This is a genomic window from Amycolatopsis silviterrae (assembly GCF_042684085.1).
Lineage (GTDB): Bacteria > Actinomycetota > Actinomycetes > Mycobacteriales > Pseudonocardiaceae > Amycolatopsis > Amycolatopsis silviterrae.
On the sequence record NZ_JBHUKS010000033.1, the window covers coordinates 287,689 to 344,559 of the forward strand.

General features: G+C 69.2%; 49 protein-coding genes and 1 tRNA gene. 13 read left to right on the forward strand and 37 right to left on the reverse strand.

The features are described 5' to 3' along the window. Positions 1-65: 65 nt before the first annotated feature. The 5 genes from ACFSVL_RS39960 to ACFSVL_RS39980 all read right to left on the reverse strand — a co-directional run bounded on the left by ACFSVL_RS39960 (position 66) and on the right by ACFSVL_RS39980 (position 4,712). Positions 66-476 (reverse strand): carboxymuconolactone decarboxylase family protein, encoded by a 411-nt coding sequence (locus ACFSVL_RS39960; protein WP_378312265.1) that lies wholly within the window; start codon positions 474-476, stop codon positions 66-68. 69 nt (positions 477-545) lie between these two features. Continuing rightward, positions 546-1,361 carry an SDR family oxidoreductase gene (locus tag ACFSVL_RS39965; RefSeq protein WP_378312267.1) on the reverse strand — a complete coding sequence of 272 codons (816 nt, stop codon included), beginning with the start codon at positions 1,359-1,361 and terminating at the stop codon, positions 546-548. Further along, positions 1,361-2,245, reverse strand: a complete 885-nt coding sequence (locus ACFSVL_RS39970; protein WP_378312269.1) for an amidohydrolase family protein — start codon at positions 2,243-2,245, stop codon at positions 1,361-1,363. Before ACFSVL_RS39970 ends, ACFSVL_RS39965 begins: the two co-directional genes overlap by 1 nt. Before the next feature lie 34 nt (positions 2,246-2,279). Continuing rightward, on the reverse strand, positions 2,280-3,863 hold the full coding sequence (locus ACFSVL_RS39975) for an AMP-binding protein (protein ID WP_378312271.1): 1,584 nt from the start codon (positions 3,861-3,863) through the stop codon (positions 2,280-2,282). A gap of 54 nt (positions 3,864-3,917) precedes the next feature. Then, on the reverse strand, positions 3,918-4,712 hold the full coding sequence (locus ACFSVL_RS39980) for an AraC family transcriptional regulator (RefSeq protein ID WP_378312273.1): 795 nt from the start codon (positions 4,710-4,712) through the stop codon (positions 3,918-3,920). 123 nt (positions 4,713-4,835) lie between these two features. Between ACFSVL_RS39980 and ACFSVL_RS39985 the strand changes: the two genes are divergently transcribed. Further along, entirely contained in the window at positions 4,836-5,762 is a 927-nt protein-coding gene (locus ACFSVL_RS39985; protein WP_378312275.1) for an NADP-dependent oxidoreductase, read from the forward strand. A gap of 10 nt (positions 5,763-5,772) precedes the next feature. Here the strand turns inward: ACFSVL_RS39985 and ACFSVL_RS39990 are convergent, their stop codons facing one another. Then, a complete protein-coding gene (locus ACFSVL_RS39990) occupies positions 5,773-7,326 on the reverse strand; it encodes a GMC family oxidoreductase (RefSeq protein WP_378312277.1) in 1,554 nt (517 codons plus the stop codon). Positions 7,327-7,428: 102 nt separating this feature from the next. Between ACFSVL_RS39990 and ACFSVL_RS39995 the strand changes: the two genes are divergently transcribed. After that, the gene (locus ACFSVL_RS39995; protein WP_378312279.1) at positions 7,429-7,929 is read left to right on the forward strand and encodes a GbsR/MarR family transcriptional regulator; all 501 of its coding nucleotides are present in this window, start codon (positions 7,429-7,431) and stop codon (positions 7,927-7,929) included. On the opposite strand, the gene ACFSVL_RS40000 is transcribed toward ACFSVL_RS39995, so the two are convergent. The 4 genes from ACFSVL_RS40000 to ACFSVL_RS40015 all read right to left on the reverse strand — a co-directional run bounded on the left by ACFSVL_RS40000 (position 7,914) and on the right by ACFSVL_RS40015 (position 12,154). Next, positions 7,914-8,645, reverse strand: a complete 732-nt coding sequence (locus tag ACFSVL_RS40000; protein ID WP_378312281.1) for a hypothetical protein — start codon at positions 8,643-8,645, stop codon at positions 7,914-7,916. The two genes, ACFSVL_RS39995 and ACFSVL_RS40000, sit on opposite strands and share 16 nt — an antisense overlap. Positions 8,646-8,848: 203 nt before the next feature. Continuing rightward, positions 8,849-10,117, reverse strand: a complete 1,269-nt coding sequence (locus ACFSVL_RS40005) for a GGDEF domain-containing protein (RefSeq protein ID WP_378312282.1) — start codon at positions 10,115-10,117, stop codon at positions 8,849-8,851. Between the two features lie 279 nt (positions 10,118-10,396). Next, positions 10,397-11,602: an MFS transporter gene (locus tag ACFSVL_RS40010; protein ID WP_378312284.1), complete on the reverse strand. Its 1,206-nt coding sequence runs from the start codon at positions 11,600-11,602 to the stop codon at positions 10,397-10,399. 171 nt (positions 11,603-11,773) lie between these two features. Next, the gene (locus tag ACFSVL_RS40015; RefSeq protein ID WP_449224405.1) at positions 11,774-12,154 is read right to left on the reverse strand and encodes an SCO4402 family protein; all 381 of its coding nucleotides are present in this window, start codon (positions 12,152-12,154) and stop codon (positions 11,774-11,776) included. A gap of 66 nt (positions 12,155-12,220) precedes the next feature. On the opposite strand from ACFSVL_RS40015, the gene ACFSVL_RS40020 reads away from it, so the two are divergent. Together ACFSVL_RS40020 and ACFSVL_RS40025 are read left to right on the forward strand one after the other, a co-directional pair. Next, entirely contained in the window at positions 12,221-12,634 is a 414-nt protein-coding gene (locus ACFSVL_RS40020; RefSeq protein WP_378312288.1) for a hypothetical protein, read from the forward strand. A gap of 22 nt (positions 12,635-12,656) precedes the next feature. After that, on the forward strand, positions 12,657-13,121 hold the full coding sequence (locus ACFSVL_RS40025) for an SRPBCC family protein (RefSeq protein WP_378312289.1): 465 nt from the start codon (positions 12,657-12,659) through the stop codon (positions 13,119-13,121). Positions 13,122-13,225: 104 nt separating this feature from the next. On the opposite strand, the gene ACFSVL_RS40030 is transcribed toward ACFSVL_RS40025, so the two are convergent. Continuing rightward, positions 13,226-14,179 carry a DUF5937 family protein gene (locus ACFSVL_RS40030; RefSeq protein ID WP_378312291.1) on the reverse strand — a complete coding sequence of 318 codons (954 nt, stop codon included), beginning with the start codon at positions 14,177-14,179 and terminating at the stop codon, positions 13,226-13,228. Positions 14,180-14,250: 71 nt separating this feature from the next. Here ACFSVL_RS40030 and ACFSVL_RS40035 point away from each other — a divergent pair, with 71 nt between their 5' ends. Then, complete coding sequence (locus ACFSVL_RS40035) at positions 14,251-15,369, forward strand: MFS transporter (RefSeq protein WP_378312293.1); 1,119 nt, start codon at positions 14,251-14,253, stop codon at positions 15,367-15,369. Here ACFSVL_RS40035 and ACFSVL_RS40040 read toward each other — a convergent pair. Next, positions 15,362-15,913: a hypothetical protein gene (locus ACFSVL_RS40040; protein WP_378312295.1), complete on the reverse strand. Its 552-nt coding sequence runs from the start codon at positions 15,911-15,913 to the stop codon at positions 15,362-15,364. The genes ACFSVL_RS40035 and ACFSVL_RS40040 overlap by 8 nt on opposite strands. A 30-nt stretch (positions 15,914-15,943) precedes the next feature. Beyond that, a complete protein-coding gene (locus tag ACFSVL_RS40045; RefSeq protein ID WP_378312297.1) occupies positions 15,944-18,781 on the reverse strand; it encodes an ATP-binding protein in 2,838 nt (945 codons plus the stop codon). A 252-nt stretch (positions 18,782-19,033) separates the two neighbouring features. On the opposite strand from ACFSVL_RS40045, the gene ACFSVL_RS40050 reads away from it, so the two are divergent. Beyond that, complete coding sequence (locus ACFSVL_RS40050; RefSeq protein WP_378312298.1) at positions 19,034-20,566, forward strand: S8 family peptidase; 1,533 nt, start codon at positions 19,034-19,036, stop codon at positions 20,564-20,566. A 50-nt stretch (positions 20,567-20,616) separates the two neighbouring features. On the opposite strand, the gene ACFSVL_RS40055 is transcribed toward ACFSVL_RS40050, so the two are convergent. Then, a complete protein-coding gene (locus ACFSVL_RS40055) occupies positions 20,617-22,068 on the reverse strand; it encodes a trypsin-like serine protease (RefSeq protein ID WP_378312299.1) in 1,452 nt (483 codons plus the stop codon). A 993-nt stretch (positions 22,069-23,061) separates the two neighbouring features. Here ACFSVL_RS40055 and ACFSVL_RS40060 point away from each other — a divergent pair. Together ACFSVL_RS40060 and ACFSVL_RS40065 are read left to right on the forward strand one after the other, a co-directional pair. Beyond that, complete coding sequence (locus tag ACFSVL_RS40060) at positions 23,062-26,790, forward strand: nSTAND1 domain-containing NTPase (RefSeq protein ID WP_378312301.1); 3,729 nt, start codon at positions 23,062-23,064, stop codon at positions 26,788-26,790. A 285-nt stretch (positions 26,791-27,075) separates the two neighbouring features. Continuing rightward, complete coding sequence (locus ACFSVL_RS40065) at positions 27,076-27,477, forward strand: hypothetical protein (protein WP_378312303.1); 402 nt, start codon at positions 27,076-27,078, stop codon at positions 27,475-27,477. A 916-nt stretch (positions 27,478-28,393) separates the two neighbouring features. Here ACFSVL_RS40065 and ACFSVL_RS40070 read toward each other — a convergent pair. The 4 genes from ACFSVL_RS40070 to ACFSVL_RS40085 all read right to left on the reverse strand — a co-directional run bounded on the left by ACFSVL_RS40070 (position 28,394) and on the right by ACFSVL_RS40085 (position 31,803). Further along, a complete protein-coding gene (locus ACFSVL_RS40070; protein ID WP_378312305.1) occupies positions 28,394-28,735 on the reverse strand; it encodes a permease-like cell division protein FtsX in 342 nt (113 codons plus the stop codon). Positions 28,736-28,887: 152 nt separating this feature from the next. Then, the gene (locus ACFSVL_RS40075) at positions 28,888-29,403 is read right to left on the reverse strand and encodes a hypothetical protein (RefSeq protein ID WP_378312307.1); all 516 of its coding nucleotides are present in this window, start codon (positions 29,401-29,403) and stop codon (positions 28,888-28,890) included. 24 nt (positions 29,404-29,427) lie between these two features. Next, positions 29,428-30,603, reverse strand: coding sequence for a hypothetical protein (locus tag ACFSVL_RS40080; RefSeq protein WP_378312308.1), 1,176 nt, complete (start codon positions 30,601-30,603; stop codon positions 29,428-29,430). A 675-nt stretch (positions 30,604-31,278) separates the two neighbouring features. Further along, the gene (locus tag ACFSVL_RS40085) at positions 31,279-31,803 is read right to left on the reverse strand and encodes a hypothetical protein (RefSeq protein ID WP_378312310.1); all 525 of its coding nucleotides are present in this window, start codon (positions 31,801-31,803) and stop codon (positions 31,279-31,281) included. 113 nt (positions 31,804-31,916) lie between these two features. On the opposite strand from ACFSVL_RS40085, the gene ACFSVL_RS40090 reads away from it, so the two are divergent. Further along, entirely contained in the window at positions 31,917-35,399 is a 3,483-nt protein-coding gene (locus ACFSVL_RS40090; RefSeq protein WP_378312311.1) for a trypsin-like peptidase domain-containing protein, read from the forward strand. On the opposite strand, the gene ACFSVL_RS40095 is transcribed toward ACFSVL_RS40090, so the two are convergent. The 7 genes from ACFSVL_RS40095 to ACFSVL_RS40125 all read right to left on the reverse strand — a co-directional run bounded on the left by ACFSVL_RS40095 (position 35,374) and on the right by ACFSVL_RS40125 (position 39,212). Then, positions 35,374-35,760, reverse strand: a complete 387-nt coding sequence (locus ACFSVL_RS40095) for a CU044_2847 family protein (protein ID WP_378312313.1) — start codon at positions 35,758-35,760, stop codon at positions 35,374-35,376. The genes ACFSVL_RS40090 and ACFSVL_RS40095 overlap by 26 nt on opposite strands. A gap of 144 nt (positions 35,761-35,904) precedes the next feature. Next, on the reverse strand, positions 35,905-36,210 hold the full coding sequence (locus ACFSVL_RS40100; RefSeq protein WP_378312315.1) for a YbaB/EbfC family nucleoid-associated protein: 306 nt from the start codon (positions 36,208-36,210) through the stop codon (positions 35,905-35,907). Beyond that, a complete protein-coding gene (locus ACFSVL_RS40105; RefSeq protein WP_378312317.1) occupies positions 36,203-36,463 on the reverse strand; it encodes an SAV_915 family protein in 261 nt (86 codons plus the stop codon). Before ACFSVL_RS40105 ends, ACFSVL_RS40100 begins: the two co-directional genes overlap by 8 nt. 2 nt (positions 36,464-36,465) lie before the next feature. After that, positions 36,466-37,440, reverse strand: coding sequence for a WXG100-like domain-containing protein (locus ACFSVL_RS40110; RefSeq protein ID WP_378312319.1), 975 nt, complete (start codon positions 37,438-37,440; stop codon positions 36,466-36,468). 1 nt (position 37,441) lies between these two features. Next, a complete protein-coding gene (locus tag ACFSVL_RS40115; RefSeq protein WP_378312321.1) occupies positions 37,442-37,774 on the reverse strand; it encodes a hypothetical protein in 333 nt (110 codons plus the stop codon). A gap of 1 nt (position 37,775) precedes the next feature. Beyond that, the gene (locus ACFSVL_RS40120) at positions 37,776-38,129 is read right to left on the reverse strand and encodes a YbaB/EbfC family nucleoid-associated protein (protein ID WP_378312323.1); all 354 of its coding nucleotides are present in this window, start codon (positions 38,127-38,129) and stop codon (positions 37,776-37,778) included. 180 nt (positions 38,130-38,309) lie between these two features. Next, the gene (locus ACFSVL_RS40125) at positions 38,310-39,212 is read right to left on the reverse strand and encodes a LysR family transcriptional regulator (protein WP_378312325.1); all 903 of its coding nucleotides are present in this window, start codon (positions 39,210-39,212) and stop codon (positions 38,310-38,312) included. Between the two features lie 236 nt (positions 39,213-39,448). Between ACFSVL_RS40125 and ACFSVL_RS40130 the strand changes: the two genes are divergently transcribed. Beyond that, positions 39,449-40,912: a flavin-containing monooxygenase gene (locus ACFSVL_RS40130; protein ID WP_378312327.1), complete on the forward strand. Its 1,464-nt coding sequence runs from the start codon at positions 39,449-39,451 to the stop codon at positions 40,910-40,912. 114 nt (positions 40,913-41,026) lie between these two features. On the opposite strand, the gene ACFSVL_RS40135 is transcribed toward ACFSVL_RS40130, so the two are convergent. Beyond that, on the reverse strand, positions 41,027-42,628 hold the full coding sequence (locus ACFSVL_RS40135) for an FAD-dependent oxidoreductase (protein ID WP_378312329.1): 1,602 nt from the start codon (positions 42,626-42,628) through the stop codon (positions 41,027-41,029). 34 nt (positions 42,629-42,662) lie between these two features. Next, the gene (locus ACFSVL_RS40140; protein WP_378312330.1) at positions 42,663-43,136 is read right to left on the reverse strand and encodes a MarR family winged helix-turn-helix transcriptional regulator; all 474 of its coding nucleotides are present in this window, start codon (positions 43,134-43,136) and stop codon (positions 42,663-42,665) included. A 357-nt stretch (positions 43,137-43,493) separates the two neighbouring features. On the opposite strand from ACFSVL_RS40140, the gene ACFSVL_RS40145 reads away from it, so the two are divergent. Beyond that, positions 43,494-45,113 (forward strand): alpha/beta hydrolase, encoded by a 1,620-nt coding sequence (locus ACFSVL_RS40145; protein ID WP_378312332.1) that lies wholly within the window; start codon positions 43,494-43,496, stop codon positions 45,111-45,113. A 563-nt stretch (positions 45,114-45,676) separates the two neighbouring features. Here the strand turns inward: ACFSVL_RS40145 and ACFSVL_RS40150 are convergent. After that, positions 45,677-45,752, reverse strand: a tRNA-Asn gene (locus tag ACFSVL_RS40150). A gap of 165 nt (positions 45,753-45,917) precedes the next feature. On the opposite strand from ACFSVL_RS40150, the gene ACFSVL_RS40155 reads away from it, so the two are divergent. Continuing rightward, on the forward strand, positions 45,918-46,097 hold the full coding sequence (locus tag ACFSVL_RS40155; RefSeq protein WP_378312334.1) for a hypothetical protein: 180 nt from the start codon (positions 45,918-45,920) through the stop codon (positions 46,095-46,097). Between the two features lie 5 nt (positions 46,098-46,102). On the opposite strand, the gene ACFSVL_RS40160 is transcribed toward ACFSVL_RS40155, so the two are convergent. From ACFSVL_RS40160 to dnaG, 4 genes are read right to left on the reverse strand one after another with little or no spacing between them, the layout of a single operon-like run. Beyond that, on the reverse strand, positions 46,103-46,678 hold the full coding sequence (locus ACFSVL_RS40160) for a class I SAM-dependent methyltransferase (protein WP_378312336.1): 576 nt from the start codon (positions 46,676-46,678) through the stop codon (positions 46,103-46,105). After that, positions 46,678-47,445 (reverse strand): trans-aconitate 2-methyltransferase, encoded by a 768-nt coding sequence (locus tag ACFSVL_RS40165; protein ID WP_378312338.1) that lies wholly within the window; start codon positions 47,443-47,445, stop codon positions 46,678-46,680. Before ACFSVL_RS40165 ends, ACFSVL_RS40160 begins: the two co-directional genes overlap by 1 nt. A gap of 52 nt (positions 47,446-47,497) precedes the next feature. Next, positions 47,498-48,019: a hypothetical protein gene (locus ACFSVL_RS40170; RefSeq protein WP_378312340.1), complete on the reverse strand. Its 522-nt coding sequence runs from the start codon at positions 48,017-48,019 to the stop codon at positions 47,498-47,500. Position 48,020: 1 nt separating this feature from the next. Then, positions 48,021-49,934: a DNA primase gene (gene dnaG / locus ACFSVL_RS40175; RefSeq protein WP_378312341.1), complete on the reverse strand. Its 1,914-nt coding sequence runs from the start codon at positions 49,932-49,934 to the stop codon at positions 48,021-48,023. A gap of 51 nt (positions 49,935-49,985) precedes the next feature. Here dnaG and ACFSVL_RS40180 point away from each other — a divergent pair, with 51 nt between their 5' ends. Then, positions 49,986-50,927 carry a sigma-70 family RNA polymerase sigma factor gene (locus ACFSVL_RS40180; RefSeq protein WP_378312343.1) on the forward strand — a complete coding sequence of 314 codons (942 nt, stop codon included), beginning with the start codon at positions 49,986-49,988 and terminating at the stop codon, positions 50,925-50,927. A 21-nt stretch (positions 50,928-50,948) separates the two neighbouring features. Here the strand turns inward: ACFSVL_RS40180 and ACFSVL_RS40185 are convergent, their stop codons facing one another. From ACFSVL_RS40185 to ACFSVL_RS40205, 5 genes are all read right to left on the reverse strand, one after another. Next, positions 50,949-51,515 carry a carboxymuconolactone decarboxylase family protein gene (locus tag ACFSVL_RS40185; RefSeq protein WP_378312345.1) on the reverse strand — a complete coding sequence of 189 codons (567 nt, stop codon included), beginning with the start codon at positions 51,513-51,515 and terminating at the stop codon, positions 50,949-50,951. Between the two features lie 63 nt (positions 51,516-51,578). Next, positions 51,579-53,312 (reverse strand): glycosyl transferase, encoded by a 1,734-nt coding sequence (locus ACFSVL_RS40190; RefSeq protein WP_378312449.1) that lies wholly within the window; start codon positions 53,310-53,312, stop codon positions 51,579-51,581. A gap of 80 nt (positions 53,313-53,392) precedes the next feature. Further along, the gene (locus tag ACFSVL_RS40195) at positions 53,393-54,466 is read right to left on the reverse strand and encodes a serpin family protein (protein WP_378312347.1); all 1,074 of its coding nucleotides are present in this window, start codon (positions 54,464-54,466) and stop codon (positions 53,393-53,395) included. 34 nt (positions 54,467-54,500) lie between these two features. Continuing rightward, positions 54,501-55,799: a deoxyguanosinetriphosphate triphosphohydrolase gene (locus ACFSVL_RS40200; protein ID WP_378312451.1), complete on the reverse strand. Its 1,299-nt coding sequence runs from the start codon at positions 55,797-55,799 to the stop codon at positions 54,501-54,503. Between the two features lie 33 nt (positions 55,800-55,832). Further along, positions 55,833-56,480, reverse strand: a complete 648-nt coding sequence (locus ACFSVL_RS40205) for a YdcF family protein (RefSeq protein WP_378312349.1) — start codon at positions 56,478-56,480, stop codon at positions 55,833-55,835. Between the last annotated feature and the right edge of the window lie 391 nt (positions 56,481-56,871).

Sequence of the window (56,871 nt, forward strand, 5' to 3'; positions counted from 1 at the left end):
CTGCCCGCGCGAGATTGCGGACCATGGGCTGCCCCATCGTGCCCAGTCCGATGAAGGTGACGGCGTCAGCCATGGAACGCTTCCACGGTCGGTTCGAGCCCGTCCGCGCCGACGACCTCGCGCCAGGCTTCGAACCCGGTCTGGAAGGCCACGATCCCGGCCTCCGGCAGGGAAATCTCGATCGCCTCCAGGATTTCCGCCGGGGTGACGCCCAGGTCGAGCGCGACCTTGATGTGGCTCTGGATGTGCCCCTTCGCCGCGCGCATCACGGTGAGGCTGACGATGAAGATCAGCTCCTTCGTCCGGCGGTCCAGCGTGCGCTGGTCGAGGTACGCGGCCCCGACCAGGCCATTCGCGGCCTGCAGCACCGCGAAGTCCTGTTTGGCCATCACCTTGTGGTAGTCGAGCACGTAACCCCGCTTGCGCGCCATGTCGTCGATGTAGCCCTGCGGGTCCTGCTCAGTGGCGGCGGTCATCCGGTCCTCCGGTCGTTGGCTGCGCTTACCGTAATACCGTAATACAGGAAGACCGCGAAGGGAAGGCGCTCAGCGCGGCGGGCGCTCCGGGGCGGACGCCGAATCGAAGCTCGCGCCCATCCCGACGCCGGCCCCGCCGTCGACCGGGATCACCGCGCCGGTGACGAATCCCAGATTCGGCGACACGAGCGCGGCGGCCACGTCGGCGAACTCCCGGGGCTCCCCGATACGTCCCCTCGGCAACCCGCTCCCCAGCCGGGCTTTCGAGAGTTCCGGCTGCCGGTCGAGCGTCCGGCCGAGCAGCGCGGTGTCGAAGTAGCCGGACAACAGGGTGTTCACGGTGATGTCGTGCTGCCCGGCCTCCAGCGCCAGGGTCTTGGCGTAGCCGATCACCGCGGACCACACCGAAACGGGTGCCGCCATTCCGACAGCGGGGCGCTCGACGACACCCGAGACGACGTTGAGAATGCTGCCCCCTTCGGCCGTCATGTGCGGCAGCGTCGCCCGCACGGACCGGACCACGTAGAAGAAGTGGCGTTCGAAGGCTTGGCGCCACACGTCGTCGGAGAGTTCCGAGATCCGGCGGATCGGCGGTCCGCCGTCGTTGGTGACCAGGACGTGGACTGCCTTGCCGAACCGGTCGAGCGTCGCGGCGGTGACCCGCTCGAGGTCGGCTTCGACCGAGCAATCGGCGGCGAGCCCGAGAACCCGCTCCTCCCCGTATTCGCCCGCGAGCTGTTTCGCGGCGGCCAAGATCTTCTCCGCGCGCCGCGCGAAGATCGTGACCGAGGCGCCTTCCCGCAAAAGGCGCTCAGCGATCGCGAAACCCAGGCCGTCGCTGCCACCGCCGACAATGGCTGTTTTCCCGGTCAGTCCCAGGTCCATCACTCGACTCCGATCGACGCGAGGAATGCTTCGGCATTGCCCGAGAAAACGTCTTCGAGGACGTCCGGCGAAAAGCCTTGCGCACGCCACTCCGCTACCAGCCGCTCGTGGCCGAGCATCGGGTAGTCGGCGCCGAAGAACACCCGTTTGCGAAGCCGCTTCCCGATCTCGCGCTTGAGTTCCTCCGGGAAGTAGCGCGGCGACCAGCCGTGGAGTTCCATCCAGACGTTCGCTTTGTGGAGCGCGACCGCGATCATTTCCGCCTGCCACGGCCACGCCACCCTCGCCGCGATCACGTTCAGGGCGGGATACGCGGCCGCGAGGCGGTCGACATACCGGGGGTGGCAGCCCTCCAGGGTGATGCCCATGCCGCCGCGGGTGCCGGCCCCGGTCGCCGACATGCCCACGTGGACCAGCACCGGGCGGTTGGCCTCGACGCACAGGTTCAGGCAGTCCTCCCACCCCGGCTGGTCCGGCGGTCCGGCCGGGGTGAACGAGTGCACCGTCAGCCCGGTCAGCCCCGGACCCTCGCTCAGGCAGCGCTCGAACTCCTTGACATGGCCCGGCCGCGTCGGGTCGATGCTGATCCAGTTGCCGAGCACGACGTCGGGATGCTCGCGAGCGAAGCCGAACGCGTAGTCGTGCTGGTCCCGGAGCGCACCGTCGTCCATTTGGTAGGTGAACGCGAAGTCGAGCATCACCTTGGCGTTAGCCTGCCGGAACTGCGCCGCCTGCTCTTCGTCGCTGACGAAATTCATGCCCCATTTGAAGTAGCCCCGGAGGGCCTCTCGGTCCTCGGCGGTCTCATACGGGCTTCCTTTCCAGCCGCGCTCGGTTCCCCAGTGCGAATGGAAGTCGATGAGCCGGGGTGCCGGTGTCGTCAATGCCGTGCGCCTTTCGTGAATAATGGAGAAAAAATCAGTGGACTTCGCGCGCCGAGTCGCTCCAATAAGGTGCGCGCAACGCCTTCTTGTCCACTTTTCCGACCGTCGTCCGGGGAAGCGAATCGACGACCACGACCTTTTTGGGCGAGTACATCGAGCCCTTGACCCGCTTGACGAAGGACCGGAGCGCGGGAACGTCGACGTCGTGGCCGGGGCGCGCGACGACGAACGCGGCGACGCTCTCGCCCCACCGGTCGTCGGGCACGCCGATCACCGCCGCCGAGCCGACCGAAGGGTGCGCGGTCAGTGCGGCCTCGACTTCGCTCGCGTAGATGTTGAACCCGCCGGAGATGATCATGTCCTTCTTGCGGCCGACGATGTAGAGCAGCCCCTCGTCGTCCTGCCGGGCCAGGTCTCCGGTGTGCAGCCAGCCGCCTTCGAGCGCCGCCGCGGTCTCCTCGGGAAGGTTCCGGTAGCCGAGCATGACCCCGCGGTTGCGCATGACGATCTCGCCGACCTCGCCGACGGGGACGTCGTGCCCGTCCTCGCCGGCCAGCCGGACGCGGTTCCCGACGACCGGACGGCCGCAGGACGCGAGCCGCTCCAGGCTCGCCGTCTCGTGCGCGGCCTTGGGCAGCACCGTCCCGATGCCCGTCGACTCCGTTTGCCCGTAGATCTGGGAAAAGACCGGCCCGATGCGCTCGCGGGCCTCGGCGAGGCGCACCGGGGACATCGGCCCGGTGGCGTACCAGATCACCTCGAGGCTGGAGAGGTCTCTCGTCTCCGGGCGCTCGTGGTCCAGCAGCGTGTAGATCATCGTCGGGATGCCGCTGGCGCAGTTGACCCGTTCCGCCTCGATGACGTCGAGGAACCGGCCGGGATCGAAGCCCGGCTCGATCACGACGGTGCCCCCGCGAAGCAGCGTCGGGAGAACGCCGAGCCCAGCGGCGTGCGTGAGCGGAGCCGAGGCCAGGTACCGCGGCGAGCGCGGCTGTTCGAAATCGGCCAGGTGCGCGTAGACCATCTGCACCATCGACCGATGCGGCTGCTGCACGCCCTTGGGTTTACCGGTCGTTCCCCCGGTGTACTGCAGCCACGCGAGGTCCGTTTCGGCGGCCGGGCCGGGATCGAGCGGCCGCGCCGCGGGATGGTCGCCCTCGGGCGGGCCGCCCGCGGCCGGGATCACCAGCAGCTGCCGCAGCGAGCCGGCCTCGGCGACGAGCTGGCGTCCGTGCTCCTCCAGCGGCGCGGTCACCACCAGCACCTCGGCCCCCGCGTCCGCGCAGACGACGACATGGTCCTCGATCGAGGCCAGCGCCTGAAGGCCGGTGAAGCGCGCGCCAAGGAGGTACGTCGCGGCCTGGACGATCCATGACTCGGGCATGTTCGGGCTGAGCATCGCGACCCCCGTTCCGAGCCCCGCTCCGCGCCCGGCGAGCGCGGCGGCGTACCGCGAGACGAGATCTCGGACCTGGAGGTAGGTCAGCCGCCGGTCGCCGGCGACGAAGGCCTCGGCCGAGCTGTGCCGGGTGAGAGCCTGGACGATCAGGTCGCCCAGCGTCACGCCGGAGGAAGCCGTTGCGGCGCAAGCGCTCCGCTCGTGGACGGGATCAGACATGCCTCAACCATCGGTGGTGCCCCCGTGGGCGTGCCACCGATGTTCCGCCAGCAATTACGGATAACCCGCCACACTGGTGCCGGCCGCACGCGCCGCGGCGCGGTAACGGCCGGGGGTCTGGCCGACGAGATCGGTGAAGGCTTCGATGAAGCTGCTCGGGTTCGCCCAGCCCAGCCTGATCGCCGTGTCGGTGACCGAGGTGCCCTCGCCGAGTTCGAGCAGCGCCCGCTGAACGCGGAGCAACGTGCGCCACTGGTGAAAGCTCATCGACAGTTCGCTGCCGAACAGCCTGCTGAGCGTGCGTTCGCTGGAGCCGGTCCGGTGCCCCAGTTCCGCCAGGGTCGCCGGGCTGGCCGGGTCGGCGTGCAGCAGGTCGGTGACGGCCTTGAGGCGGGCGTCGCTCGGTTCCGGGAGACGCAGCGGTTCCCGCCGGGCGCGAACCAGCTCCGCGAGGACGACCTCGAGCAGCAGCCGCGCGCGGGGGCTGTCGGCGGGTTCGTTCTCGCAGAGCAACGCCAGGTACGCCTCGCGCATCAGCGGGCTGGCCACGAACACCGAGGGCTCCGCCGGAAGGCGCTCGGCGAGTTCCGCCGGGACCCCGAGCAACCGGACGTCGGTCTCGCCGTACGAGCGGCTGCGGTGCACGTGGAAAGGCGGCACCCAGGTGATCCGGTTCGCCGGTGCCGCCCAGGTGCCAGCCTTGGTGACGGTGACCAGCGCTCCGGAAGCGGCGTACCGGAGCTGGCCGAAGTCGTGGAAGTGCGCGGCGACGTCCTCGCCGTGGGCCAGCGGCCCGCAGAACGCCGAATCGTCGGTCCAGAACACCGGCTCACTGGCAGCTTCGGTCATGGGCACCCAGCCTAGTCCCCGGTTGGCGGGTTATCGCATTTTCCTGGCGGGACACCGGTGGCACGCCCGCCGCGCGGCGACGATCGTCGAGGTGTGCCGGTTTCACCCCAAGCCAGGAGAATCATGCGAGTCATCACCCAGCAGAAGTTCGGCGGTCCCGAAGTGCTCACGATCGCGGACGCGCCCGAACCCCGGCCCATGCCGACCGAAGTCGCCGTCCGGGTCAAGGCGATCGGGCTGAACCCGCTGGAGGCGCGGCTGCGCGACGGCGAGTTCCCGCTGCTCGGCCAGCCGCCGTTCATTCTCGGCTGGGATGTCAGCGGTGTCGTCGAGGAGGCGTTGACCTGGCGGTTCCGGCCCGGCGACGAGGTGTTCGGCATGCCGATGTTTCCCCGCGCGGCTAACGCGTATGCGGAGGTCGTAGCGGCGCCGGCCTTGCACCTGGTGCGCAAACCGACCGCCCTCTCGCACGTCGAAGCGGCGGCGCTGCCGATCGTCGGGCTGACCGCGTGGCAGGGACTCGTCGACCTCGGAGGCGTGACCGCGGGCGACCGCGTCCTGATCCACGCCGGCGGCGGCGGAGTCGGCCACGTCGCGGTCCAAATCGCGAAAGCACTGGGCGCGCACGTGATCACGACCGCCAGCGCGAGCAAACGGGACTTCGTCACGGGCCTCGGCGCCGACGAAGTCATCGACTACGCGACGGTCGACTTCGCCGAGGTGGTCCGCGACATCGACCTCGTACTCGACACGGTCGGCGGCGACACCGCCGAGAGGTCGCTCGGCGTGCTCCGGCCCGGAGGCCACCTCGTGACCGCAGTCGCCGACGAAGACACGGACCTGATCGGGAAGTTCGAGGCCGCGGGCATGCGCTTCAGCGGCATCGGAGTCGACCCGGACCCGATCGCCTTGCGCGGCCTCGTCGAACTCGCCGAGCAGGGCAAGCTCCGCGTCCACGTGCAGGCGACGTTCCCGTTCGAACGCGTCGCCGACGCACACCGGCTGCTGGACGGCGGTCATCTCCAGGGCAAGGTGGTCCTCACCCTCTGACCCGCCGCGGTCAGCCGAGCCGCTCCGCCATCAGCTCGCCGGCCATGATCGCGGCCAGGTTGGTGTTGGCCCGTGGCACGAAAGGGAAAATCGACGCGTCGACCACCCGCAAGCGGTCGAAGCCGAGCACCCGGCAGTCCGGATCGACCACGGTGTCCGGGTCCCCGGGGTCGCCCATCCGGCATGTGCTGGTGGCGTGCTGCGAGTCGCCGACGGTGGCCAGCAGGTGGTCGTCGAGTTCGCGGTCGTTGTCCAGCGCGGCGAACAGCGCCTCGTTCGCGCTCTCCAGCGAGCCGCCGAGGATCGGGGCGGTCTCGGCGCTGCGCGCAAGCTCGACCACCGCCCGCACCCCCGCGCGCAGCCGCGGCAGGTCGCGTTCGTCGGAGAGCATCCGCTGGCGCACCAACGGCTGGACGCCCGGGTCGGCCGAAAGCAGGCTGACCTCGCCGCGCGAGTAGTTCTGGTTGAGCCACACCCCGTAGGCGCCCGCCCCGGCCCCGGTGTCCGCGAACGCCATGGCGAGCACGCTCTGGTTCATCGAGACGAACATCAGGTCGCCCTCGGGCGCGCCGGGGCCGCTGGTGAAGCGGACGCAGACGTTGGTGTGCCGGTCGTCCGGCGTCTTGATCGCGGCGGCTTCGGTCAACGGGAGCTGGACCATCGCGATCGGATGGTCCTGCAGGCCGCGCCCGGCGGGCAGGTCCGCGCGGACGTCGATGCCGAGCCGCCGCAGGCGATCCGCCGGTCCCACGCCGGAGCGCTGGAGGATCGCCGGCGTGTGGATCGCGCCCGCACTCAGCACGACCGTGTCGGCGAGTTCGGTCGTGACCGTCCCGCCGAGAACGACCCGGACGCCGATCGCCCGGCTGCCTTCGAAGAGCACCTGATCCACGAGCGCGTCCCCGCGAACGGTCAGGTTCGGCAGCGCACGGGCAGGTTCGAGGTAGGCGTCGTTGACCGAAACCCGCCGCCCCGCACGGGAATTGATCGGATAGGGCGAGACACCGCCGCCCGCGGGCGCGTTCACGTCCGGGGCCCAGCCGTATCCCGCCGCGATCGCCGAGCGGTGCAACGCCGCGTCGACGGCACCCCAATTCTCTTGCGGCGTCCGGTAAATCGGGATCGGGCCGCCGCGGCCATGCCCGGGCTCGTCGCCGAAACCCTCGTCGTCCTCCAGTTTCGCGAAGTACGGCAGCACGTCCTCCGGAGCCCAGCCCGGCAGCGCCCAGTCGGCGAAATCCGCCATCGGCGGGCGGATCGCGATCTGCCCGTTGATCGACGAACTGCCGCCGACGCCCCGGCCGCGCCAGTACAGCGCGGGCTGCTGCCGGTCCGTCCGCGTGGCGTCCAGCCCTTGCCACACCAGGTCTTCGGCCGCGGTCGGATGCAGCAGGGCGACGATCGGGTTGGGCGAGCGCCACGCCTCGTGCATCTCGGCCGACCGGTAGTCCGGACCGGCTTCGAGCAGCAGCACCCGCTTGCCCCGCTCGGCCGAGCGCACCGCCAGCGCCGCTCCGGAAGATCCGGCACCCACCACGATGAGATCCCAGCCGCTCTCCGCCATGTGCCTGCTCCTTCGCCGTCGTGGCGGCTAGAATGGTCCCCGGCCGAACGTTCAGTCAAGAGTGAACGTTCAGTTTTTCCTGAGTTACAGTGAGGTGCGCCGATGACCTTGCCCGCGAGCGACCGCCAGCTCGTCGAGAACGCTCTCGTCGAGGACTTCGGCCTGCGCATCGGCCGGGCCATGGGCTGGCCGCCGACGGCGGGCCGCACCAGCGGCGTGCTGATGCTGAGCGAGAAACCGCTGACGCTCGCCCAGCTCCAGGCCGCGCTCGGCGCGAGCAAGGGCTCGGTGTCCGAAATGACCCGGCTGCTGATGGTCAACGGCGTCGTCGAGCGCACCAAAAACCCCGGCAGCCGCCAGTTCGTCTACCGCTGGCGCGACGACGCCTGGCTCGGCTGCCTGCAGCACCAGGTGACCGCGACCCGCGAACTGCTCGAACTGGCCGAGAGCGCGCAGGAACGCGGGAAGCACCTGGCCGCCGAACAGCGCGGCCGGCTGCGGCAGATGCGCGACTACTACGTCTTCATGACCGAACAGCTCGAAGCGCTTCTGGCCGAGTACTCCCACCGGGTCCGGACGGATTCCGTTCACCACGCGGAGTAGGAAAAGACCGGCGTCGCCAGGCTCAGATGCCGGTTCGGGCCGGGACTGACCCGCACCGGCGAACCCTGGCAGCCGCGCCGCGGATACAGGAAATAGCCGTAGTCGGAACCGTTGACCAATGCCTGGAAACCGGGATCGCCCGGGACGACCGTGACACAGCTGACCGGATCGCCGGTCCGCGGCAGGTCGTACCGCGCGCTGACGGTTTCCGCCCCGCGATAGAAGCACAGCGCGTCGAACGCGCACGGTCCCCCGTTGACGATCCGAGGCCCCGGCTTGACCGGAATCGGGCGCGAAGCCCTCGGCGGCGCACTCGTCGTCGAGGCCGCTGCCGAGCGCTCCGGGGCTCGCATCGCCGGACTCGCCGGCCGCGGACCGGAACTGGCGACCGGCGGCGCGGCCGACGTCGACGGCGGCACCGGGACGGTCGGCGGCGCGGCCGGTGAAGGCATCGGCTGGACTGGCTGCTTGTCCGCCACCGGCCACCATCCCGCCCGGCTGACCGCCAGTCCCGCCCCGACGGCAAGCAGGGCGGCCAGCACGACCCCGGCGGCCACCGGCCCGCGGCGACGCCGTTTCCGCAGCGGGCATGGCGGCGTCGAGATCCGGACGGTATTGATGTCTCTCCCCTGCACCACGGCACCGTTCGCCGGGCCGGAGATCGTGTTCTGCGTGGCGCCCCCGTCTACAGCACGACCAGGATCAGGATCGTCCATGGTCACCACCCCCCTTGGGCCATTCAGACTCTGTCATTACGCCAATTAGCGCAATCTGGTCACCCAAGGCTACCGCTCGGCCATTCTGCGCTTACGCCATCCCCGAGCACCCTCCGGCAGCCGAAATAACCCACTCCGGATCCCGTCAACAATTTCGGCATTCGGCGCTGATTCGACCGCCGGACGTCCCCGCGAGGAACGATTCAGGCAGACGGCCGGGTCTCGCCAGGATTCAGCCGCGCCAGCACCGCGATGTCCGCCTGCCTGATCTGGTTGCGGCCGTTCTGCTTGGCCCGCAGCAAGGCACCGTCGGCGGCGGTGAGCAACTGCTCGGCGGAAGCACCGTTCTCCGGATAGGACGCGACCCCCATCGAGGTGCTCACCCCGGAAAGCGTGCGCGTCTCCCCGTCCGTGGTGGCCGTGAGCACGATCGGCGTATCCGCGAGCCGGGAACGGATCCGTTCGGCGACAGTCAGCAACTGATCAGGCCTCAGCCCCGGCAACAGAATCGCCAATTCGTCCCCGCCATAACGAGCGACGAGGTCTTCGGAACGGACCTCAGCGCGGACGAGGTCGGCGACGGCGCGGATGGCCTGGTCGCCGGCCGGGTGCCCGTAGGTGTCGTTGATGGCCTTGAACTTGTCGAGATCCAGGAACAGCACGCCGAGACGGGTCTGACTGAGCTTGGCGCGGTCGAGCGCCGCCGTGACGACGTCGGCCCAGTACACCGGCGTCGCCAAACCGGTTTTCTGGTCGGTCCGGGACGCGCGCAAGTACTGGGGCAGCAGGAGATCGCGATGCACGCACAGCACGGCGATCATCGGCGCGGGCAGCGCCCACGGCTCGTGGACCAGCAGAACCGCCATGGTCGCGCCAAGCCCCAGCGCCGAGGCGACGACCAACTGGTCGCCCGGAGGCCCCAACGCCTGCCGGACGGTCATTTCCTCGTGCGCCGACAGCCCGATCGCGACGACGACCAAGGCGTAATTGACCAACCACCAAATAGCCGCCGCGACCGTCACGAGCAGCAGCGACCACGCGTCGTGCGGCAGCCTCGCGCCGACCGCACTGGGCTCGACACCGTGCAGGACAACGGAAGCGGCGGCCGACGCGAGCACGAAGGTGGCGGCGGAGTAGGTCTTGCGGAACAGAATCGTCGGCCCGTAAACCCGGTACCAGCAATACCAATACGAAACCGCGGCCAGCGCGATGACGAGCGGCAGCGGAAGCACCAGCAGCGCGGCGAACACCCACAGGCTCTTGAGATTCGTGTACGGCGCTTTCTTCGACGCCTGCTCGCGGCGGCGCTCGATCGTGCGCACCGCCTCCAGATGCGCGATCGCGGCCGCGGCGAGGACGGCGAACCACAGCCACTGGGTCCGGGTGACCGCAACGGAAACCGACGAAAGTACGGTGATCGCGACCGCGACGGCGTCCACGGCGAGCACCAGGCACAGCGCGGGGCGCGGCAAGGACCACAGCCCCCACCTCGCTATGCGCCTGACACCCTCACCAGTCACGCTGGTATCCGTCCCTGTCAACTAAGAGTCACCACACTAATCGCATGTGTCACCGGCCGTCGATAGGCCGGCCGGACCATTCCCCCGCGAGAAAGGCATCACAATGCGCAACGCACCCGGCAACGAATGGACCCGTTTCGGCCGCGGCAACGAATGGACCCGCTGCCAGGGCAACGAGTGGACGCGCCGAGGAAACGAGTGGGACCGCAGCCGCGGAAACGAGTGGACCCGCTAACCGGTCGCGAAAGCACGGCGGGCGCGGTGCCAAGCCGCGCCCGCCGTCAGCACTCCCAATCCCCCGGCGACCGCGAGAACCGTGCTCGCGCTCGCCGCGGTCGCCGCCAGCCCGGCCAACGCGATCCCGGCTCCTTGGCTGGTGGTCAACGCAGTCGCGGCCAGCCCGTAAGCCTGCGCCCGCCGATGATCGGGAACCGCCAACGTAAACGCCGCCGACGCCGGCAAGTGATAAGCACTGGCCATCCCGGACAGTCCCCACAACACCACCGTCACCACCAACCCCGGCCGGACCGCACACACCACAAGCGGCACGCAGGCCGCCACCGCGAGCGGCCCGAGCAACCGCATCCGCACCGGCGACGGCAGCCGGGACACGATCAGCATCCCGAGCACCGTCCCCGCCGGACTGGCCGCGAGCAGCACCCCGACCGCCTGCGCCGACCCGCCGATCGACTCCGCATACGGCGCCGCCAGCCCCTCGACCGTGACGTAAAACCCAGCCACACAAGCCAAAGCCACCAGAGAACGCAACCGGGGCGTCCGCGCGACCAGCACCGTCCCGGCCCGCAGGTCAGCCCACCACCGCCCCAGCCGCGTCCCGTCCCGCGCTTCCGGCACCCCCGGCGCCGGCCGCGCCCGGACCCCGAAACCGACCGCCACCGCCGACACCACGAACGTCACCCCGTCCGCGACCAGCGCCTGCCCCGGCCCGAGAAACGCGACCAGCGTGCCGCCCGTAGCGAACCCCACGACCTGGGCGAGCTGGACCACCATGTCCAGCATTCCCTTGCCGAGCACGAACTCCTCGCCCGGCAACACCGCCGCCGCAGTCGCCGCCCGAGCCGCGTTGCCCGGCGCGCCAGCCGCCTGCACCACCACCAGCAGGGCGGCCACCACCGGCAACGGCAGCGCGGGAATCGCCATCAGAGTGACCAGCCCCGCACGCACCAGATCCGCGCCCACCATCACCCGCCGCCGCGGCCACCGGTCCGCCAGCCCTGACAGCAAGGGCCCGGCGAAAATGGACGGCACATAGGTCAGTGCGTAAACCCCCGCGGTCCAGCCCGCCGACCGCGTCCGGTCGAAAACCAGCAACGACAACGCGACCCGAGCGAACTGGTCCCCCGCGACGGACACCACCATGCTCGCGAACAGCGCCCGGAACTCCGCCCTGCCGAACACTTGCCGATACGTCGCCACCCGCCCAGCTTGGCCGATCACCGGCGATCGGGCACACCCCCGCAGGTACGGGATTCCCGGGTCGCCGTCCTGAAGCGCGCACCGCCGAATTCGTCAACGATTCGTCAACGGGGGCGGATTCCGTCGTTTCGTTCCATCGCTTCCCGCACGGCCTTCGCGCGGCGAACGACCTCAGGCCACTGTGCACTGTGCACTGTGCACGTACTCGGCATCGGAAACGTCCCCGAGTTCGTCGATCAGCGGACTGAGCACCTCGCCCAGCCGAGCGAGCGGAACCTCCTCGTCGGCGTGGATCAATTCCCCGACACAGCCGGGAGCCGGCGACGGAAGAATCGGCGAGTCGTCGAAGAGCGAGTGCACCGCCAAGTCGAATTCATCGTAGTAACCCGGCCGCGGGAGTTCGCGACGGATCCACACCCGTTCCTGGTACTCACGGTCCGACAAACTGACGATCGCAGAGACGATCTGGGTTCTGATCCCCGGAAAGCGAATCTCGCGCACGATGTGGTCAACTCCGCCCGCCGATCCGCCTGTTCTCGGCGATTTTACCATGATCGACCCGCCGCGAGCCGGGAATTCAGGTGCCCCCTCCCCTCCTCCAGCCGTACCCTCCACCAGGTGACCGAAGACGATCTCCTCGAGCAGTACGGCCTGCACCCCACCGGCAGCCAACTGGACGAGGTCCGCAGCCTCCTCAAGACAGCGATGCAAGACGGACTCGACGCGGACACCGACCTGATGAAGGTCTGCTGCATACAGCTGTTCCACCACGGCTCGCTGGACGACGTGCTGCTCATCTGGGAGGCCAAAACATCCGGCTGGGACTCCCAGTTCTCGATCGACGTGCAACTCTTGTGCGGCGCGGGCCTGGACGCGACCAAAACGTTTCTCGGCGCTCACCCAGGCCCGCTGGCGCAGAAAGCCCTCACCTACCTGACTGAGTGCGAAGAAGCCGGCGACTTCGAGCAGTTCTCCGTCGAAAGCCGGTCAGCGGAATACCACCGGTACTACGGTGTACCCGCCACGGACTGAACCAAGTCGTAGAGTCGGGCGTATGACGCGCATTGAAGTCACCACCGCCATCGCAGCACCCGTGCAGCGCGTCTTCGAGGTCTCATTGGAGGTCGAGATACACACCGCCTCGATGGCCGGCTCCGGCGAACGGGCCATCGGTGGCGTCACCTCCGGCCGGATGAAGCTGGGCGACACCGTCACCTGGCAAGCCAGGCACTTCGGCCTCCGCTGGCGGATGACCTCCCTGATCAGCGCCTGCGACCCGCCCGGATACTTCGTCGACGAGCAGGTCGCCGGTCCGTTCAAGCGATGGCACCACGCCCACTACTTCGCTTCGGGCGGGAACGGCGGCACCCTCATGCGCGACGTCATCGATTTCGCCGCCCCGCTCGGCCCGCTGGGGACCGTCGCCGAACTCACCGTGCTCAACCGGTACCTGCCCCGGCTCATCCGGATCCGGAACGACCACGTCAAGGCCGCCGCGGAAGCCGGCCCGGCCAGCTGACCGCCTTTTCCTTCCGTGACAAGACATCCGCCGGAGACGAAGCCTTCCAACGCGATTGCCATACGGTGTTTGCAGCCGTCGACGGCGGCCGCTCTGTGCCGCGCTCACCGGAGTGGCCCAGCCTGGAGCAGCGCGTCGCCCAATGCGGTGCGACGGTAGAGCACGCGATGCCGGCTGCGGTCGCTGACCAGCAGCCCGGCCGCGCGCAATGTGGTCAGGTGCTCGGACACTGTCGCTGGCGCGAGGCGCAACTGCTGAGCGAGGTCAACGGTCGCCGAGGGCCGTTCCAATGAAGCCAGCAGGAGTGCGCGTGTCCGGCCGATAAGCCGGGTCAGCGGGTCGGGCGGTTCAGCAGGCGGAGCCCACAGCGACGCGACACCGCGAGCGGGATACAACAGGGCGGGCTGCCACGGCGGCACTGTCACCACTCCGACGTTCGGCCACGCGAACACGGCCGGGATGAGCAGCAACCCGCGCGCGTCGATGTCCAGCCGTGCCCGGGATTGGACGTCGACGAGGATGGACGTCCCAGCCAGCCGCACGTGCGGGTGCAGTTCGGCCAGCGCCTTGGCGAGCCCGCCCTCGCCGAGCAGCCGCGTTCGGTGTGCGATGTCGGCGGTGAGCAGTTCGCGCAGCGTGGGCCAGGCCGGTGCGAGCAGTGCGTTCCAGACGGTCTCGAGCTGATCGGCAAGCAGGTCCCGCGCGGTCGCCGGGTCGTCGGGCAGGCCGCTCAGGTCGGCGTCGACCATCGCCAGCTCCAGCGCGACCTGGCGGGACGGCGTGGCGCGAACGGCGTCCAGCTGTGCTTCCGCGGTCGTTTCCGGGCCATCGGGCGGCGGGCTCAAGAACTCCGTGATGTAGTGCGGCGCACTCAGCACCGCTGCCAGGTCGGGGACACCGAGGTCGTCGAGAGCCGGAGCGCTGGACACCCACGGCAGGTGAATCGGATGCCCGCGGACGCCCAGCAAGGTCTGCACGGCACCGAGCACTTCCTCCAGCGGCGAGATCGCGAACCGGATGCGCTGACTGCCCGCCGCAGTCATGGCCAGCTCGATCACGACAAGCCCACCTCATTCGGCTCCACCCGAATCACTATGCCGCACCACGGGGCCGGACGAGCGTTACTCGCATGTCGTTGTTCACGCACCGGGCTTACTGGCGCTGGTCGGCGGGCGTTCAGTTCGCCCGGCTCCCAGCGACCATGGCACCGCTCGCGTTCACCTTGCTGACCACCGCCACCGTCGGGTCGTATCGGCTCGGCGGCGTCCTGATGTCGGTCTATGTCGTAGCCGAGATGGCCGGCGCAGTGCCGCTCGCGCGGGTCCTGGATCGCGTCGGTGTGCCGCGCGGCCTCACCACCTTGCTGCTGCTGGCCGCAACCGGATTCGCCCTGCTCACCGCCGCCGCGGCCATGCAAGCGCCAACCACCGTGCTGCTCGCGCTCGTCGTGGTGCCCGGCGCTGCTGCGGGCGCATCCTCCGGTGGTTTTCGGACGCTGCTGGCCGACACTGTCGACGACGAACTACTGCCGAGGGCCGTTTCGCTCGACGCGGCCATCCTCGAATGCGCCCTGGTCGGCGGACCGGTGCTGGTCACCCTGCTCGCACTGGCCGGACCGCTGCTGCCACTGGCCGCCATGACCGTCGTGTGCCTGCTGGCCGCAGTCCTGGTCCCGCGCCGCGTGAGTGCGCGCCACGAGGCTGTGGCCGCTGATGATGTCCCGTCACCACCGCTGAGCACCTACCTGCCGTGGCTGTGCTGCGCGTTCACCGTCGGGCTGCTTCTCTCCACCATCGAGGTCGCACCCTTGCCCCTGGTCCATCGCCTCGGCGCGCCCGATACGGCCGCGCCGGTGGTGATCGCCGTGCTGAGCGCCGCCAGCATCGCGGGAAGCGCGCTCTGTGCGTGGCGGGGAAAAACGGGCGACCCGCGGCTGTTCCTCGCCGGTCTGGCCACCGGCGGACTCGCGCTCGCGGCAAACCTGGGCTGGCCCGGGCTGATCGGCTCGCTGACGCTGATCGGCGGATGCACCGGACCGCTGGTGGCCGCGACCTCGGTCCACCTCCAGCGGCTGCTGCCGAAGAACCGGAGATCGGCGGGGTTCTCGCTGTCGTTCACCGTGCAGGCGTGCGGATTCGGGCTTGGGTCATTGGCGGTGGGCGTGCTGCCGTTGTGGCTCGCGCCGCTGTTCGGGGTCGGCTCCGCCGTCATCGCCGCCGGGATGCTGGCGGCCTCGACGATCACCTGAGCAGCGATAAATCGTCATCGAAATCATCCGCAATGTTCGCCCGGGCAATTTCGAGAACGTGGCACATAAAATCTGACACACTGTTCTCGACGACGCCGGGCCCGACAGAATCAAGGGAACCTTGGTAAACTGAGTCGACAATCTCGCCCACCGGGACCCGGTAGACTTTTCCGCTGTCGCACCCGACGCAGAAGGCCCGCCCGCCGCCGTTGCCAGCAAAGGCGATGACCCTTTCCTCGGTCACCTCCGGTATCCATCCAGGCTGATCCGGGAGGTTGATCCCGTCAAGGACGAACCCGAGAGGCCGGACGTAGAGCCCGTTGGGCACACAGCCCAGGTCGACCTCGGCGACAACGGCGTAGAATTCCCGAAGACTCGCAGGAACCGGAGGCTCGGACAGCGCCGCGCGGCGCAGCAAGTCACCGTCCGCACCGGTTTCCGCAACCTGGTCCGTCACGTAACCTTCGGAGAAGATTTGCTCGATCCTCGGCCTGTACCGGCGTATACAGCCTTGGACCTCTTCACGCCATTCAAGATAATCCATGTCGCCACTCTACCGACCCGACACCCCGATTCACCGGCCAGCAGTCGCCAACTCCCCGCGAGAAGCCACCTTCAATTTACGCAGCACACTAGCCACATGCTGCTCCACCGTCCGACGAGACAAAAACAACACCTCAGCAATCTCCCGATTAGTGTGCCCGTCCGCAAGCAGCCGAGCGACATCCCGCTCTCGCGGAGAAAGCTCATTGCCATAACCACGTCTGCCCCGCCTCGACGGCACCACCGCGCCGGTCGCGCGATGGGTATGGCGGCAGCGGGCGGAAGCTAAGGTCGCACCCAGGCTGGCGAATACCTCCGCCAGAGCCGGAAATTCCTCAGCCGCACCCGGTTCGCCCATCGCGAGCTTGCTCCGCGCGGACTGTTCCCTGGCCAGCGCCGCCGGATACGGCGCAGGCAAATGGTCATACCCGTCGCCCGCTTCCTGGAAGAACTTCGCCGCAGGAGCATGGTCGCCGTGATGCGCGGAAAGAACACCGTGACACAAGACCAGCGCGACGGCCGCCAGGGGCGCGTCGAGATGGCGCACCTCTCGTTCAGCCTCCTCGACCAGTGCGGCCGCAGCTCCGGCGCGACCGGCGCGGCAGTACGCCTCCACCGCGACCGGCAGCAGCTCGCCGGACCAGGCCCAGACTCCCTTGGCGCGCAACAACTCCAGCCCGAGGTCCGCCCGCGCCGCGGCCGCCTCGTCGGCGGAGTGCGACAGGAGCATGCTCGCGATCCCGGCGTGCGCGGCGAGTACCACGGGGGTCACCGCGTTCTCCGGTTCGTCGGGGCCGACTGCCGCGAAGTGGGCCGCGGCCCGGTCCCGTTCTCCCCGGGCGGTCGCCAGCAGTCCGAGCACCAGGGAAAGCTCGCCGCTCATCGGGAGCAGCTCGCGGTAGTCGGCCAGCAGCGAGCGGGCCTTGTCGTCGAGTCCGTCCCACCTGCCGGTGAGCCAGTCGGTGTGCACGCCGGTGGAGCGCGCGATGCCGATCAGATACGGCGCGCCGCAGTTCGACGCGAGTTCGATCGCGCTGCGCACCATGCTGCCCGCACGCCGGTGGTGGCCGATCCAGGCGCACGCATCGGCGACGTTTGCGTGCAATCGGGCCAGCTGGCGTTGTTGTTCGGCCGACGTGACCGCGGTCGAGACGGTGTCCATCGCCGCCAGCGCGTCGGGGTCCCCGATCTGGAGCCGGGAAGGGAGGCCGCTTGCCAGGAGAGTCAGTACGAGGGTGCGATCGGCCGTGTTCGCGATGACCTCGTCCACCCGGCCGAGCCAGCGCAGGTGCTCGGCGACCGGCGTGGCCCCGAACCACGGCTGGCCCAGCACCGCGATGCCGCGGCCGGCGAGATCGGGCCGGTGGCCAAGCTCGTGCACGGCGAGTTCGACCTGGGTGCGCGCCGCTTCGATGCTGCCCGCCTGGCGGATCAGCAGCAGGCCGCGGCTGAGCCGGATCTGCCCACGATGCGTACGGGACAGCCGGTCGTCCGACAGCAGCCGCTCCAGCGCGCTCGCCACTTCGTGTTGCGCGGTGCCGTAATTGGCCAGCTCGCTCAGCTTCACCGCCATCCGGTCCACATCGGACGAATCGAGTCCCGGTTCCGACAGCAGGGTGCACAGCAGTTCGGTCGCGGTCGCGAGATCGCCGGCGGACGTCGCGGCGTCCGCGGCCGCCTCTCCGTAGCGCCGCGCGTCGGCGAGTGCGCCTGCCTTCCGGCTGTGCTGGGCCAGCTGCGCCAACGGCACCGGATTCTGTTGGCGGAGAAGGGGAACCGCGCGACGGTGCAGTTCTTGCCGATCAGGACCGGGGATGGCGTCGTACACCGCCTGTTGCGCGAGCGGGTGCCGGAAGCCGTAGTGGAAGTCCGCGAGTTCGACCAGCGCATGCCGTTCGAGAGCGAGGACGAGAGCGTGTCTGGTCCGCTGTGGCGGCAGCCCCGCCAACGCGCCGAGGAGTTGCGCAGACGCGGGTGCCGCGAGCACCGCGGCGGCCTCCGTGATCCGTCTCGAAGGCACCGGAAGACCGGAGAGGCGTTCTCGCGCGGCTTCGCGGAGCCGCGCGGGCACAGCGACGCCGTCGAGGATTCGGCGCGCAGTCATGCGGTCGGCTTGCATGGCAGCCTGTGCGTCCAGCGTGCGCACTGTTTCCTCGATGACGAACGGAATGCCGCCGGTACGCTCGTGCAGCAGCGCGGCGAACTCGGCGGACACGCTGCCGCCGAGCAGTTCGCTTGCGAGCAGTCGAGTCCGGTCGGCGTCGAGGGGACGCAGCTCCAGCAGCAGGTTCGTCGCGCCGGCTGCGGGGCGGAAGGCGCTGCCGTCTGGAACCTCCTCCCGGCGGTAGGTGAGCAGCAGGCTGGTGTCCCGCGGCAGGTCGGCCGTGAGAAAACGCAGCAGCCGACGCGATCCGTCGTCGCACCAGTGCAGGTCTTCGACGACCAGCAACACCGGCCCGAGCGCGTCGAGCACCTCGCGGACCGCGCGGAAGAGCCGGTGCTGGTCGGCACGGCGGTCACCGAGCGTAGGCGGGGCCTCGGGAAGGAAGGCTCCGAGTTCGGGCAGGTACGGGCGGAGCGCACCGGTGACGCCGTTGAGCGGCCGCGCGTCGGGCAGGTAGCGACCGGCGTCCTGCAGCGCTTCGAGCACCGCGCCGTACGGGAACGGCTCGCGCATCGCCTGCCCGCGCCCGGCGAGGATCCGGCGTCCGGTCAGCTCGCGGCACCGGAGCGCTTCCGTGACCAGCCGGGTCTTCCCGACGCCCGCCTCGCCCTCGACCAGCACGACCGACGGCGGCCGGACACTGGCCGCCACCACCGAGCGCAGCTCCTCGGCCCGGCCGACGAGCGCGGCGTCGCTGCGCACCATGGCCTCCCGAGTCCGGAAAAAGCGGCACAGCACCCAAAATTCTTCTCGTGAACGGAGTTCAGGTCGCGGCGGGTGCGCACGGAACCCGCCCGGCCGGTTACCGGACTTTCGTAGGACGGCCCCGCGCGGGCCAATAGATACGTAGTCCTACGGACCGCAGCCTCGCTTGTTCGGACCCGGCGGGCAGCCGAAGAGTGGTGGCTCTGTGGCTCTCCGTCACAGGCAACCGACGAGTTTCGGGGTGAGTTCCAGATGCGCAGAAAGGCAACCACGGCACTGGCACTCGCCGTGTTCGGCGCGGCGGCGCTGGGCACGGCGGGCGTGGCACAGGCGGCCGAGGGCACTGTCGTGCCGGCCAAGCAGCATTACGGCGACCAGTACATCGTGATGCTCAAGGACGCTTACCGCGGGCAGTCCTCGGCGGCTTCGCTCACGCAGCGTTACGGCGGCGAGGTCCGCTCCACCTACTCGGCCACGATGCACGGGTTCTCCGCGCGAGGGATGACCGCGCAGCAGGCGCGCCGCCTCGCCGCCGACCCGGCCGTTCGGGCGGTCTACGAGGACGGCACCGCCAAGATCGCCGGCAGCCAGCAGAACCCGACCTGGGGCCTCGACCGGATCGACCAGAAGAACCTGCCGCTCGACCACGCGTACGCCTACCCCAACACCGGCGAAGGCGTCACCGCCTACGACCTCGACACCGGGATCAAGCCGGACAACCCGGAGTACGAGGGACGCGCGAGCGTCGGCAAGGACTTCGTCGGCGGCGACGGCATCGACTGCAACGGGCACGGTTCGCACACCGCGGGCACGATCGGCAGCAAGACGTACGGCGTGGCGAAGAAGGTCAAGATCGTCGGGCTCAAGGTGCTCGGCAACGACTGTTCCGGCAACGGCCCGGACTCCGCCGCGGTCGACGCGATGGAGTGGGTCACCGCGAACGCGGCCAAGCCCGCCGTGGCGAACATGAGCCTGACCATGGACCAGGTCGGGGTCGGCGACGACGCGATCAAGAAGTCCATCGCGTCCGGCGTGGTCTACTCCGTCGCCGCCGGGAACTCCTCGACCGACGCGTGCAACACCAGCCCGGCCCGTGTGCCGGAGGCGATCACGGTGAACGCCTCCGACGAGAACGACAACCGGGCGTCGTTCTCGAACTACGGCTCCTGCACCGACATTTTCGCGCCCGGCAACAACATCACGTCCCTCGGGCTGTCCAGCGGAAGCTCCGCGAACATGAGCGGGACGTCGATGGCCACGCCGCACGTCACCGGCGCGGCCGCGCTCTACCTCGCCGCGAACCCGGGTGCCACCGCACAGCAGGCGCGCGACGCCCTGGTGTCCGGCGCGGTCGACGGCGTGATCAAGAACGCGGGCAGCGGGTCGCCGAACAAGCTGCTGAACGTCTCCTTCATCAGCACCGGGCCCGCCCCGAAGTGCGGCGTCAAGTCGAGCACCGCTCCGGTGGCCATTCCGGACGCCGGCGACGCGGTGACCACTTCGGTCACCCAGGACAGCTGCGACGGCAAGGCGGCGACGGCCCTTCCGGTGAAGGTCGACATCGCCCACACCTACACCGCGGACCTCGCGGTGGACCTCATCGGCCCGAGCGGAAAGGTGTACTCGCTGCGTAAATCCGGCGGAATCGGCGAGGCGACCGGCGTGCACACCACCTACACCGTGGACGCCTCCGGCGAAGCGGCTAACGGCACCTGGAAGCTGAGCGTCCGGGACGTCAACCGCTTCGACACCGGTTCGATCGAAGGACTCTCGATCACCTTCTGACCCAGGCGACGGTGCGCCGCAGGCCTGCTGGCCGCGGCGCACCGTGCTGTTCACCGAACGGTGAGGGTGTAAGTGGCGCTGCCGCTCTTGCCACTCGCGTCGGTGGCGGTGACCGTGATCGGGTAGTTGCCCGCCTGGAACGGCGCGAACACCTGCATCGCCGAACTGCCGCCGGACGAGATGGTCTGCGGGTTGAAGAACGGCGAGATCGGCAGCCCGGAACCGGACGCGGACAGCCGGAGCGAGCCAGTCCCGCCGGTCGCCGACACGGTCACGGTGCTGAACGAGCCCGCTCCGGCCGTGCCGCTTCCGGGCGTCACGGTGACCTTGACATCACCCGTCGGGGTGCCCTTGCCGACAGTCAGCGTGAGCTTCGCAGTAGCGGTGTCCGTAGTTCCTTTGCCAGAAATCGTGACCGGGTAAGCACCTTCGGGAGTGCTTGCCGCGGTTTCGATGGTCAGCTTGGCAGTGTCGCCCGACGTGATGCTGGCGGGCTGGAACGTCGCCTTCGCACCGCTGGGAAGCCCGGACGCGGTGAGATCGACCTTCTCGGCGCCGTTCTTGCCTGCCTTGCTGGTGACCGAGGTCGAGATGTACCTGCCCGGGTCGACCTGGACCGAAGCGGGGCTGACGCCGAGGGTGAAGCTGTCGCTGCCGACGTTCCCGATCTGCTCGGCGACCCAGTCCCCCATGTCGTTGTTGAGGCGGCCGTAGACGCTGTACCACTTGAAATCGCTGCGGCTCCACGACGCGACGCCGACCACCTTGCCGTCCACGATGAGCGGGCCGCCGCTGTCACCGGGCAGGATCGTCGGGTCGCCGTTGGAGTAGCCGGCGCAGATCATCGTGGCGTCCTGGAAACCGGCGCCGACGCCCTGGCAGTTCGAACCCTCGCGGATCGGCAGAGTGGCTTTGTCGACGGTGACGTCCCGCGAGTCGTCGTTGAAGTCCTTCTTGCCGTACCCGACGCCGACGCCGTTCTTGCCGGGTTTGTTGAGTTCGGTGTCCGCCGAGGTGGCCACCTTGGCGTACTGGCCGTTCGGCACCGGGATGTCCGCGTCCGTGGTGACGACCGCGACGTCGTAGCCCTGGTCGAAGTTCACGTACTTGGGATGGGTGTCGTAGCTGACGACGCCGAGCCGGGTGCCGCCGCCCGCGTTCAGGTCGTCGAGGCCGTACAGGAAGGTCTTCTTGCCCTCGGCGGCCTTGCAGTGCGCCGCGATGAGGATCTTCCGCGGCGCGACGACCGAGCCAGTGCAGGTCTGCCCCTGCGGACGCGAGCCGCCTTCGCGCAGGCCAGCGATGATGAACGGGAACTCGGCGACCGAGCTGTCCTGCCCGTGGTAGAACTGCGCACGCATGCTGGGCGGGATGTGCACGTCGCCGGTCGGGGCCACCGCGACGGGAGTCTCGGTCGCTTGTGCGGTGCCGTCGAGCAGCGGCGCGGAGAGGACGGCCAGCCCAGTGGCCAGCAAGCCGAGTATCCGGTGGGGTCTCTTCACAGCGGTTTCCTTTCCTAGGACTGGAAAGTCACCTTCCGGTGCCCGGGTGTGCGGTAGCAATCCGGGAGCTGGACCGTATGGGTACGGATCTATCTCCGTCGGCGCGTTCGCGGGGCACGGCCCTTGTGCTGGCCGGAGCCGGGCCGCGCGGGGAGAACCGAGGAGACCGTGGCTCGTCCATAGTTGGACACTTAATTGTCGCAAACCATTTCGAGTCGATGCCATTCGATCTGTCGACCTCGTCCGACCTTCAATTTCGGCTTTAAGTCGTCCCTAGTTGACAGATCACGTTCGTCGACCACACAAAATCAGGTACGTACGGCCACCGCCGGGGAACGCCCCAGCTGAAAAATCCCGCGACTTCCTCCGAGGCGCGCGGACCGGGCGACGATCGCAGGCGAGTGGGCGGGGCGGCCGCGCGGACCTGGGCGGACGTCGCGACCTCCCAGCTCGTGCACCCCGAGGTCACCGACCCGCTCACCGGCGACCGAGCGTTCCGGATCCGGCTGTTCGCCGCCGCGCCATCCGTTCTCCCGACGGAGGTGCTCGCACAGCGGCGTGCGAGGGTGCCGCACCGCTGTCCCGAGCCGGGTTGTCGGGACGAGGTTGGTTTCGCTGGTCGACGCGCCTGCCGACCGCCAGGATCGACAGTGCCGCGGAGCGCACGAGGACTGCCCGGTGCTGACGCTCAGCACCAATTCCCAGAAAGGATGCGGGTACCGGGCGACCCGGATCCGGCCGCGGTCCGCGGCGGAGAACACCACCCGCGACACCGTGCCCCTCGACCCGTGTTTCCGGCCGGGGCGGCCCCCCTACCACCGCCCCGGCCGGTCCGCCTGCTTTGTCCAGGCGTCCGCGGCGGCGACCTCCGACAGCTCGTGCCGAGCGGTGCCGCCTGGCTCTTGTCTAGCCCGATGAGGTTGTTCTGTGTCGGTCCCTGGACTCCGAACACCAAGCGCCGAACAATAGGCAGCGGGCGGAGGGGGAAGGCTCATGCCGAGGCGGGAGCGGCCGCTGGATCCAGGCGGCGACGCGTTGTCACGGTTCGCACAAGGCCTGCGGGACCTGCGCGAGAAAGCCGGAAATCCGACATACCGGGAATTGGCGCGGCGCGCGCACTACGCCGCGGGCACGTTGTCCGAGGCGGCGGGCGGCCGCAAGCTGCCGACGCTGCCGGTGACGCTCGCGTACGTCCGAGCCTGCAGCGGAGACGTCTCGGCCTGGGAGAAAATCTGGCACTCCCTCGCCGCGGAACTGGCCGCGGAAGCGGCGGCGTCGTCCGGCGAGCAGGATTCGGCGGACGACGCACCCTACGTCGGGTTGCGGGCATTTCGGGCGGAGGACGCGGACCGGTTCTTCGGCCGCGAGCGAGTGCTCGAAGAACTGGCGGACAAACTCTCCCGTCGTCAGTTCCTCGCGGTGTTCGGGCCGTCCGGGGCCGGTAAATCGTCGCTGCTGCGGGCCGGTTTCGTGCCGCGCCGGGCAGATTCCACCACAGTGTTGTTCACCCCGGGGCTCCATCCGTTCGAAGAATGCGCACTGCGGCTCGCCCCGCTGCTTTCCACCACCGCGGCTCAGATCCTGGACGAATTGACTTCGGCCCCGGGCAACTTGCGGCTGCTGTTCCGCCAGGCGGGGCACGACCGGGCCGCTCTCGTGGTCATCGACCAGTTCGAGGAACTGTTCACCCTCTGCTCCGATCCGGCCGAACGCGCCGCGTTCCTCGACGCGCTTCTCGACGCCGCCACGACGGGTGCGGCCGAGGTCGTCATCGGCGTCCGCGCCGACTTCTACCCTCGGTGCGCGGAGCACCGCGGACTCGCCGAAGCCGTCTCCGAAGAGCACCTGCTGCTCAGGCCGATGAGCCCCGGAGAGCTGAGGGACGCGATCGTCAAGCCCGCGACTCGAGCCGGGCTCAGTGTCGAAAGCGCTCTGGTGACCGAACTGGTCGCCGAAGCGCACTCCGAACCCGGCGTGCTCCCCCTGCTGTCGCATGTGCTTCTCGAGACCTGGCACCACCGTCAGGGGGTGGCCCTCACCCTTGCCGCCTATGACCGCACCGGCCGCTTGGAACATGCTCTGACACGAACCGCCGAGTCGGTGTACAGCTCGCTGGATGCCGCACAGCGGCTCGTGCTTCGCCACGTGCTGCTGCGGCTGACCGCGCTCGGCGACGGCACCGCCGACACCAGGCGACGGGTCCCGTTGCCCGAACTGACCGCCGACCCGGACCACGTTGCCGTGCTGGACGAACTGATCGATGCCAGGTTGGTGACTGTCGATCGCGACACCGTCGAGCTGGCACACGAGGCGCTCATCCGGCAATGGCCTCGCCTCCGGGACTGGCTCGCCGACGATCGCGAAGGACTCGAGATCCGCCGGCAGCTCACCCTGGCGGCAGCAGCGTGGGAAGCGCTCGGGCGCGACACCGGATCGCTGTACCGCGGGCGGCGCCTCGAGCTCGCGCTGGCTTGGTCGGCCCGCGACGGTGGCGTGCCGATCCGAGGCGCGCCGAACCTGGCGTGGAACGAACACGGCACCGCGCAGCTCAACGACCTCGAGCGGGAATTCCTGGCCGCGAGCGCCCGGGAAAGGGATCGCGAACGGCTGGCGAAGCGCCGCCGGATGCGGATCGCGCTGACCAGTCTGAGCGCCGCGCTGGTCGTAGTCCTGGCGCTGGCGACGATCGCCCTGGTGCAGGCCGGGCAGGCGCGGCGGCAGCGTGATCAGGCCCTGGCCGACAAATTGGTGTCCGCCGCGAGGGCTCAGCTGCTGGCGGATCCCGAACTGTCGGTGCTGCTGGCCAGGCGCGCCCTGGAGATCGCGCCGAGCGCGCAGGGCGAGTCGGCCCTCGCTCAGGCAATGGCCGACTCGCACGTCCGCGGCGCCTGGCAAACCGAGCAGGGCCAATCGATCGGCGTCGCCTTCAGCCCGGACGGGAAATGGCTCGCGTCGGCGGGGCACGACCACACAGTGCGCATCCGTGCGGTCGCCGACGACCGCGCACCTCTCGTGCTTCGCGGCCATGCGGACCGGGTGCTCGACGTCGCGTTCAGCCCGGACAGCAGCAAGCTGGCCAGCACGAGCCAGGACGGCACGGTGCGGATCTGGCGCACTGACGGCACCGGGGTCCCCACGGTCTTGCGCGGTCCGAAGACGTACGTGCACGCAGTGTCCTGGCACCCGGACGGGCACCGCCTCGCCACCGGGAGCGAGGACGGGGCGGTGCGGATCTGGCGCAGCGACGGCACCGGTGAGCCGGTCGTGCTGACCAGGCATCCCAGCCGAGCGCTCACGGTGGCGTTCAGCCCGGACGGCACCCGGCTCGCCAGCGGCAGCGGGGATTCCACTGTCCGCGTGCTCGACACCGCCACCGGCGCGACCGTCACGACGCTGACCGGGCACACCTCGTCCGTCGAAGATCTGGCTTTCGGCCCGGACGGGCAGCGCATCGTCAGCGGGAGCACCGACGGCACCATGCGAGTCTGGCGGATCGACGGGACCGCTGCCCCGATCGTGTTCTCCGATCACCAGGACACCGTGGAAACGGTCGCGTTCAGCCATGACGGGCGGCACGTGGTCAGCGGCGGCAACGACCGCACGGCGCGGATCCGGCGGGCCAGCGGCGGCGGGGACCCGGTCGTGTTGCGGGGCAACGGCGGGCCGATTTGGGGCGTGGCGTTCAGCCCCGACGACCGCATGGTCGCGACTGGCGGCGACGAGGGAGTGGTCCGGCTGTGGGAATCCGCCGCGAAGCCGGGACAGCACACCTTGGCCGGGCACAACGGCGCGGTCTGGAACACCGCGTTCAGCCCGGACGGCACGCGGGTCGCGGCCGCCTGCGACGACGGCACCGTGCGGATCCAGCAGGCCGACGGCCGGGGGACGCCGGTCCTGCTCGCCGGGCACCGCGGTGCGGTCGAAGCCGTGGCATACAGTCCCGACGGACGATGGCTGGTCAGCGGAGGTGACGACCGGACCGTGCGGATCTGGCGTGCCGACGGCCAGCCGGTCAGGACTATGACCGGCCACCAAGGCAGGGTGTGGAGCGTGGCCGTCAGCCCCGACGGCACGCACGTCGTCAGCGGCAGCGACGACCGGACGGTCCGGATCTGGCCCGTGACCGGCGACGCCGCGCCGGTGGTCTTGCCGACCGCCGCCGGTGCCGCCCGCGACGTCGCGTACAGCCCGGACGGCAGGCGGGTCGCCAGCGGAAATCGCGGCGGCGACGCCGAAGTCTGGAATCTGGCCGACAGCGGCCGCCCGGCGGTCCTGCCCACCGGGCACGAAGGCGTGGTGTGGAGTATCGCGTTCAGCCCGGACGGCGCGGACCTCGCCGGCGCGAGCAACGACGGAGCCGTCCGCATCTGGCACGCCTCCGGCGATCCGGCCCCGATGGTGCTGACCGGCCACGAGGGGCTGGTGTGGAACCTCGCCTTCAGCCCCGACGGCCAGCGCATCGCCACCGCGGGCAATGATCACACCGTCCGCGTCTGGCGCCGCGCGCCAGCCGTCGACCCGATCACGTTCACCGGGAAAGGTGCGTCCTTCGAAAGCGCGTCGTACGGACCGGGCAACTTGCTCGCCGCCGGGCGGAACGACGGCACCGTCGACGTGTGGACGTGCGAGGAATGCGTGCCGCTCGACCAGTTGCTCGCTCTGGCGGCGCACCGCGTGACCCGCGACTTCACTCCGGCGGAGCGGCAGCGCTACCTCGATTGACCACGGGGCGACCGGGAACCCGCTCTCGATCCGGGTGAAGGCACCCGCCATTTGTCGTGAATATTCACTGAGCACGGCCTCTGGCAGTTCAGAGATTGTTGTTCGCGACCGCACACCCGACAACGAACAACGAAAGCGGGCTACCACAGTAGTGCGTTCGCGGAACATTGCCGGGAAAAAGAGTACGACTGCTGCCCGAAGCGGGGTGTCGTCCGGATCGCGAATGCACGAGCCGATGGCGGGAACTGCTCGCCATCGACACAGCGAAGAGAAAGGGGAAGAAACGTGAATACCCTTCGAAAAGTCACGGTGGGCGCTACCGCGGCGATCGCGCTGGCCGCACTGCCCGCGATCGCTCAAGCGACAGAGCCGCACCGCGCGCCGGAGGCCCAGCCCATGGACGAGTGCAAGGTGAAGCCGTGGTTCTGCGGATTCATCCGGAACTTGCCGAGTTCGAACCAGGCGCTGCGGGTCACCACCGACTGGCCCCGGCGCAACAACCCCAGCACCTGGGTGTCGGTGCCGCGCGGGAAGAACTCACGCGAGGTCGGGGTTCTGGACGCGGACGGATACTGGGTCGCTCGCGGCTGCACCGCTTACCAGGGCATCTTCACGTACAAAGGGCCGCAGTGGGTGCAGGTGCACGACCTGCCCAGCGCGGAATGGCAAGTCAAATACCGTTGCTAGTGCCTAGAGCCGGAATTTCACGTTCGGTATCGCGTGCGATCGCCGCGGCGGCCGCACGCGATACCGTCTCTGGCCCTTCCCACCCGCTACGACGGTTGAACAGCCGGTGTCGCGCGGTTCGCCGTCGCGAGAGCGCGCCCGTCGGAGGTGAAGTCCGCGGAGTTGTCCATGCGCCGGCGGGCGGCAGGGGCCCGCGCGGGTGCCGGTGCGCAGGTTCCAGAGCGCCAGAACGCCGGTGGCGTCGGGTGAACCGCAGCGCGTCGGTCGGTGGCGGCCGACAGCCGTCCGTGCTGAACCGCAGTATCGCGACGGGGGTATCGGCCTCCGCAACCGTGAGCGAGGCGACGATTCTGCGAGCGACCGTAGGGCGACGACCGGGAACCCACAGGGTGAGGCGGCGTCTTTCTCCCGGTGCGCGCGACACGGCCAGCAGCACCAACACGGCCGCAGATTCCTCCAGACACGCCGCTTCCCCGCCGCCGAGATCCCGTGGACCGTCCTCGCCACCGACGGCGCTTGCAAACCCAGGCGGCATCTGGGCCTCGACGACTGGCCGAAACTCGCAGGAATGGACGAAGACGCACTCCGCCGCCTTCTCCTGCACTGCGAAAACTGGGAACGCCACGGCGACCCCGCCGCGCAACAACTCCCCCGCGCCAGTGCCACGACGACAAAGCCTGGCTGTGCTGCGGCGTTCCGGTACGCCCACGAACCCGGCCTGAGCGTGCGACGTGCTCCCCAGCCCGGGTACGGGACCACCGAGCGGATCAGCAGAGCATCGCACCGCGGTCGAGTTCACTTGCCGCCAGGTCGGAGAATTGGCGTCACCACTTGGTTGTCGGCAACGTCGAGCGCAGGAAATCTCGTGAGATCCGGGTGCGGGCGCAGCTCGGGGAGCCGTCGGCTCGGACCGCGGTCAGCGGGAGTGCTCGCCGCTGGGCGGGCACGTCGGATCCCGATAGCCCGGGCCGGTGATCCTGCTGCGGAAGTCGGTGTCGTCGCTGACTTTCCGGGCCGCGGGGAACTGGACGCGGAGCTGTTCGGCGAAGCCTTCGGTGTCGGCCTGGTTCTTCGGCACCACGGTCACCGAGGCCGGTACGGCGTCGGGCTCCAGCAGGTCCAGCAGGTCCGGCTGGTTCGCGAACATCTTCCGGAACCTCGCGTAGCCGTCTTGCCGGGTCTGGGTGCAGGACCGCAGGAGCCGGGGATCGCCACGCAGCACCCGGGCGACGGCGGCCAGCACGACCGCCGCCGCCAACCGGATTCGGCGAGCCGCGCGCCTCGTCGCGGAGCAAGGCGGGCTGTCGTCTCTGGCTCATCGTCCGGACCGGATTCCCCGTCGCTGGCCGCGGTTCCTTGTTCTGGATTCGACCGCCGCAAGGTCTCGCACACCGAGCGTTCAACACTGCTTCACGCTTGCCCGGGCGGGTCGTCGCGGTCTCTGCGGGCGATGGAGGCGAAGTCGCCGAACGCGGGGTATGGTTCCCAGTTCGCGTCGATCGGCACATCTCGGTAGCCCTCGACGCTCACCGAGTTCCCCTGCTGCAGCTCACGGCGCACGACGCCGTCAGGTTTCTCCCAGAAAACGTCCTCGATGAGCGTGGCCTCGTTCATGCTGTGGAACACGCCGTCCTCGGGATACTCCCACCGCACCACGTGCTTCAGGAACAGCTGCCCCGGTTCCATGAGCCAGAATCCGTAGGACAATAGCGTGCTGCCGTGGCCGTCGAAGAATTTGACGGTGATCCGGTACGGAGACTGCGGATTGATCTCCAGCACGCAGTCCGGTTCGGACACGTCCCCGATGACCGCGCTGAACCACTTTCCCCCGTCTTCGTAGCGGCGCTTCGCGGTCCGTTCCGTGAGTGGCTGCCACATGGTGCGGTCGTCACCGCCCCACGCCCGGCAGTAGTGCACCGTCAGCACTGAAACGACTCCTTCATGTTGCACTCAGTTGTAAATCTTGTTGTTGGTGTCGCGGATCGTTACTGGAGGTCTCCCTTTGGCGGCGGCGTCGAGCACGGCCTGCGGGACAGCTCCCTCCTGAACGGGGATCTCCAGGATGAGCTTTCCTTGCAACCCCTTGTCTCGCAGATTGTACTTATCGAGATACTGGCGGTTGTACGGAGTGTCGGGGATCAGGACGCCCGGACCGTACTTGGTGCGCATTTCGCCGACGTAACCGACGCCGGTCTGGTCGGCGACCTTGGCGAGCTGGGTGAATTTCCGTGACACGATCTCCTGGTTGGGAACGTAGGAGTCGAGTCGTTTATAAGGAAATTGCGTGCCGACGTACAGTTCGTTGATCGGGTATCGGCTCCAGTTGTCCTTGTTGAACTGGACGCCTGCCTGGAGGCGCTGCTTGATCCAGTCGTCCATCTTGGAAGGACCGGACGGGCTCGGCGGGTCGAGGGTGGGCTCGCCGTTGATGCCGACCCGGTAGTCGGGGAAGACGAGGCGGCCGCCGGTGGCGATCTGGCCGATGACTTCGCCCCAGTCGAAGGCCTTGTTGAACCCGTCGGTCACGCCCGTCAGGTACCGGTTGAAGGTCTCTTCGAGCAGCCAGTCGAGTTGTTCGATGGTGGCGCAGCGCGGGTTGTTCTGGCACGCTTTGACGATCTGCAAGGCCATGGAATCGGTGCCTGTGCCTGCCTTGCCCGCAGCACACGCCAGCTTGCCTTCGATGCTGCCGCAGAGCTTCCCGATCCACGCGCCGACGAGCTTCTTTTGTTCTTCCGGGGTCAGCGTCTCCCCGGGCTTCTTGTCGGGGATGCCGCTGGCCTTGCGCCACTCCTCCAACTCCTGGCGCTCGAGCTCAGCCGCAGCCCTCCAAGCGTCGGTTTCGGCCTGGGCTGCCGCGGCCGCGTCGCGGCCCGCGTCCATTGCCGATCGCCGTGCCCAGGCGGCGTATCCGTAGGCCGCCGAGGCATGTCGGTCCGCGGCGACGAGTTCCTGTGGGTAGACGGCGAGGACTGAGGAAAAACCGTCGGTGGCGAAGCTGACGAACTCGGGCGTTCGTGCCGCCGTACCCGGATCTCGCGAGACTCCGCGTGTCCGGCGCAGCCTGTAGCCAAGGCTCGCCGGACGAGCGACGGCGAAACTCGATCGCGGTGCGGTGTCGCGCAATCCAGCCCGATGGTCCCGCGCCGCAGTCCGGGAGTGCGCTGCATGCTCACGCTGCGGGCAACAGCGGCCGGATTGCCGCAGCACGACCTCTTGCCGTCGTGGCGCTTGTAGGCGCGGTTCGGTGGCGAGCGCTCGCAGCGAGAAAGTCCTCCGCGCCAAGGGAACCTACGGCGCGGATACCGATGATCCGTCCGTCCGCTTTACCGGCCGCAAACCGCCCACCGGCTGGCAGAGCGGTCAGGGACGGACGTTCCAACGGATCCAGGAACCGTGCGAGTCCCGGACGCTGCAATAGATTTTCTTGCCCACCTGAACCTCGATCTGCTTCAAATTCTTGCCGTTGTAAAAGCAATTACAGGCATCGTCGTCCCTCGGCCTCGAATACTGGGAAATCGGCCGCTATCAGGACGCTTTCGACCTCGGCCAGGAAGCGCTGAGCGAAATACCGCGAGGCAGGCGACCGGTTCGGCACCGGCTGGGCGCTCAGCAGCGCCCATTGGCACGACGCACTGGCGATCTTCGACCAGCTCAGCGACCCCCGCGCCGGGGAAATCCGGCCCTGTCTGCACCAAACCGCCCCTGACAATGGGGCCAGCACCGCATAGGCATACAGCGAGAGGACATCGCCCCATTCCGCGTCGGCCGGCGTGCGCTGGTGGCAGTAATGTCGCGGGGTCAGTCGTCGGCTGCGACAAGGAGAGCGAGCGACGCCGCGGACCGGTCGATGACGACGAGTTCGTGGTAGTCGATGTGGATGGGGCCATAGTCGTGGAGCGCGTCCTCCGCGAGCTGTCCCAGCACGTAGGTGCTGGTCGCCCTGCGGATCAGGCGGTAGACCTCCTGGCTCAGACGCGCTTCGAGCGGCTCTGGGATGTTTCCGTGCTGGTTGGCCCAGGAGCGGATGACGTCGACCGCCGTCGCGGCATCGACCGCCTCGTAGCGGTCCGGGGTGATGCGGTTCAGCCACCACTGGCCATGCCGCGGCCAGTCTTGAACGCCGCCTCCGTCGTACGTGTCCCGAAACTGAGGGTGTGCGATCAAGGCCGCTAGTACCTCCCGGTCGTCCAGCACCTCGGACGGCAACCGGAAATGCTTGGCGTCAACCCAGCGGTAGCCGTGATGGGATCCCTCGCCGAAGTCGAAGTCCCGGAAGTTGATGAAGGGACTGACCAGGTGGACGAGGGCGGGCGCTGCTTCCATGCTCGTCATCGTAGGTCGCGCCGCTCGTCACGTTTCCGTGGTTCTTGACGTAACGTTGCCTCACCAGGAAGTCTTTCCCACCTGGAGGAGTGACTGACCCGGGCGAAGGTGGCATGCAGGACGAACGGCAACGGCTGGAATCGGCCCTTCGCGCGGCCACGATCCCGCTGTCGCTGGACTCGGGAGCCGTGTGCGGCACCGGGTTCTTCATCGGGCCGGGACTGGTGCTCACCTGCGCACACGTGATCACGACGCCGGACGGACCGGCCGAAACGGTGTACTCCGAGCCGACCGACGCCTGGCCCGCCGATCGGCTCGAAGTCATGCCCGGCTCGTATCGGCCCGGCGGGCAGGACGGCGAAGACCTGGTTCTCTTGCAGACTTCCCGGTCCGGTTGCCCGGGCCCGGCGTTGCTTTCGGACGTCTCCGCGGTCGGCGACGACGCGTGGGTCTTCGGGTATCCAGAGGGCCGGTACCGCACTGGCGACGTCGTGTCCCTGCGTCTCGAAGGCAGGTCCGAGCGGACTGACGGCGCGATGCTGCTGAAGGGTTCGCACGGACGAATCCGGCCGGGAATGAGCGGCGGCCCGGTGCTGAACTGGCGTACCGGCGCGGTGTGCGGGATCGTCCGTTATCGGGACCGCAGGTATGACGACATCGCCAGATTCGTACCAGTCACCACAGTATTCGCGTGCTATCCGGGATTGCCGGACCTCAACCTTCGTACGCCGTCGACGCGCCGCTGGCTCGATCTCCTGGACGACGGGCACCTGGCCGCAGGCGGAATGCGGTACCCAGGACCCCGTCTGCGCCAGTACCTCCGTGCGGCGAGCCGTGCCGACGACACCCATCCCTACGCCGGTTTGCTCGACACGAGGCCGCCTCTGTCCAAGGTCTACCTTCGCCAAGAGGCCAGTCCGGAAACCGCGGTCCCCGGCACCACACCGGAAACACGAGAACGGGTGCCCGCCGACGACCTGTTCACCAGCCATCCGGGCGTGCAGATCGTCGGCGGGCCGGGAGCGGGCAAGTCGAGCCTGGCCCGCCATCTGACCGCGGTCACCGCCCGGCGCTGGCTCGACGACGCGAGCGGCGAATTCGTGCCTGTGCTCGTTCCCGCCGACGCGCTGGCCAAACCTGGCGGCCTGAGCGAACTTCTCGCCGAGGGAACCGTCCGCATGCTGGACGTCGAACTCGACCGCGCGACACTGACCAGGCTCTTCAGCGGCAGCCCGCTCCACGGTGCGAGATGGATGGTGCTCGTCGACGGCGTCGACGAAGTCCTCGACCCGTCGTTGCGCAGGCAGGTGCTCGCCAAGATCGCCCGGCACCGGGCGGACTCCGAGTACCGCTTCGCCCTGACCTCGCGCCCTTTGCCGTCGTATCTGATGAGCGAGGTGACCGAGGACGGTCAATGCCCGACCTACGTGATCGAGCCGTTCGCCCGCGGCCAGCTCGGTGATTTCGCCGCTACGTGGTTCGTCCAGCTAGGACTGCCCGAGCCCGAGGCCGCAGCCGAACGATTCCTCGCCCGGCTGGAGCAGACCGGCCTTGGCGACCTCGTGACCATCCCGCTGCTCGCGACAATGGCGTGCATCCTCTACGCCGAAGCCCCCGACGAACGCTTGCCCGGCAACCGGGGCGAACTCTACGCCCAGTTCATCGCACTGTTGCTCACCAAGCGCAAGCTCGCCGAAGTCCGCGGCCGGCTCCGCCGCTGGACCGAGGCGAGCGGCCCGGACGCGGTCGCTGCCGCCGAAAGCCTCCTGGACCGGACGCGCGAACTGCTGCGGCGGATGGCTTACGAGGAGTACCGCCTCGGCACCGATCCGTTCACCCGCGCGAGCCGGGTGGACCCGGCCGTCGCACTGAGCGGATACGTCGGCAAACCGGCGAACATGGGGGCGGCCGAGTGGGCCAGTGTGGCGCAGGAAGTCCTGCGCAGCTGCGGTTTGTTCGTCGAGCATCGCGGCACGTTCACGTTCATTCACCAGACGGTGCAGGAGTATCTCGCCGCCGCGTATCTGGCCGGACGCCACCCGAATCCACGCTCGCGGCACGCCCGGAAGCTGGTCGCACCGCAGGAATGGCCGTGGCGCGGACTGGAGGTCAAACTCTTTCTCGTCGCGCTGTGGGCAGCCAACGGGCAGGATGTCACCCCGGTGTTGATCCGCCTGTTGAGCCGGCGCAACCGCGAAGCGTGCTACCCGTTCCTCGTCGAACTCCACCGTCAACAAGTCCGGCTGCCCGCCAAAGTCCACGCCAAACTGGTCGACATCCTCACCGAATGGGTCACCGGAAGCGCAACCGACCACGCCGCATGGCGGGACGCGGCCAACGCCGCACTCACTGTCGCCCCCGACCGGGCGATCTCGCTGCTCCGGCACACCTCGGCCAGCCCAGGCAACTGGCGTCGGCGACTCGATTCGGCTCTGCTCCTGCTCGACCACGACCGACCACACGGCACACACGCGCTTCGCGCACTAGCACTGGACGAAAACCTCGAGGGATTCGCACGGTTGCGGGCCGCACAGCTTCTGCGCGAACACCACCCGGACGCCGGGACCGCCACTCTCGACGCGGTAGCGCGATCAGGGCCGGCAGACATCTTTCGGACTGATGCGGCCCGCCTCGTGGGCGAGAACGACCCTGCCCGCGGGCAAGTACTGCTGACCAGCATCGCTTATGACGCCCAGGCCGCAGGCGCCGCCAGGCTCGATGCCGCACAACGTCTTCCGCGAACGGAGGCAGCCGACGCCCTGCGCTGGCTCGCGGCCGACGACCACGCCGATCCCGAAACCCGGTTCAAGGCCGCGTCGGCCCTGGCCGACTGGTTCGAAGATCGAGGCCCGGAGCTGCTCGCGAAAATCTGCCGAAATCCCAAACTGGACCGCGAACTTCGCATCCGCGCCGCAGCACGGGTCACGGAATTCTCCCCGGCATTCGGCTCGCGACTGCAGCTCGAACTCGTCGCGGACCCCTCGCTCGGAGAGAAGCGGGTCGCGGTCGCTGCCACAGCTGCGGTCCACGACCCGCGCAACGCGGCAACAGCCCTCGCCGAGCTGGCCCGATCAGCCAACGAACACCCGAAGTTCCGGATCACGGCCGCCGAAGCAGCCGCCGGACTCGACCGAGAGGTCGGCGTCGACGTTCTCACCTCGCTAGCCGCCGATCGCTGGTTCGAGCAGCGGTTCGCCGCGATACTCACGCTGGAGCGATTCGACCGGCAGCGCGCGGCGAAACAGCTACAACGCATCGCCGACCATCCTTCTGAACCGCTAAGGCTGCGCCTTGACGCGGTGGACGTGTTGTGGGACCTGGACCCAGACGCGGCGCGTCCCAAGCTGCTCACCATCTTCTCGGCGTTGATTCTCCCTGACAACCGCCCCTTCGACCTGATCGAACGAGTCGGGGCGGTGGATCCGGGGCTCGCGGCGAGGCTGCTGAGCGCACTGTCGCTGAGCCACCGGCTCCCGGCGGACTACCGGCTCAGAGCAGCAGATCGACTGCGGCGGTACGACAGGCACCAAGCAGCCAAAGTCCAGGCCCGGCTGGCCAACGACCCGGTTGTCATGGCTTATCGGGAGGCTCATTGACCGCGGATGGTCCGTCGGCCTGCTGCTCGGCGGGCTTCCATTCGAGCGACACCTTGACGTTGGCCTTGGCCGTGCCCTTCACCAGGATCGCCGTCAACTGGCCGCTTTCCACTCCGATCTCGCACCCGAACTCGACCGCCACCTTGCTCGGCTTGACCTTCCGAAGCCCGCCGACCACCGCGTCCGTCACCGACTCGGTCAGCTTCTCCAGCGACGCGGCGAATTCTGCGAAACTCGGCAGGCGCGCCGCGACCTCCTCGTCGTCCTCGCCTACCAACGAGACCTCGGCATACGCCGTCCGCCCGTCGACCTCGACAGGAAGATAGACCGGCCGCGAGACCGTCTCCGGGTATTCGTCCATGAATGCGCCTCCAACCCCAGATGTGCACGTTCTCGCAGAGCCTAGAGAACCGCCACCGGACCGGACAGCTCGCCACGAGAAGCGCCGTCGTCGATCCAGGCAGCGAGGGACCGTCGATCCATCGCTGTGGCGAGGCCGGTGCGGTCAGCCCCGCCTGACTGCCGTGTCGAGTGGCGGGAGAACATTTCTCGATATTCCGGCGATTTTCCGCCCCACAGTTTCCTGCGCGGCGTGCACGGTGCCGATAACGGCGTCCGCGAGCGCACGCGAGTCGGGATCGCGAAGTATTCGCGGATGTAATTCCAGTTCGACGAGTTTCCCGTAGCCGTCGACGGTGGCCCGGATCAGACCGTCTGGCGAGTCGGCGGTGGCGTTCTGCGTCGGTACCGCGTCCCGCAATGTGCGGATTCCCTCGGCGAGTGCGGCGATCCTGGCCGTATTGTCATCCATTCGCTGGCTCCGGATCCACTGCGATCAGATCGAAGTGCTGCGTCGCGTGCAGTTCGCCCAGGTGCTCGGCGGGCAGCGCCAGCCACGGGTGGTTGTCTCCCCAGCCCGCGTTCAACGCTTCCGGGGTGGAGTACACGGTCATCAGCAGTCTGCCGTCCGCGGCTTTCGCCATGACCGGACGTGCGGTCGCGGGATCGGAGACATGTTCCGCGCACGGCACGTAGACCAGTTCGGGAAGGTTCGGAACGCCCATGGTCATCGCCCCTCGCCAAACCGGCTTTCCGGGAGGGGAGCCTGCTTGAGGGCTTCCCATTCGTCCCAGACATTGTCCCAGCCCTTTTCCAGCGCGGTCGCGACGTGCGTCGGACCGTGCTCGTACAGTGATTCCAGGGCTCCGGAGGCGAACGCTCCCGCGACGAAACCCGCGGGCGGACCGAGCACCGGTCCAACGATGGGAATCCTCCCCGCGGCCTCGCCCACGGCCGTGGACGCGACCCACCCGCCGACATTGGAGAGGATGGCCTCGTCCACGGGCTTTCCGCCTTCGTTGACGTCGAGCGCGATCATGGCGGGCAAGGTGAAAATGCCGGGTGCCTTTCCGAGAAGCTTGATCGGGCCCGGGATCTTCTCGCTCAACCCGGTAAGAGTTTCCACTCCTAGCGGGACCAGGCCCGCCCTCGCCTTCAGCCGCCGTACGCGCGCGTCGTTCTCCTGTTTGGCCTTAGTGTTCTTCACGGCGTCCGCCGCCAAATCGATAATGCTCATGCATTCCTGCGATGCCGCGGAGACAACCTGTTCCTGCATATCGCCGCTGGTGACTCCCGATCCGGGATGGCCGCCGGAGGTCGCCGCCTTGGCCAGCTGCGGTTCCCACTTGGCGATGGCCTTGCGGACGTCCTCCTTCGCCTTGCGCACGATGCCGCCATACCACCCGGCCATGATCCCGAGCTTGCCGATCTTCAGCGCGACGTCCCTCGTCTGCTGGGCGAGGACGCCGGACTGGCCCGCGGCGTCCTGGCCGGGACTGTCCTTCCACGCCCCGCCGATGGCCGCGGACGACTGCCTGAGCTGCTCGCCCGCGTTGCCGACGCCGTCGCCGACCCGCGTCCACGCCTCCGCCAACCGGTCGGCGGCGTCTTCGTCGTCCATCGGCCACACCGCCTCGACGCCGCCGGCCCGCTGGACTACCAGCTGCCATAACGTCCCGTTCTCCGGTGGCGGGACAGCCATCTCAGTTCCCCTCGCGAAGGCCCGCGAACGCGGACTTGCCGCCGTCGTCGGAACGCAGGTAGTCCGCGATCGATGCCCGCCCCGCGCCGAACAGCTGGGCCCCCTTACCCGTGACCAGCTGGACCGAGGTGCCCGCGTTCTGGACTTCGGGCTGGTAGACGCTCATGAACGCCTGCCCGATCTTGCCCTTGCCGAGTTGCCCGTTCGCCCCGTCGATCGCCGACGCGCCGCCGGTCCACGCCTGTGCGATCGCCTCGCGGGCGCGCGCCAGTGCGTCGAACGCTTTCTCGGCTCCCGCGGTTTCCATGTGCAGCCCGGAGTTGCCTTCCGGCATTTCACCACCTGCTTTCGTTCGGGCCCTTGCCGATCAGCTTCTCGAGTTCGTGCAGCAAGGGGTCATACGCGAGCGCCGCGGTCGCGGAGTCCGCACCGTCGGGCAGCAGAACGCGGCCCACCGCGAACGCCTTCCGGTCCACCTCCGCACACGCGGCACGCATGGCCTCGGTGATATCGCCGGCCAGCGCCTCGACGTCGCGTTCGCGGTACACCCGCGGGTCGATCGACAGCGACCGGAGTTCATGGCATACCCCGACAACCGCTTCCACCAGCCCGCTCCGCGACTCCGCGTGGCCCTCGAGCGTCCCCAGTTCGCGGTTGATTTCGTCGATGCGTGCGGCGGTCAGATCCATTGGCCCAGCACTCCCCGCAATCGTCAATCACCAAGCAGAAGCATGTCGGCGATGCGCGGCCTCAAAGCCCTGCTGGCCGGTTCCGGCCAGCAGGTGCGCCAACTGCGAAAAGCAGGCCGGTCCGGCGGCAACCCCGGCAACTTGCCCGGTATGGACGAATACCCGCGGCGGGGCACGGTTTCAGTAGCTCGCCTCGGTCAGCAGGGCCTGGGCGGACCGGCGAAACGCGGCCACCAGGTGCGCGCTGTCCCCGGTGCGGGTGGCGAGCACCACCTGACACGGCTCGACCCCGTGCAGCGGGATCGCGGTCAGGTCCGGCCGGGCGCCCTCGGCGTGCAACCCGGCGGGCAGGATGGCGACCACCTGCCCGGACGCGACCAGTTCCACTGCGTCCTCGAGGTGACTGGCCAGCGGCCCGTCGGGCGCCGGCGTGCCATCGGGGCGGGGGTCGACCCGCCAGAACGCGTCCCACTCGGCGGCGGGCAGCCTCGGCACCGGCTCAGTCGCGATGTCGTCGAGGGTGACGGATTCCCGGCCGGCCAGCCGGTGGAACCGGGCGACGAGCAGCACCCGGGGCTCGTCGTGCAGGACGGTGACCCGCAGTCCGTCGGTGTCGAACGGCAGCCGCGTCACGACAGCGTCCACCCGGTGGCTGGACAGGGCCGTCCGCACCTCCGCCAGCTCCAGGTGCAGTGTGCGCACCTCGGCCTCGGTGTGGTGGTGGCGCAGGTGCCGTACCGCCGGAGTGATGATCAGCCCGCGTGTATGGCCGACGGTGAGCCGGCTTGGTGCCTCGGCCGCACGGGCATCCGCCACCGCCATCGCGGCGACCGCCAGCAGTTGCCTGGCGTGCGGCAGGAACGCGGCCCCGGCGGGGGTCAGGCGGGTGCCCTGCCGGTCGCGGTCGAGCAGCCGGGCTCCGACCCGCTGCTCAAGGGTCCGGATCTGGCGGCTCAGAGTCGGCTGGGTGATGTGCAGCAGTGCCGCCGCACGGGCGAAGTGCTGCTGTTCGGCGACCACCGTGAAGTAACGGACCAGTCGGAGGTCGAACTCGGCCGACGGTGTCGCGCTGGCTGTGCCCACAACACCGCAAGATAGCCCACTCGCGGCCCGTGATGCCTGCAACGCATCACGGGATGCGAAACAAGCCTTGGACGCGCCCCCTGAGCAGCGTGGAGGGTGGATACAGGCAAGGCCGAAATGTTCCGGACCGGGCGACGGGGAAACGTTGGTATCCATTGTTGGCCGTTCTTTTCGGGGCGAGCTGATTCCCGCCATGCACGAAAACCGCTTTGCCAGAATTGAAGTGGAGTGAAATCATGATTGAGTACCACGAGACCGTCGTCGTCGGCGGGGGTTTCGGCGGAATCTGCGCCGCGCACGACCTCCTGGAGGAGGGCCGGGACGACTTCCTCATTCTCGAGCGTGCCGGAGAACTGGGCGGGGTGTGGCGGGACAACCGCTACCCCAATGCGGCCTGCGACGTCCCGGCACATTTCTACAGCCTGTCGTTCGCGCTGAACCCGGCGTGGACGCGCAGCTACGCGCCATGGGACGAGATCCTCGCCTATATCAACAAAGTGGCCGACGATCTGGGAGTCCGGGACCGCATCCGGTTCAACACCACTCTGGTGTCGGCGAGGTGGGACGAGGCCGCCGGCGCGTGGAACCTGCGTACCGCCGAGGGAACATCGCTGTCGTGCCGGTTCCTGATCTTGGCAAGCGGTTCGCTCAGCACCCCTCGCATTCCTGATCTTCCGGGGCGCGAAACGTTTCGCGGCAAGGTGATCCACACGGCGGAATGGGACGAACGAGTTTCCATGGAAGGCCGGCGCGTGGTGGTCGTCGGTGCGAGCGCCAGTGCCGCGCAGGTTCTCCCCTATGCCGTCGACGTGGCCGAGAGCGTGCTGGCGGTGATCCGCACCCCGCCCTACGTGATGCCGAACGACGAACAGTTCTACGACGTCGAGGCGCAGGCACGGTTCCGGGACGAACCGGAGCGGATGGAAGCTATCCGCCTCGACGCCGAACACAGCTTCAACGTCGAGGCGGAAACACAGGCAGTCATGGACGAGGCCCAGCTCGCCCGGATCGAAGGACAGTGGCGGGACTATATGGAGTCGGAGATCGCCGATGCCGGCCTGCGCGAACTCCTGACACCGTCGTACCGGTTCGGCTGTCGCCGTCCGGTCCTCTCCAGCACGTTCTACCCCGCCCTCGCCGACCGCAGAACCACCGTCTGGTCGACCGGGATCTCGGCCATGACCGAGACCGGCGTCGTGGCCGGCGACGGACGCGAATGGGACGCCGACGTGGTCGTTCTCGCGACCGGCTTCACCGCGACCGACATGTACGCCGGGATCGAGTTCCACGGTGAATCCGGGCGATCGCTGAAGGCGGATGCGTGGCGCGAAGCGCCACATGCGTACAAGGGCACCGTCGTCGCGGGGTTCCCCAACCTCTTCCTCGTGACCGGTCCGCACACCCAGGCGAGCGGGTCCATCATCGCGGTCATCGAGGCGCAGATGAAGATGATCATGCAGTACATTCAGCTCGTCGACGAGAGCGGCGCCGTCTCCGTGCAGCCGTCGCAACGGGCTCAGCAGAGCTTCAACACCTGGGTCGACAGCGCGATGGCCGACTCCGTCTGGGAGGCCGGTGCGTGCCACAGCTGGTATCGCCTTGGCATGGCGGGCAAGGTCGTGACCAAATGGCCCGGAAACCTCGCGAGCTTCCAGAAAATGACCAGCACGGTCGATCTGGGAGATCTCGTGCTGAAGTAGCGGGACACTCGCCGACCTGCCACGACGTGCCTGAGACACTCCGCTCGGCCCGTCCCCATCACGCATCTGCCGGGACCGAACCGTGGCTATCTCGGTCACCGACGGCGCGGGCGGTCAGCGCTGAGCCGCAACAACATCCGGAGTCTGGCTCGGATATGCCACGGGGGCACCGAGCCAGGTCCGCAGTGCCTCGTCCAGCGAGTCCCGGCCGGGTTCGCCGGCCCAGGCGACGTAACCGTCGGGTCGTATGAACATGGCCGCCGGAGCGTCGTCGGTCAGCGGGGCCGTGGTGATCGTCCGCATGCGGTCGCGGTATGGGGCAACGAGATCGTGCCGCGCACCGGTGGGGTCCAGCAGGAGCGCCCTGCCGTCGTGCATGTGGTCGGCGAGCCGGGATCCGTCAGCCAGCTCGTAGTCGGGCGCGCTGGCGCCGACCAAGGGATTGTCGCCGGAAAGGTCGTATCGCTGACTGATACCCGAGATCTTCTTCGCGAAGTACGTGGCGCCGTCCACGGTTCGCGCGAGGTCGGCCACCACCTCGCGCAGCGCACGGGCATGGGGCTCCGGGCGCATCACCGCGATCTGGGCGCGGGTCCAGTTCAGCACCCAGGCGCCGAGGGGATGCCGCTCGGCGGTGTAGGTGTCCAGCAGCCCGTCCGGTGCCGTCCCCCGCACGGTGGCGGCGAGCTTCCAGCCGAGGTTCATCGCGTCGCCCACGCTCAGGTTGAGCCCCTGCCCCCCGAACGGAGGGTGCACGTGGGCCGCGTCGCCGGCGAGCAGCACTCGCCCCTGCCGGTAGGTCGTGGCCTGACGGGTGTTGTCGGTGAACCGGGTCAGGCTCGTGATCCCGGTGACCGTGGCATCGGCGCCGGTCACGTGGCGGATGGCCGCCTGCAGGTCCTCGGCGGTCGCCGGGGTGTCATGGCCGGCCGGTGCGCCGTCGAACGCGACCGTGGTGATCCGCCCGCGCGGCGGGTCGTTGAGGTAGACGCCGGTGTCGGTCGCGTGCCAGCCGACACCGAGGTCCTGCACGCCGGTGATGTCGGCGACCCCGTGGTAGCCGGTGATTTCCGGGGCGGTGCCGGGAAAGTCGAACCCGGCGAGCTTGCGCACCGTACTGCGGCCGCCGTCGCAGCCGACGAGCCATCCGCACCGGATCGGCCCCTTGCCGGTCGTGACCGTCACCCCTTCGGCGTCCTGCTCGAAACCGGTCACCTCCACCCCGCGGCGAACTTCCGCGCCGAGCCCGGCAGCGCGGTCGGCGAGGATCGCCTCGACCTGTTTCTGGTGGACCAGGTCGACCATGTCCGGGGGATTGAGCCCGGCCAGGTCCGGGTCGGACTCGTCCAGCAACTCCTCGCTGAGCATGATCGCCGCGAAATGCCCGGAGAACCTGGGCAGCGTGCTCGTGCCGTCCGAGCGGCGGCTGGAAATGTAGGAGACGGTCCACTCCGTCTCCTGCTGGGCTTGCCGCAGCACGGGAAGCAGGCCGCGCCGGTAGAACGCCTCGATGTTGGGCCGGTTGAGGGTTCCTGCCTTGAGGAGAGGATTGATCTCGGTCAACCGTTCCAGCACGATGACCGAGGCTCCTCCGGCTCGCAGCTCACCGGCCAGCATCAACCCCGCGGGGCCTGCTCCGGCGACCACCACGTCGCAGTCGACCGGACTCTCGGCCGCACGGGACCGCAAGGAGCCGGCAGTGGATGGCGTGGTCATGGTGTACCTCCCGATGGATCGAGTGGCCAAGTCGTCAGGACCTGGCCGGTTTGTCTGACCGGCGGGCGGTTTCGATCAACCGCTGGATGATCGGCCGGGCCACATTCATCGCCAGCCGCAGCGAGGCGTCGTCCTCGGGGGAAAGCGTCTCCAGCAACTCCGCCAGGCGGCCGCGACGATCGCGGAGACGGGTGGCCACCAGGGTGCGGCCGGCGTCGCTGAGCGCGATGAGCGACGCCCTCCCGTCCTGCGGGTCCTTGACCCGCTCTACCAGCCCCTGCCGCTCCAGGCGCTGCACCAACTGGCTCGTCGAGGGCTGGCTGGAACCCTCCACCGCCGCCAGTTCGGTCAGCCGCGTCGGGCCGTCCCGGTAGAGCCTGCCCAGGCACATGATCGCGGTGAACGTCAGGCTTCCGTGGTCGGCCAGATGCCGGATCATCAGGCGGACAACTTCGTCGAACGCCTCCGTGACGTCGTCCCGCCCCTGGTCGCGCTCCAGCTCATCCATGGCTCATTTATATCACGGGGTTATGTAAAACTCCTCCCGAGTTCGATGACAGCTGTCCGCTTTGTCACCGTATTACCTGTTATAGCTTGATTATTGCCCCGGAAGCGCTCTTCGCGATTTCTCGCACCTCAGGAATCTATATAATCTTATTACTCAACTGTGGTCATCGTTGACCAAGCGGGCTAGCGGCGAGACCGCGGTACCGCTGTTCTCCGGACTGCGGCGGCATCGCCAGGACTGTCCGGTACCGATTCGATCGCGGCACGCCGCGCCACCGACCAACGGCGGTTGTCCCGCCCTGACCAGCGCTATAGGAATAGCCCGTTCACTGGCGAAATACCCAAAAGGGGCAACCATATGAGACGACTCCGCTACGCGGTGGTGATCCCGGCGATCGCCGGCACCTTGCTGGCCGGGTTCACGCCCGCCTTCGCGGGCCAGGAGGCTGCCGCCGGCAAGCAGCCGCCGAACCCGACCGGCATCCCCGCGCAGTACGCGAGCCAAAAGCTGGACTGGCACCCGTGCGCGGTCCCCTCCGAGCTGCCGACTCCCCCGCCCGAGGGTGCGAAGGACATGGAGTGCGCGACCTACCGGACGCCGCGCAACTGGTACCAGCCGAACGCCCAGATCGACCTGACCATCGCGGTCAGCCGGCTGAAGGCGGCCAAGAACGCGACAGCCAGCGTCGTCACCAACCCGGGCGGCCCGGGAGCTCCCGGGCGCAACTTCCCGGCGCGGCTGCGCAACCAGGCCAAGCTGCGAGAGCACCAGGAGATCGTCGGATTCGACCCGCGCGGCACGGGCAAGAGCACCAACATCACCTGCGGCGGCGCCATCGGCACCGGCTCGGACCTCGACCCGCGCGACCGCAGCAAGCAGAACCTGAACCTGATCCTCCAGGCGACGAAATACGCGGCGCTGTCCTGCCAGCAGAAGTCCGGCGAACTGGGCCCGCTGATCAACACCGATCAGACGGTCAAGGACATCGACCTGCTGCGCGTGCTGCTCGGCCGCGACAAGATCAACTGGGTCGGCTATTCGGCGGGCACCTGGATGGGCGCGCACTACGCCCAGGCCTTCCCCGTGCACACCGGCCGGTTCGTCCTCGACTCCGCGACAGAGTTCACCACGACCTGGCAGAAGTCGTTCGACGCGCAGCCGCTCGGCTTCGAGCGCCGCTGGCGGCAGGACTTCCTGCCGTGGATGGCGAGCTACGACAAGCTCTACCACTTCGGTGCCACCGGCGAGGCGGCCCGCCAGACCTACGAGCAGGTCCGGTACGCCCTGACCCAGAACGCGGTCACCCTGCCGGACGGCTCGCACGTGTCGGCCAACGGTCTCGACTCGTTCATCGCGGCGCAGATCTACTCGAAGCGCGCTTTTCCGGGGCTGGCCGACTACCTGGTCAACGTCCGCGCGCTGACCCAAGGCACGACTTCGGCCCAGGCCAAGGCGTCGGCCGCACAGCGGGTCAAGGCCGCCGACAAGAGCACCACGACCTCCGGCCCGCAGCCGCTGATGGTGCCTGCCGACGGCGACTCCTACGACGCGTCGTTCTGGACGATCCCGTGCAACGAAGGCCCTTGGACCGGCTCGCCCCAGAGCGCCGTCAAACAGTCGCAGAAACTGATCGACCGGCAACTGCCGCTGCTCGGCGCCGGCTGGTTCATCCAGCCGTGCCTGTTCTGGAAGAACCCCCCGGCCCCGCTGCCGGTGCTCAACGGCAAGGGCGTTCCGCCGGTGCTGATCGTCGAGTCGGAGCACGACCCGGCGACACCGATCGAGGGCGCGCGCCGCGCACACAAGGCGTTCGACAACTCGCGGATGCTGACGATCACCGGAGAAGGCGACCACGGCGTCTACGCCGGCGGCAACGCGGGCGTGGACAAGGTCGTGGAGGCCTACTTGGTCGACGGCGTCGTGCCGAATGACCAGAACCTCCCCGGCATGCCGCTGCCGGTGCCCCCGGGAGCCTGACGCCGCCAGGGCCTTCGCGGCCTTGAGGAATCGGCATTGTCGGCCGGGCATCGAATTTCGCTGCCCGGCCGACGCGCTGCGGCGGCAATGATCAAGTTCGCCGCGGATGCGGTACCTGATCGTGTTCTCGCTTGACGCGTTGCCAGCGGCCCCATGGGCCGACGCTCCGCCGTGCCGACGAGGAACACGCCACGCGCTAGCGGGTCCGGCAATCGCACGCCCCGCGTCGCCGAGGCAGCCGCGCCCAGGATTCCGTCTTCACCCGGTTCCCGCGCGGATCGGCGGCCAGCCGTTTCGCCTGCTATCCAATTCAACTACCTATAGCAACGCGGCAAAATAGAGTTCCGGCAGCAATTAAACCTTCAGCACTGTGCCGTTTCACCCCGCAGCATGTCGAGCGGGTTCGACCGCGCCAGGTCTACAGCGGGCAACGCGGCGTCGCCCCGAACCGTCACCGGCCCAGCGAACCCTCAGCGGCCCGACCACCAGCCGGTTGGACGACCGTCCCCAAATCGCCCCGGCCCGCAGACAGCAAAAAAGCCCAGGTCCGAAGACCTGGGCTTTGGCTCCCCCGCTTGGACTCGAACCAAGAACCCTCCGGTTAACAGCCGAATGCTCTGCCAGTTGAGCTACAGGGGATCGTGCTCCGCCGGTCCGGATCTCTCCGGGCTGACAGGAAGAACTTTAGCCCATGCCCCTCCGCCCTCGCACAGGGGGGTGGGTCTTCGGCGGCTCCGCGCGGAAGCCGGTTGTGTTGGACAATGGACAGTCGGAAGTCCTGCGGAGAAAGAGGTGTGGCCGTCGATGAAGAAGTTCCTGCTGGGCGTGGGCCTGGGGTACGTGCTGGGCACCAAGGCCGGCCGGGGACGGTACGAGCAGATCGTGCGCACCTACCGCAAGCTGGCCGACCATCCGATGGTCCAGGGGGCCGCCGGGGTGGCCAGGGCGAAGCTCGGCGAGAGGTTCGGGCGCGGGAGCAGCTGACCGGCTCAGGACGGTTTCCGCCAGGTGAGCGAGTACCGCCGCAGCACGTGTCGGCGGTATCGCACTCCTGGCAGCAACCGTCGCGCCGTCGTTCGGACCTCGCGGTAGCTCATGCTCGGCTGCATCGCCGGCATGCCCTCCGGACCGTGTGCGCGGCGCAGCGTCTTCACGATGCGCACAATCGGCGCGGCGGCGATCGTCTTCAGGCGGTCCGGCAGGCTTGCGTCTCGGGCCAGGCCGACCACGACCAGGGCGCCGCCTGGGTGCAGGACGTCCCGCATCCGGCGCAGGGCGGCTTCGAAGTCGAGGTGGTGGATGGTGGCCACGGAGCAGACGAAGTCGTAGGTGCCGAGGTCAGCGGCCAGAAAGTCGCCTTCGATGAAGGTTCCGGGAGCCTGTGAGCGGGCCTGAGCGATCATCTCCGGCGAGCTGTCGACGCCGGTGACCGAAGGCACCACGGCGGCCAGTTTCCGCGCCAGCAGGCCGTCTCCGCAGCCGACGTCCAACGCAGTCGAGCACCCGGCGGGCACGGCGCGGAGGATGCCGGGATGACGGGCGACATTCGTGTTCCAGTACGTCATCAGCCCGGGATCGTAGCGACGAAGAAGATCCGCCGGAATTCGAACCACGTCGTGCCGTCCGGGCGGGGCGGGTAGGCCTCGTCCAGCAGCGGAGCCAGGTCGTCTTGGAACTCGGCCCAGTCCGCGTCGCCCAGGGCCGCGCGGATGGGGCGCAGCGCGGTTCCGGTGATCCACTCCAGCACTGCTCGCGGGCCGGAAAGACGTTGCACGTACGTGGTTTCCCACGCGTCGACCAGGCAGCCGGCGTCGGCGAGGAGGTTCGCGTAGTCGCGGGGTTCGCCGACGGCGTCTTCGGCCCGCAGAGTGACCGAGGAGAGACGCGAGGCCCAGGCGGGCGAGGCCGCCAGCTGACGGCTGATGGCGTGCGAGGGGGCGGAGAAGTTGCCGGGGACCTGCACCGCCAGCACCGCTCCAGCGGGGAGTTCCCTGGCCCAGCGGCGCAGCAGGTCCTCGTGGCCGGGCACCCATTGCAGGACCGCGTTCGATACGACGACGTCTGTATCCGGCTTCGGCGTCCACGACCGGACGTCGCCGACCTCGGCGGCCACTCCGCGTTCGCGGGCCGCGGCGACCATTTCCGGCGAGCTGTCCATCGCCTCCAGTACCGCGTCCGGCCAGCGCATCGCCAGGTCGAGGGTCAGGGTGCCGGGGCCGCAGCCGAGGTCGGTCACCCGGCGGGGCGAAGCGGACGAGATTCGCCCGATCAGGTCGTAGAACGGCCGGCCGCGCAGGTCGGAGTAGTCGAGGTACTTCGCCGGATCCCACATGAGCAGCCTCCCGCCAGTAAACAGTACGTCTGTACTGAGTACGAGCGTACTGCTACTCCGCGCGGTTGGCCAGCTTCTCCCCGACCTCCGCCGCGACCGCCTCCACCAGCTCCGGGTCGGTGCCGGGATCGGGGCGCACCTGCAGTTCCACGCCGTCGCGGCCAGGGACCTTGCGCTGGACGAACCACGCGCCGCCCTCGGGGAACTCGTGCCGGTGCCGTCCGCGCACCGAGCCGTCGACCCGCAGCCGCACCTGCTGCGGCACCTTGCCCGGCTGCGGCAGCCGGAACCGCACCGGCTCGCGGTCGGCCAGCACCGCGACCGCGCCGGTCCGCCCGGTCTCCTCCGATTCGGTCAGCGTGAACACGCCGTCGCCCCAGGTCGCCTTGCCCACCAGATGCCAGCCGACCCGCCGCGCGCCGTCGCCGGACGGGATCCACAGGCCCAGCGACGTCACGACGAGGTGCCCGCCCGATTCGACGGCGGCCGCGGCGACCGGGTCCTCGCCCGGAGACAGTTCGCCCGGGAAGCCCTTGGGCAGCCCGCCGCCGAAGAACCGGTTCAGCAGTCCCACGTCACTCCCACCCGCTCGCCGCCTGCTCGCGCAGCGACTTCCGGTACTGCTCCAGCGCGACCAGGTCGCCGAACAGCGCGCGGTAGTCGTCCGGGGCCTCGACCGGCGACAGCCGCTGCAGCTTCGACTTGATCTCGCCGATCTGCCTGCCGACCAGGTTCTCCTGCACGCCCGCGAGCACGCCCGAGATGTAGCGCGAGTCCACTTCCCCCAAGGCGCGCAACGGTTCCACCGCCAGCTCGCTGAGCACCCGGCGGACCGTCCCCTCCGGACAGTGCGCCGACGCCGCGTCCAGCAGCGCTGGCCCGGTAAGCCCGGACGCCGCCCCGCCCGCCTTCAGCACGGCCAGGTGCACCGCGATGTACACCGGATGCGTGAACGCCTCTTCCGGCAGCGAGTCGTACTCCGGACCGGCGATCGCGGGCTGCTGCAGCGCGGCCTTGAGCGCTTCCCGCTGCCCGACGAACCGCGGATCGTTCGGCGCGGGACGCGGCAGGTCCTGCTTCTCCGGTTCGGGCGCGGGGGTTTCCTGCCGCGACGCGCCGCGCCGCAGCTGCGGTTCGGCCGGGCCGCGCCGGGCCGCCGCTCCGGCTGCGCCGCGCACCCGGTTGACCACCTGCGCGACGTCCTGCCAGCCGACCCACCAGGCCAGCTTCGACGCGTACCCGTCCCGGCTGGCCCGGTCCTTGATCGCGGCGACCATCGGCACCGTCTTCTGCAGCGCGGAAACCTGGCCGTCGACCGAATCCAGGTCGAACTGCTTCAGCATGCTCTTGATCACGAACTCGAACAGCGGCGTGCGCCGGGCCACCAGGTCGCGCACCGCGGTGTCGCCCTTCGCGATGCGCAGCTCGCACGGGTCCATCCCGTCCGGCGCGACCGCGATGTAGGTCTGCCCGGCGAACGTCTGGTCGCCCTCGAACGCCTTGAGCGCCGCCTTCTGCCCCGCCTCGTCGCCGTCGAAGGTGAAGATCACCTCGCCGCGGAACGCGTCGTCGTCCATCATCAGCCTGCGCAGGACCTTCATGTGGTCCTCGCCGAACGCGGTGCCGGACGACGCGACCGCCGTCGGCACACCCGCCGCGTGCATCGCCATCACGTCGGTGTAGCCCTCGACCACCACGACCTGGTGCCGTTTCGCGATCTCCCGCTTCGCCTGGTCGAGGCCGAACATGACCTGCGACTTCTTGTAGATCTGCGTTTCGGAGGTGTTGAGGTACTTCGCCGAGATCCGGTCGTCGTCGAAGAGGCGCCGCGCGCCGAAGCCCACCACGTCGTTGCCGACGTCGCGGATCGGCCACACCAGCCGCCGGTGGAACCGGTCCATCGGGCCGCGCTGGCCCTCCTTCGACAGGCCGGACGCGAGCAGCTCCTTCACCTCGAACCCGCGGTTGAGCAGGTGCTTGGTCAGCTTGTCCCAGCCGCCGGGCGCGAAGCCGCAGCCGAACTGCTTGGCCGCCGCCGCGTCGAACCCGCGCTCGGACAGGAAGTCCCGCGCCGCCCGCGCCTCGTCGGTGACCAGCTGCTCGATGTAGAACTCCGACGCCGCGCGGTGAGCCTCGATCAGCCGCGACCGGGTGCCCCGGTCGCGCTGCACGGACGCGCCGCCGCCCTCGTAGGTCAGCCGGATGCCGACCCGGTCGGCGAGCCGCTCGACCGCCTCCACGAACGACACGAGGTCGATCTTCTGAATGAACTTGATGACGTCGCCGCCCTCGCCACAGCCGAAGCAGTGGAAGGTCCCGTGAGTGGGGCGCACGTTGAACGACGGGGTCTTCTCGTTGTGGAACGGGCACAGGCCCTTCAGGCTGCCCCCGCCAGCACGGCGCAGCGCGACGTACTCCCCCACGACCTCGTCGATCCGGTTGCGCTCACGCACCTCCGCGATATCGCTCTCCCGAATCCGTCCTGCCACGCCAACCACAATAGTTCTCCCTCCCGGCCGGCCGTGCGGCACACTCGGGACATGAGCACCACGACCGCGCTGGACGACTACGCCGCCGAGTTCGCCGTCCACCGGCCGCACCTGATCCGGGCCGCCTACCGGCTCACCGGCACCCGCGCCGACGCCGAGGACGCGACGCAGGAGGCCTGGCTGCGGCTGTCCGGGCTCGACGACGCGGGCCGAGCCGCGATCCGCGACCTGCGCGGCTGGCTGACCGCGGTAGTCGGCCGGATCTGCCTCGACCGGCTGCGGTCGGCGGCCGTGCAGCGCGAGAAGTACGTGGGCGAATGGCTGCCCGAGCCGATCGTCACGCCGGTCGGCGCGCCGGCGAGCGAGGACCCGCTCGAAGCCGCGGTGCGCGACGACGGCCTGCGCATGGCCGCGATGGTGGTGCTCGACCGGCTCACGCCCGAGCAGCGCGTGGCGTTCGTGCTGCACGACGCGTTCGCGGTGCCCTTCGCCGAGATCGCGGACGCGCTCGGCTGCAGCCCGGCGGCGGCGCGCCAGCACGCGTCGCGGGGCAGGCGCGCGGTCGAGGACTCCGACCCGCCCGCCCGGCTCGACCTGGCGCAGCAGCAGCCGGTGCTGGAGAAGTTCGTGGTCGCGCTGCTCGCGGGCGACATCCGCGCGGTCACCGAACTGCTGCACCCGGACGTGGTCATGATCGGCGATTCCAACGGCCGCACGCGCACCAGCCGCCGGATGATCACCGGACCGGACAAGGTCGCCCGCTTCGTGCTCGGGGTGCTGGCGAAGTACGCGCCGGGCACGATGGAACTCGGGCGGCCGGTGCTGGTCAACGGCGATCTCGGCCTGTGGCTGCCGCAGCTGCCCGCGGCCGGCGGCTACCTCGCCCTCGACGAGCGCGTGCAGACGTTCAGTGTCCGCGACGGCCGCATCGTCGGCGTCTACGACCAGGTCAACCCGGAGAAGCTCACCCGGATCACCCGGCCGGAGCAGTGACGCCCCGGCCGGGCCGGGCGGTCACGGGATCGGGACGCGGCAGGCGTCGCCCGAGGTGAAGCCCTGGTCGACGATGCCGAGCGCGCTGTTCATCCGCGCCCGCGAGTTCTCCAGGCCGATCTGATAGGTCAGCTCGACCACGCCCTTCTCGCCGAATTCGGCCACCAGCTCGGCGATCTGCTCGTCGGTGACCGTGACGACCGGGCCGGACATCGCGTCCGCGAGCGCCAGCGCCAGCCGCTCCTGCCGGGTGAACAACGGCGACGTCGCGTACTCGTCGATGTGCTTGAGCCGGTCGATGTCGAGGCCGTCGTGCCGCTGCAGCATCGTGCCGAAGTCGACGCACCACGAGCAGCCGATCTGCGTGGCGACGCGGTACACCGCGAGTTCGCGGATGTTCGCGGGCAGGTGCTTCGACGCCTTCTCCGCCATCAGCTCGTGGACGACGCTGGTCCGCAGCAGACCGCGGTGGTGCGCCACGACGGCCATCGGCTCCGGCACCGCGCCGTACCGCTTGCCGGCGATCCGGTAGAAGAGCTTCAGCACCGGGCCGCCGTCGGTGGCTCGTTTGACCGGGATACGAGGCATGTCGGGTCCTCCTTCTGAGTGGTTCGCAGGAGGAACGGGACAGCCGCGCGAGATGTGACAGCGTCAGCGGCGGCCCGTGATCGGGCGCACATCCCAGATCCACACGCCGTCCACGAACTGCGCGGGTTTGCGCAGCAAGAGGTCCACCGTGGCGCGATAGGCGTCGCTGTGCTCGCGCGGGATCAGCACGAGCACGCTGGCGTTCCAGTAGCGCAGGTCCTGGATGGCCTGGTCGCGGTCGGCGTCGGTGATCTCCTGCGCTCGCTTGGTGTCGCGGACCCGGTCGAACAGCGTCGAGGTCGGCCGCTGGTAGGAGCCGTAGCGGCCGCGTTTGTCGTCCGGGCCCTGCGGTCCGACGAAGTAGCCCTCCGGCATCGCGTACCGCAGCCCGGCGTCCATCTGCCAGTGCAGCGGCTCCGACTCCCCCGAACTCGGCAGCGGCACCGGCACGACGGTGCCGCCGGGCGCGACGTAGGTCTGCCAGGTGCCGTCGGCGAAGAACGCGGGCGTCGGCGGGCGTTTCTGCACCAGCAATTGCGTCGGCGCGATCGGCAGCAGCACGGCCGCGACCGCGCCGAGCCAGATCAGCCGCACCGGCAGCTTCAGCTCGCCGCTCTCCGCAGCACGGAACACGCGGTCGGTCGCGATCGCCAGCAGCGCGCCGATCGCGGGCACGCACGCCATCGCCAGCCGCGATTCCAGCAGCGATTCGAACAACGGCAGGTCCGCGAGCAGCTTCCACGGGCCGGGCACGCCGGTGTTCTCGTGCAGCACGGTGATTTCGGAGCCGAGCGAAAGCCAGGCCATCAGGAACATCGAGATCGCCAGCGAACGGGCCACGGCCTCGCGCCACAGCCACGCCGTGACCACGACCATCAGCACGATCAGCGGCCAGCCGAAGAACGCGTTCTCCTCGGTGCGGTTCAGCGACACCGCGGCCGCCGCCTCCGGCTGCCCGGACACCGACTGCGTCGCGAACCGGGTCATCGCGGCGGTGTCGTTGCCGACCTGGCCGTGCTCCAGCCCGGTGTAGCTGTCCGGGCCGAAGAACTGCCACCACAACGGGAACGCGACGACCACCAGCGTCAGCGCCACCGCGATGCCGCCGCCGAGCAGCACCGGCCGCACCATCGCCTTGACCTCGCGCGGCCGCGAAGCGCAGTAGACGACCGCGAAAATCAGGAAGCCCAGCGCGAAGATCAGCAGCGGTTCTTCGCCGAGGAAAATCTGGTACGCGGTGAGCACGCCGAGCCAGATCCCGTTGCGCACCGGGCGATTGCCCTTCGCCAGCTGGATCACCTTGAGCGCGATGAACGGCAGGACGAACCACGCGACGAAGTTCGGATGCGCGTTGGCGTGCGAGATCATCGGCGGCGCGAACCCGGCGAACGCGCCGCCGACCGCCGCGGACACCCGGTTGCGCACCAGATGCCGCGAGAACACCCAGTACCAGGCCGCCGCGCTGCCGGCGAGGCTGCCGGTGAGCGCGATCGCCCAGGTGACCGTCGGGCCGAAGGCGAGCGTGATCGGGGTGAGCGGGACGCCGACGCCCAGCATGGCCGTGTTGGCCATCATGTTCACGCCGAGCGGGTAGTTCTGCAGGCCGCTGGTGAGCGGGTTTTCCAGGTGCTGCACCGATTTCGCGGTGACCGCGAAGAACCATTCCCACAGGTTCTGGTCCGACGCGCTGTTCCACAGGTAGCCCTGGCCGAGATCGGCCCACAGCCCGCCGAACAGGATCACCGAGAACGCCAGGTACGCGCCGATGATCCCGGCGTCGGCCCAGGACCGGCGCATCCGCGGTTCGGCTTCGGCGAGCGCGGCCGGATCGGGTTCTCGGGGCGGTGCTTCGGTTTTCGCTTCGGGGCGGAACACGCTCACGCGGGGCGCACCACCCGGGCGAAGAAGTACACCGCGCCGGTCTCGGCGTGCCGGACCAGCAGCAGGAACGGCCGGTCGACCCGGACTTCCAGCGGCTCGCCGGAGATGAGCGACATCGTGCGCATCTGGATCGCGGTGGCCGCGGCGCCTTCGAGACCTTGTTCGTCCAGCCGCAGCACGGCCTGGTGCAGGATGCTGTCCACCCACAGCGGCCGGTACTCGGTGAGACCGGTGAGGTCCGCCTCCCGGGTGAACAGCTCGCGCACGCCGAGGGCCTGCAACGCCCGGTCCAGATCCGCCCGCACGTCGAGGGAGATTTTGGGCAGCGAGAGCTGGACCTTGCGCTGCTTCGGGCTTTCCAGCAGCCCGCGCAGCGCAGGCCCGTCGAGCGCGGCTTCCGCGGGATCGAGGTCGCCGTCCGGCAGCAGGATGACCGTCTCGACGCCGCCCTCGGCCGTCAGCCGGACGACCTGCCAGCCGTTTTCGTGCGCGTAGCCGACGGATTCGTCGAGGTGCATCGTCGGCACCTGGCGCACGCCGTCGGGGGTGTGGAAGTCCGCGTCCGCCGTGGCCTGCTCGGGGAACGGGTGCCGCCAAGCGGTTTTCAGGTAGAGCGCGTTGACCAGGCTGGCGCGTGTGTCCGCGTGGATCGCGCCGTCCGGCAGCAGTTCCGGGATCAGGCCGTGCGTGGTCTGGTCCACGTCGGCGTTGATCCGCTCGCGCGTGCCCTCGGGGTCGGTCTTGAACGGCGCGGTCTCGACCTTGCCGCCGGGCCAGCGCACCAGCTCGGACTGGAAGCCGTCCTCGACGGTGACCAGGTCCGAGGCCCAGAGCGTGTTCGCGACGGCCAGCTGGACGTCTTCGCCCAGCTCAGCGGCGGCGCGCAGCAGCTCGCCCTGATCGTCGCCGAGTACCGCGCCGAGTTCGTCCGCGGTCCGTCCTCGCGCGGCCAGGTGGGCGAGAACGAGCGCGCTCGCCGCCGAGTACGGCGAGAGACACGCGTCAGCGCCCGGGAGCGCGGTCGCACCGTGCAACGCCAGGGTGAAAGTGAGGTGGCTGTCCAGGGCCATGCGGCGACCGTACCGGAACGGGTGGTTCCGCGGCTCACGGTTCGGCAGGCGGCGCCGTTCCGTGCCGTCCGGTGTGCCATCGATGCCACTCGTACGCCTGCGCGTCGGTGAGCGACGCCACCTGGTCCACCACCACGCGCAGCCGCTCGGCGTCGCCGGACGCCGCGTGCCACGCCGGGACCAGCAGCGGATCCAGCGCCTCGGGAGCGCGCCGGCACAAAGCCGCCACCAGCTCGGTAATCACCTCCCGCTGCCCGTCCTGCATCGCCAGCCTGCGGCGATCGCTCATCACGTAGCGCAGCGCCAGCGCCTTGAGCAGCGCCACCTCCGCGCCGACCTGGTCGGGCACCGCCAGCCGCGCGCCGTACCGGGTGAGCGGGCCCTCGCCGTAGCCCGCGCGGGTGCCGGTGACCGCGGCCGAGGCGAACCGGCCGACCAGCTCGCTGGTGAGCCGTTTCAGCGCGACCTGCGCGCGCAGCGAACCGTCCGGCTCCGCGCGCACCAGCTCGGCGACCACCGGCAGGTCGAGCAGCTCCTTCGCCGCACCCTCCAAAGTGGACACCGAGAGCGTGGAGAAATGCCGCGCCGCGGCCTCGGCGACCGCCACGCGTTCCTCCGGATCGGCCAGCAGCCGCAACCGGATCCGGCCCGCCAGCACGCCGTCCTCGACGTCGTGCACCGAGTACGCCACGTCGTCGGCCCAGTCCATGATCTGCGCTTCCAGGCACCGGCGCAGGCCCGGCGCGCCCTCGCGGATCCAGCCGAACACCACCGTGTCGTCCGGGTACACGCCGTACTTCGGCTCGCCGGACCGGCGCGGCCACGGGTACTTCGTGGTGGCGTCGAGACACGCCCGGGTGAGGTTGAGCCCCGCCGTCGCGCCGTCGGCCGCGACCGCCTTGGGCTCCAGCCGGGTCAGGATGCGCAACGTCTGCGCGTTCCCCTCGAAGCCGCCGCACGGCTGGGCCACCTGGTCGAGCGCGCGCTCGCCGTTGTGCCCGAACGGCGGGTGGCCGATGTCGTGCGCGAGCCCGGCGGTGTCGACCAGGTCCGGGTCCGCGCCCAGCTCCTCGGCGATGCCGCGGCCGATCTGCGCGACCTCCAGCGAATGCGTGAGCCGGGTCCGCGGCGCACCGCTGACCTCCGCGCCCTCGCCCGGCCCGACCACCTGCGTCTTGCCCGCCAGCCGGCGCAGCGCGGCGGAATGCAGCACCCGCGCGCGGTCGCGGGCGAACGCGCTGCGCCCGTCCGGCCGCGCGCCGGCCAGCGCCGCGCCCTTCGGTTCCTCGGCCAGCACGCGGGCGCGGTCGTGCTCGCGGTAGCCGTCATTCACCACCCCGCCAGCTTAAGCGGGACCACCGACAATTCAGCCCATCGTCGTGCCGAACAGATCGTCCGCGGGCGACTTGGTGAGTTCGTAGAACAGCAGCGCGCCGGTCTCGCGGAAGATGTAGCGCACCTGCGTCGACCGCTCCTGCACGATCGGCCCGCTGTGCGTCGGCGCGGTCCACGCCTCCAGCCCGAGGTCCTCGGTCATCGTCCGCGACCGGTAGGAATGCCACGGATCGCTGACCAGCACCACCGAACGCCAGCCGCGCGCCTTCACCTGATCGGCGACCGCGCGGAGGCTGCGCAGGGTGTCATTGCCCTCGCCGACCGGCATCGTCGCGGCCTGCGGAACCCCGTGCTTGGTCAGCCACCGGGCCCCGGCCGTCGCCTCGGTGTAGTTGTCGCGGCTCTTTTTGCCGCCCGCCGTGATGACAGTCTTGGCGACGCCCTCGGTGTAGAGCTGCCGCGCCTTCTCCAGCCGCGCTGTGAAGATCTCCGACGGCTTGCCGTTGTACTGCGCGGCACCCAGCACGACGATCGCGTCGGCCGGAGTGCGGTCGTTCTCCCGCGCGACGTCCCACACCCGGAACGCGGTGCCCCCGATGACCGCGACCAGGGCCAGCACCGCACCGAAAACGACGCGGCGCACCCAGTTTCCCGCAGTGGGACCTGTCCACGCATCCATGGCGGCCATCCTCGCAGAGCCGCCTTCCGGCGCCGGGAAGGCGCCCCGGGGGGTTCTCAGCAGCACGGTGCGGCGGCGGGTCAGCCGTGGCGAGACCCGGCAGGGTGATACGGAAACCAGCCGGACCAAGACCCGCCCCGCGCCCTCGCCGCGGAGAGAACCCCAAGGTGGCATTGGGCGCACTGCTCAGGCACCGCCGCGCAGCATCTGTGTCGGGGCAGCGGCGAGGGCGCGACCGCCACGTCGAGGTTTCTCAGTGGCGGCTGCGGTGTCACCCGGCGCAGGTTCCCCCTTGACCCGCGCGCCCGGCGCGGAAGGCCGCGCGGCATGCCGACCGTCCACAAAGGACGTCAACCTCGGTGAAATGACCAATTTATACCCATACGATCGT

Coding starts and splice junctions, on each gene's coding strand:
- ACFSVL_RS39960 (WP_378312265.1), bottom strand. CDS start 476: ATGACCGCCGCCACTGAGCAGGACCCGCAGGGCTACATCGACGACATG.
- ACFSVL_RS40130 (WP_378312327.1), top strand. CDS start 39,449: ATGATTGAGTACCACGAGACCGTCGTCGTCGGCGGGGGTTTCGGCGGA.
- ACFSVL_RS40160 (WP_378312336.1), bottom strand. CDS start 46,678: ATGACGTACTGGAACACGAATGTCGCCCGTCATCCCGGCATCCTCCGC.
- ACFSVL_RS40100 (WP_378312315.1), bottom strand. CDS start 36,210: ATGGATGACAATACGGCCAGGATCGCCGCACTCGCCGAGGGAATCCGC.
- ACFSVL_RS40085 (WP_378312310.1), bottom strand. CDS start 31,803: ATGGAAGCAGCGCCCGCCCTCGTCCACCTGGTCAGTCCCTTCATCAAC.
- ACFSVL_RS39975 (WP_378312271.1), bottom strand. CDS start 3,863: ATGTCTGATCCCGTCCACGAGCGGAGCGCTTGCGCCGCAACGGCTTCC.
- ACFSVL_RS39985 (WP_378312275.1), top strand. CDS start 4,836: ATGCGAGTCATCACCCAGCAGAAGTTCGGCGGTCCCGAAGTGCTCACG.
- ACFSVL_RS40105 (WP_378312317.1), bottom strand. CDS start 36,463: ATGGGCGTTCCGAACCTTCCCGAACTGGTCTACGTGCCGTGCGCGGAA.
- ACFSVL_RS40155 (WP_378312334.1), top strand. CDS start 45,918: ATGAAGAAGTTCCTGCTGGGCGTGGGCCTGGGGTACGTGCTGGGCACC.
- ACFSVL_RS39980 (WP_378312273.1), bottom strand. CDS start 4,712: ATGACCGAAGCTGCCAGTGAGCCGGTGTTCTGGACCGACGATTCGGCG.
- ACFSVL_RS40110 (WP_378312319.1), bottom strand. CDS start 37,440: ATGGCTGTCCCGCCACCGGAGAACGGGACGTTATGGCAGCTGGTAGTC.
- ACFSVL_RS40025 (WP_378312289.1), top strand. CDS start 12,657: ATGACGCGCATTGAAGTCACCACCGCCATCGCAGCACCCGTGCAGCGC.
- ACFSVL_RS40190 (WP_378312449.1), bottom strand. CDS start 53,312: ATGCGCCGGTCCTGGGCCGACGCCGGGATCATCGGCGCGTACCTGGCG.
- ACFSVL_RS39990 (WP_378312277.1), bottom strand. CDS start 7,326: ATGGCGGAGAGCGGCTGGGATCTCATCGTGGTGGGTGCCGGATCTTCC.
- ACFSVL_RS40185 (WP_378312345.1), bottom strand. CDS start 51,515: ATGCCTCGTATCCCGGTCAAACGAGCCACCGACGGCGGCCCGGTGCTG.
- ACFSVL_RS40145 (WP_378312332.1), top strand. CDS start 43,494: ATGAGACGACTCCGCTACGCGGTGGTGATCCCGGCGATCGCCGGCACC.
- ACFSVL_RS40115 (WP_378312321.1), bottom strand. CDS start 37,774: ATGCCGGAAGGCAACTCCGGGCTGCACATGGAAACCGCGGGAGCCGAG.
- ACFSVL_RS40045 (WP_378312297.1), bottom strand. CDS start 18,781: ATGGTGCGCAGCGACGCCGCGCTCGTCGGCCGGGCCGAGGAGCTGCGC.
- ACFSVL_RS40000 (WP_378312281.1), bottom strand. CDS start 8,645: ATGGACGATCCTGATCCTGGTCGTGCTGTAGACGGGGGCGCCACGCAG.
- ACFSVL_RS40120 (WP_378312323.1), bottom strand. CDS start 38,129: ATGGATCTGACCGCCGCACGCATCGACGAAATCAACCGCGAACTGGGG.
- ACFSVL_RS40060 (WP_378312301.1), top strand. CDS start 23,062: ATGCCGAGGCGGGAGCGGCCGCTGGATCCAGGCGGCGACGCGTTGTCA.
- ACFSVL_RS40015 (WP_449224405.1), bottom strand. CDS start 12,154: ATGGTAAAATCGCCGAGAACAGGCGGATCGGCGGGCGGAGTTGACCAC.
- ACFSVL_RS40180 (WP_378312343.1), top strand. CDS start 49,986: ATGAGCACCACGACCGCGCTGGACGACTACGCCGCCGAGTTCGCCGTC.
- ACFSVL_RS40165 (WP_378312338.1), bottom strand. CDS start 47,445: ATGTGGGATCCGGCGAAGTACCTCGACTACTCCGACCTGCGCGGCCGG.
- ACFSVL_RS40090 (WP_378312311.1), top strand. CDS start 31,917: ATGCAGGACGAACGGCAACGGCTGGAATCGGCCCTTCGCGCGGCCACG.
- ACFSVL_RS39965 (WP_378312267.1), bottom strand. CDS start 1,361: ATGGACCTGGGACTGACCGGGAAAACAGCCATTGTCGGCGGTGGCAGC.
- ACFSVL_RS40040 (WP_378312295.1), bottom strand. CDS start 15,913: ATGGATTATCTTGAATGGCGTGAAGAGGTCCAAGGCTGTATACGCCGG.
- ACFSVL_RS40050 (WP_378312298.1), top strand. CDS start 19,034: ATGCGCAGAAAGGCAACCACGGCACTGGCACTCGCCGTGTTCGGCGCG.
- ACFSVL_RS40095 (WP_378312313.1), bottom strand. CDS start 35,760: ATGGACGAATACCCGGAGACGGTCTCGCGGCCGGTCTATCTTCCTGTC.
- ACFSVL_RS40205 (WP_378312349.1), bottom strand. CDS start 56,480: ATGGATGCGTGGACAGGTCCCACTGCGGGAAACTGGGTGCGCCGCGTC.
- ACFSVL_RS40035 (WP_378312293.1), top strand. CDS start 14,251: ATGTCGTTGTTCACGCACCGGGCTTACTGGCGCTGGTCGGCGGGCGTT.
- ACFSVL_RS40140 (WP_378312330.1), bottom strand. CDS start 43,136: ATGGATGAGCTGGAGCGCGACCAGGGGCGGGACGACGTCACGGAGGCG.
- ACFSVL_RS40135 (WP_378312329.1), bottom strand. CDS start 42,628: ATGACCACGCCATCCACTGCCGGCTCCTTGCGGTCCCGTGCGGCCGAG.
- ACFSVL_RS40195 (WP_378312347.1), bottom strand. CDS start 54,466: ATGGCCCTGGACAGCCACCTCACTTTCACCCTGGCGTTGCACGGTGCG.
- ACFSVL_RS39995 (WP_378312279.1), top strand. CDS start 7,429: ATGACCTTGCCCGCGAGCGACCGCCAGCTCGTCGAGAACGCTCTCGTC.